Origin of the sequence: Rhizobium sp. 2MFCol3.1, assembly GCF_000377565.1 — a bacterium.
Lineage (GTDB): Bacteria > Pseudomonadota > Alphaproteobacteria > Rhizobiales > Rhizobiaceae > Rhizobium.
Window position 1 is genome coordinate 1 of sequence record NZ_KB898378.1, and the last position, 55,262, is coordinate 55,262.

Below are 55,262 nucleotides of genomic sequence, written 5' to 3' on the forward strand. Positions count from 1 at the left end.
GGCCACCCGCCCGGCAGAAACAACTATCTCATATTTTGATCATCCAAGAAGGTGCCGGCAGGCGGATGAGGGGGCTGCGGGCGCTGATCGTGCCGTTACGCCTATCATGCTCCAAACACCCCCATTTTTAAACCACCATTCCCGATTTCCCCCATCCCCGCACGCCAATCCCCTTGCCAGCGGCTTTGCAAACATGACAGTTTCCGCGAGCGCTATTTTGGGGAGATATTTCATGCTGTTTCGTCGCACCGTCCTTGCCGGACTGACCGCACTCGCTCTTTCGCCGCTTGCTGCCTCCGCCGCCGAGCTTCCCGATCTCAAGGGCAAGACGGTCGTGGTCGTCACCGAAAACGCCTATCCGCCGCTGCAGTTCGTCGATCCGAAGACGGGCAAGCAGATCGGTTGGGAATATGATGCGATGAACGAGATCGCCAAGCGGCTGAACTTCAAGGTCGAGTACCAGAACACCAGCTGGGACGCGATGATCCAGGCGGTGTCTGACAATCAGTACAATATCGGCATGACCGGGATCACCATCAAGGACGACCGCAAGGCCAAGGTCGACTTCTCCGACCCCTACATGCGCTCGCAGCAGTTCATGCTGGTGCGGGGCGACGAGACGCGCTTTACCGATGCCAAGACCTTCGGTGCCTTCAATGACGGCCTCGTCGGCGCGCAGCCGGGCACCTCGCCCTTCTATGCCGCCGTCTACGAGATCCTCGACGGCAACGAGCAGAACCCGCGAATCAAGCTGTTCGAGACCTTCGGCGCCACGGTGCAGGCGCTCAAGGCCGGCGATGTCGACGTGGTCCTGACCGACAGCGTCGCGGCGCAGGGTTATGTCGATGCGTCGAATGGCGGGCTGAAGGTGATCGGCGGGCCGCTCGGCACCGAGGATTTCGGCTTCATCTTCCCCAAGGGCTCCGATCTGGTGGGGCCGGTCAATGCCGCCATTGCGAGCCTCAAGGCCGACGGCACCTTCGACAAGCTCAACAAGACATGGTTCCTCGACTACAAGATGGGTCAATGATCCCGTCTTTCGTAACCGTCTACCGCGCCCGGACTGAAGCATGATGGCTCCGCAGCCAAACCCGCGGGGCCAGGAGAGGGGCGACTATCCCTGGTGGCTGGTCGCCCTCGTCGTGATCGGCCTTACGCTCGCCGCCGTCATCATCGCCAACGACGTCTATGCGCAGGTGTTCCGCACCGTGTTCAACGGCGTCGGCATCACCATTTTCGTGACGCTCGTCGGCTTTGCGCTGGCGACGCTGCTCGGGCTTGGCATAGCCTTGCTCGGGCTGTCGGACAGCGTCGCGCTGCGCCAGATCGCCCGCTTCTATGTCGAGGTTGTCAGAGGCATCCCGATGCTGGTGCTTCTGTTCTACGTCGCCTTCGTCGGCGCGCCGGCCTTCGTCGCCGCCTATAATTTCCTGACCGCGCCGCTGGTGAATGCCGGGCTGACCGAACCGGTGCTGGTGCGCGATTTCTCTTTGATGTGGCGGGCGATCATCGCGCTGATGATCGGCTATTCCTCCTTCATCGCCGAAGTCTTCCGGGCCGGCATCCAGTCGGTCGACCAGGGGCAGATCGAGGCCGCCAAGGCGCTTGGCCTGTCGCGCTATAATCGCTTTCGCCTGGTCGTCTTCCCGCAGGCGATCAAGGTGATCTTTCCGCCGCTGTCGAACGATTTCGTGGCGATGGTGAAGGATAGTTCGCTGGTCTCGGTGCTCGGGGTTTCCGACATCACGCAGATGGGCAAGATCTACGCCTCCGGCTCCTTCCGCTTCTTTGAAACCTATTCGATCGTCACCTATATTTACCTGATCCTGACGATCGGCCTGTCGCTTGGCCTCAGGCAGATCGAGAAACGGATGCGCGGCAGAGACGGACGGCGATAAAGCGCTAATGAATCGAATTGCCGAGCATCGGAAAAATTGGTAAGTGACTGCTCATGGAATCCAAGTTCAGTTGCATTGGGGCGCATATTTTCGTGCTGCAGGATCACTACCGCCTGCCGGCACGCTTCTTTGCGACCGTTTCCGGTGCGCTCAACAGCCGACTTCGTTGATCCCTTTCTGATCGACCGACGGCCGGTGGCCTATGCGCCACCAAGCTCCATACCCCCACTGCAAGCAAACGCCCTTTGCATAATAACGGATGTATCGCCATGAGCGCACCTCGTACCCTCTACGACAAGATCTGGGACGACCACCTGGTCGATCAACAGGACGACGGCACCTGTCTTCTCTACATCGACCGCCACCTGGTCCACGAAGTCACCTCGCCGCAGGCCTTCGAAGGGCTGCGCATGACGGGCCGCAAGGTTCGCGCGCCTGAAAAGACGCTCGCGGTCGTCGACCACAACGTGCCGACCTCGCCCGATCGCCATCTCGGCATCAAGAACGAGGAAAGCCGCATCCAGGTCGAGCAGCTGGCGATCAACGCGGCCGAGTTCGGCGTCGAATATTATTCGGCGAGCGACAAGCGCCAGGGCATCGTCCACATCATCGGACCGGAACAGGGCTTCACGCTGCCCGGCATGACGATCGTCTGCGGCGACAGCCACACCTCGACGCACGGCGCCTTCGGCTCGCTGGCGCATGGCATCGGCACGTCCGAAGTGGAACACGTTCTGGCCACCCAGACGCTGATCCAGAAGAAGGCGAAGAACATGCTGGTGCAGGTCGACGGCGTGCTGCCCGCTGGCGTCACCGCCAAGGACATCGTGCTCGCCATCATCGGCGAAATCGGCACCGCGGGCGGCACCGGCTACGTCATCGAATATGCCGGCGAAGCCATTCGCGCGCTGTCGATGGAAGGCCGCATGACGATCTGCAACATGTCGATCGAAGGCGGCGCCCGCGCCGGCCTGATCGCGCCGGATGACGTGACCTACGAGTACATCAAGGGCAAGCCGCGCGCGCCGAAGGGCGAAACGCTTGATCAGGCGATCGCCTACTGGAACACGCTGAAGTCGGACGAAGGCGCCCATTACGACCGCGTCGTCACGCTCAACGCCGCCGAGCTGCCGCCGATCGTCTCCTGGGGCTCCTCGCCCGAGGACGTCATCTCGGTGCAGGGCATCGTTCCGAACCCGGATGAAATCGCCGACGAAAACAAGCGTACGTCGAAGTGGCGCGCGCTTGATTACATGGGCCTGAAGCCGGGCACGAAGATCACCGACATCGCTGTCGACCGCGTCTTCATCGGCTCGTGCACCAACGGCCGCATCGAGGATCTGCGCGCCGCCGCCAAGGTCGTCGAAGGCAAGACCGTTGCCGGCACCGTCAGCGCCATGATCGTTCCGGGCTCCGGCCTCGTCAAGGAACAGGCGGAAGCCGAAGGCCTCGACAAGATCTTCAAGGCCGCGGGCTTCGACTGGCGCGAGCCTGGCTGTTCCATGTGTCTGGCCATGAACGACGATCGCCTGAAGCCGGGCGAGCGTTGCGCCTCGACCTCCAACCGCAACTTCGAAGGCCGCCAGGGCTTCAAGGGCCGCACCCACCTGGTGTCGCCCGCCATGGCAGCGGCCGCGGCCATCGCCGGCCACTTCGTCGATATCCGCGAGTGGAACTGAGAGCTTTCGGCCTCTCCCAGTGACGGGAGGGGTTGGATTGCATGAATTGCGAAAGGACAGGCTTGGCCTGTCCTTTTTCGTTCATGGGGTTACAATTTCCCATTCCTCATCCGGAGAGCATCATGACACCAGCCACCCCGCTCCCGCGATATCGTCTGCTTCTGCTGCGCCACGCCAAATCCGCCTGGCCCGCTGGCGTCGACGACCATGATCGTCCGCTCGGCGGTCGTGGTTTGAAGACTGCGCCGCTGATGGGGCGCTATATGGCCCGCGAGGGGTTGGTTCCCGATCTGGCGCTGGTGTCCACGGCGCGGCGCACGCAGGAGAGCTGGGTGCTGGTTGGTGCCGAACTGCGTGATGATGTCGAGCGGCGGGATGTGGGGGAGATTTACGAGGCGGCGGCGGAGCGGATCGCGGGGGTTATCCGCGGTGTCGATGCTGCTATTCGGACGCTGCTGGTGGTTGGGCATAATCCGGGGTTGCAGGAACTGGCGATCGATCTCGTTTCGGATGGGGAGAGGCTGGCCGGGGTCAGGGAGAAGTTTCCGACGGGGGCTTTGGCGGTGATTGATTTCGCTGTGGCCTGGGGGGATGTGGCCGCTGGGAGTGGGGTGTTGGAGAGGTTTGTGGTGCCGCGGTCTTTGGTGGGGTGATCGGGGGGTGGGGTGTGGTTGGCGTCGGCGCGTTTTGCCGTGGCTGGCGTTGGCGTCCGGAGCCCCCTCATCCGCCTGCCGGCACCTTCTCCCCGCTGGGGAGAAGAGACTTGGGAGCGGGCCGCTCGCTCAACCTCCCCTTCGCCCCATAGGGGAGAAGGTGGCCCGAAGGGTCGGATGAGGGGGCTCCGGGCGCAAAGCTCACCACCCGCAGGGCCGCATGGCAAAACCTACCGGCTAAAGCCGCTCCCCTACGACCCCGCCTTCCCCAAAGCCTTCTCCATCGCCGGGTAAAGCCCCTCTTTCAAACTGATATCGTCGAATGGTCCAACCCGCTTGTAGAGGATCGTCCCATCCGGGCCGACGAGGTAGCTTTCGGGGATGCCGTAGACGCCCCAGTCGATGGCGGCCTGGCCCTTGGGGTCGATGCCGATCGCCTTGTAGGGGTTGCCGAGTTCGCCGAGGAAGCCCAGCGCGTTGTCGTTCTTGTCCTTGTAGTTGATCGCGACAATATTAAGCCGGCTATCTTTCGCCAGTTCCTTCAAGATCGGATGCTCCTCGCGGCAGGGAATGCACCAGGAGGCGAAGACGTTGACCAGCGTCAGCTTGCCCTTGACGGCGGCATCGGTGAGCGCCGGCAGGTTGGCGCCCTCGAGCGGCGGCAGGTCGAGCGACGGGGCCTTGGTGCCAAGCAGCGCCGAGGGGATCTCGGAGATGTTCTTGCCGTGCACATCCTGGTCGTAGAGCATCTTGCCCGCCGTGCCGGCAATGCCGGCGAAGACGAGAAGCGGGATCAGCGCGAAAACGTAGCGGCCTATGCCGCGCTTTTGCTTCGGCGTGCCTGGCTGTGTCCCCTGGGGCGCGGCGGACTGCGTCGGCTCGGTGTTCGGCGCGTCGGTCATGCGTTGGCCTTCGCGTCGGGCGCATCCTTGGCGCGGGCGGAGCGGCGGCGGATGCCGGAGGCTTCGAGCGCTTTGAGTTCGCGGCGGCGGGCGCGGCCGTCGAGCCATGTCCAGAGCGTCACGGCGATCGTGATCAGACCGGCAAAAAGGTAGGAACCGTAGACGTAGAAGGCGTAGGACTGTGTCATCTCTTTAACCCTCGCGGCTTGCCAGGCGCGCGGCGAGGCGGCGCTGGGCGGCGATGCGGCGGCGCCAGATCTCGTTGCGGATCGCCATCACATGCAGCGTCAGGAAGAGCATGGTGAAGGCAATCGCCATGACCAGCAGCGGACGCAGGAATTCCGGGTCGATCGCCGGGCCGTCCAGGCGCAGCACACTCGCGGATTGATGCAGCGTGTTCCACCAGTCGACGGAGAATTTGATGATCGGGATGTTGACGAAGCCGACGAGGATCAGCACGGCCGAGAGGCGGGCGGCCTTGCTCGGGTCTTCCATGGCGCGGTTGAGCGCAATCAGCCCGAGATACATCAGGAAGAGAATGAAGACGGAGGTGAGCCGCGCATCCCAGACCCACCATGTGCCCCACATCGGCTTGCCCCAGAGCGAGCCGGTGACGAGCGCGATCAGCGTGAAGGCGGCGCCCAAGGGGGCTGCGGCCTTGGCCGAGACATCGGCCAGCGGGTGGCGCCAGACGAGGGTGCCGATCGCCGACAAGCTCATGATGGTGTAGCCCATCATCGACAGCCAGGCTGCCGGCACGTGGATATACATGATGCGGACGGTTTCGCCCTGCTGGTAATCGCCCTCGGTCGTGAAGCTGAGATACAGCCCCACGATGAAACAGAGCGCGGTGAACCCGGCCATCCACGGGATGAGGCGATTGGCGAGCGCCAGGAACCGCGTGGGGTTGGCGAGATCGCTGAATTTGGTGATGGCAAGGCTATTCTCGGTCATGCCGTCTCCTTAGCGCGATCCGCCGCCACGGGCAATCAAGCCGATGATCAATCCGATGTGTTGCGCAGCGCCAGCGCCGCCGCGGCCGGGCCGATGACGGCGAAGAAGAGGGTGAGCGCGATCAGGATCAGGAAAGGCGGCAGGAAGGGGGCGGGTCCCTCGACGGCCGCGTAAGTGGCGCTGACGCCGAAGATCAGCACCGGGATGGTGAGCGGAAGCACTAGGATCGACACCAGCAACCCGCCGCGCGGAAGGGCCACGGCGACGGCTGCGCCGACGGCGCCGATCAACGTGATGGCGGGCGTGCCGACCAGGAGCGTCAGCATGGTCGCGCCGATCGCTTTCTCGCTCATGTTCATGAAGAGCCCGAGCAGCGGCGAGGCGATCACCAGCGGCAGGCTGGTGGCGAGCCAGTGGGCGAGGCACTTGACGAGCACGGTCAAGACCAGCGGCGTTTCCTGCATCAGCATCAGATCGAGCGCGCCATCGTCACGCTCCGCCTGGAAGAGGCGGTCGAGGCCGAGAAGGGCAGCGAGGAGCGCGCCGATCCAGACGATGGCCGGGCCGATGCGGGCGAGCAGGGCAAGATCCGGGCCGACGCCGAAGGGGATGACGGCGACGACGGTGAGGAAGAACAGCACGCCGACAAGAGCGCCGCCGCCGGCGCGGATGGAGAGCTTGAGGTCGCGGAAGAGGAGGGCGGTCATGGGTGGGCCCTCGGTGGGGTGGGGTGGGGTATGGAGAGGTTGGTGGTTGGGGTACCCCCCTCTGCCCTGCCGGGCATCTCCCCCACAAGGGGGAAGATCGACTCGTGGCTTGCTCTCAGCCAACCAATAGAAGTGGAACGAGCGGTTGCGCCCAGCCAATCTCCCCCCTTGTGGGGGAGATGCCCGGCAGGGCAGAGGGGGGTAATCCTGGCGCCACCGTGGCGTGGAGCCTCTGCAGGGCGGCTATAGGTGACCTCAGCGCCCGCGGCCCCCTCATCCGACCCTTCGGGCCACCTTCTCCCCGTGGGGGAGAAGGGGAGGTCGGCGCGAGCGGCCAACCACGAGTCTCTTCTCCCCAACGGGGAGAAGGTGCCGGCAGGCGGATGAGGGGGCGACGCAAGCTCGGTGGGTGCGGCTGAAGTCCCCTCCCCAACCCCTCCCCACAAGGGGGAGGGGCTAAGCCGGGGCGCTGTAGAATTCCCGCATTTCATCTTCGTACTGGTTGATAGGTTGGTGTTCTGCCGGGCGGTTGCGGCAGGCAAGCCCCTCCCCCTTGTGGGGAGGGGTTGGGGAGGGGTTTTTGTTGCAAGCATCGCCATCACCCCCACACCCCCGCACTCACGCCTGCAAACCCCGCCATCCGCAGCTCCCTGGCATCGCTCAACCCCAGCGGCTGATGCGTCGCCGCAATCACGATGCCGCCAGCCCCACGGTGCGCCTCGATCAACCCGGCGAAAAGCTGATCAGCGCTGGCGTCGAGTGCTGCCGTCGGTTCGTCGAGGATCCAGACGGGGCGGTGGGAGACGAGCAGCTTGGCGAAGGCGAAGCGGCGTTGTTGGCCGGCGGAGAGGTAGTCGAAGGGGAGATGAGTGATGCCTGACAGCCCCACCGCGTCGGCGGCGTCTTCGATCGACATGCCGGTTCCGCCGCCCATGTCGCCCAGATAGCGGCGCCAGAAAGCGAGGTTCTCGTCCACCGTCAGCTCGCTCTTCATGGCGTTGCGGTGGCCGAGATAGTGGCTGATCTCGGGGAGCCGGATGTCGGTGTCGCCGTTCGCGTTCGTGACAGTGATCGTGCCCGTTTCCTGCCGCAGCAGGCCTGCCAGCACGCGCAGCAGGGTCGACTTACCGGAGCCGTTTTTGCCAGTCAAAACCAGGGCTTCGCCCGATGTCAGGCCAAAGGAGACGCCTTCAAAAATCAGCTCTTCGCCTCTCAAGGCAGCGAGATCGGAGGCTTGGAGATGCATGGGGGTTCCGGGGTTCACGTTTTCAGTCATGCGATGCAAAAAAATCAAAAATGGTGGGCGCCTCTCTGGCAGCTTTCGCCGAAACTATCTATATGTTGATCACCACGCCAGCGGTCGGCGTGAATTTCATCCTAGCGCCGAACATGAGGTCTGACTTCATGTGCGGACCGCGGAAATGGCCGTACCCGCATCCTGATGTGCCTTTAGTGCATAGGCGTCCGCACAATTGTGTTCGCGATCAGAAACGGGGTCTCTCGTGTCTAAATCACTTGATAGCTTTAACTGTCGTTCCGTCCTTACCGTCGATGGTAAGGACTATGTCTATTTCAGCCTGCCGAAGGCCGAAGCAAACGGCCTGCCCGGCGTTTCCAAGCTTCCCTATTCGATGAAGGTTCTGCTCGAGAACCTGTTGCGCTTCGAGGACGGCCAGTCCGTGACCAAGGAGCACATCCTTGGTGTTGCCGAATGGCTAAATAATAAGGGCACGGTCGAAAACGAAATCGCCTATCGCCCGGCGCGCGTTCTGATGCAGGACTTCACCGGCGTTCCCGCCGTGGTCGACCTTGCGGCGATGCGCGACGCGATGGTGTCTCTCGGCGGCGATCCGGAAAAGATCAACCCGCTGGTGCCCGTCGATCTCGTCATCGACCACTCCGTTATCGTCGACGAATTCGGCACGCCGCAGGCATTCTCCAGGAATGTCGAGCTCGAATATCAGCGTAACGGCGAGCGCTACCGCTTCCTGAAGTGGGGCCAGCAGGCCTTCCAGAATTTCCGCGTCGTGCCTCCGGGCACCGGCATCTGTCACCAGGTCAATCTCGAATATCTCGGCCAGACCGTCTGGACCAAGGAAGAGGACGGCGAGACGATCGCCTATCCCGACACTTGCGTCGGCACCGACAGCCACACGACGATGATCAACGGTCTCGGCGTTCTCGGCTGGGGCGTGGGCGGTATCGAGGCGGAAGCAGCCATGCTCGGCCAGCCGGTATCGATGCTGCTGCCTGAAGTCATCGGCTTCAAGCTGACGGGCAAGCTCAAGGAAGGCGTGACCGCGACTGACCTGGTGCTGATGGTCGTGCAGATGCTGCGCAAGAAGGGCGTGGTCTCGAAGTTCGTCGAATTCTTCGGCCCCGGTATGGACAACATGCCGCTCGCCGACCGCGCGACGATCGGCAACATGGGCCCGGAATACGGCGCCACCTGCGGCTTCTTCCCCGTCGATGGCGAGACCATCAACTACCTCACCATGTCCGGCCGCTCGCATGACCGCATCGCGCTGGTCGAAGCCTATTCGAAGGCGCAGGGCATGTGGCGCGAGGGCGATGGCTCCGATCTTGTCTTCACCGATACGCTGGAGCTCGATCTCGGCGACGTCGTGCCCGCCATGGCCGGCCCGAAGCGTCCGGAAGGCCGTATCCCACTGGAAAACATCGCTTCCGGCTTCGCCGGCTCGATGGATGCCGACTACAAGAAGCCCGGCCAGCTTTCCAACCGCTATGCGGTCGAAGGCACCGATTTCGATCTCGGCCATGGCGACGTGGCGATCGCCGCGATCACCTCCTGCACCAACACGTCAAACCCATCAGTCCTGATCGCTGCCGGCCTGCTTGCCCGCAATGCCGTTGCCAAGGGCCTGAAGACCAAGCCGTGGGTGAAGACCTCGCTGGCGCCGGGATCGCAGGTGGTCGGCGAGTATCTGGCGAAATCCGGCCTGCAGGCCGACCTCGACAAGCTCGGCTTCAACCTCGTCGGCTTCGGCTGCACGACCTGCATCGGCAATTCCGGCCCACTGCCGGCGCCGATCTCGAAGACGATCAACGACAAGGGCCTGATCGTGTCAGGCGTTCTGTCGGGCAACCGCAACTTCGAAGGCCGTATCTCGCCCGACGTGCAGGCGAATTATCTCGCCTCGCCGCCACTCGTCGTCGCCTATGCGCTGGCGGGTACTGTCCAGAAGGACCTGACCAAGGAGCCGATCGGCGAGGACCAGAGCGGCAACCCCGTCTATCTGAAGGATATCTGGCCGACCTCGCACGAAGTGCAGAGCTTCATCCAGAAATACGTCACCCGCGAACTCTACGAGACGAAGTATGCCGACGTTTTCAAGGGTGATGCCAACTGGCAGGCCGTGCAGGTGCCCCCGGGCCAGACCTATGCCTGGGACGACAACTCGACCTACGTTCAGAACCCGCCCTACTTCGTCGGCATGGGCAAGACCGGCTCCGGTGTCTCCGACATCAAGGGTGCGCGCGTCCTCGGCCTCTTCGGCGACAAGATCACCACCGACCACATTTCTCCGGCCGGTTCGATCAAGGCGGCCTCGCCGGCCGGCGCCTATCTGCTGGAGCACAATGTAGGCGTCGCCGATTTCAACCAGTACGGCACGCGTCGCGGCAATCATGAAGTGATGATGCGCGGTACCTTCGCCAACATCCGCATCCGCAACCACATGCTCGGCCCGAACGGCAAGGAAGGTGGCTACACCATCCACTATCCGTCGAAGGAAGAGGAATCGATCTACGACGCGGCCATGCAGTACAAGGCCGAGGGCGTTCCGCTCGTCATCTTCGCCGGTGTCGAATATGGCAACGGCTCGTCGCGCGACTGGGCGGCGAAGGGTACGAACCTGCTCGGCGTCAAGGCCGTGATCGCGCAGAGCTTCGAGCGCATCCACCGCTCGAACCTCGTCGGCATGGGCGTCATTCCCTTCGTCTTCGAGGAGGGCACGACCTGGGCGACGCTGGGGCTGAAGGGCGACGAGACCGTCACCATCGAGGGGCTTGAGAACATCAAGCCGCGCGAGAAGAAGATCGCGAAAATCACCTATGGCGACGGCACCGTGAAAGACGTTCCGCTGCTCTCGCGCGTCGATACGCTCGATGAGGTGATCTACCTCAACAATGGCGGCATCCTGCAGACGGTGTTGCGAGATCTCGCAGCCTGATCGGCCCTGATTTTTAAGACCTGCCTGATAATGGCCGCCGGAAAACGATTTCCGGCGGCTTTTTCGTGTTCGGGAGGGCTGCGAAGGGTCCGGCTCACGGCGAAGTGTTGCGGAGTTGTCCCACGCGGGCTCTGTCTCACCCGTTCGTGATTTTTCGTTTGGATCGGGAGCGATTATCTCTAGGTTGAAGAGACGGAGCCCTTGCGTGCGTGTCTGGCCAGCGAGTTGAGCCGGCGTTTCGGCAAGGTGGAGAGGAAAAGAGGTAGAGGTGCAATGTCGCCGCGGTTTTTGATTTCGCTGATTGCAGGTGTGGCTCTGGCGGGCCCTTTGCTCGCCGAGGAGGCGCCCAAAGGCGTTGTCGAACTGTTCACCTCCCAGGGTTGCGCCTCGTGCCCTCCCGCTGACGCGGCCTTTCGCAAGCTCGTTGAGCGCGGCGACGTCATCGCTCTCGCCTATCATGTCGATTACTGGAACTACATGGGCTGGGCCGATACGCTGAGCTCGAAGGAAAACACCGAGCGCCAGTACGGCTATGCGAAGACCATGGGTCGCGCCAATGTCTACACGCCGCAAGTGGTGGTGAACGGCCGCGATCATGTCATGGGCTCGGATATCGGCGGCATCGAGAAGAAGGTCGACGGCTTTCTGACCGGTGGCGAAGGGCTGACCGTTCCGATCAAGGCCGAGGTCAAGGGCGATCAGCTCGAGATCAACGTCGCGCCGGGCCAGGGCAAGGCCAGTGTCGTCATGGTCTATTTCGATCGCGAAAAGACGATCGAAGTGCAAAAGGGCGAAAACAGCGGCCAGAAGATCGCCTATACGCACAGCGTCTCGGATGTCGAAACGGTTGGCATGTGGGACGGCAAGGAAACAAAACTGACGCTCCCCGCCACCGTGCTGCATAAGCCCGATCTCGAGGGATGCGCGGTGCTGCTGCAGTCGTCGACGACCGACGGAACGCCATCGGCGATCCTTGGCGCCACCGTGGTCATGGCCGGCAAGAACATCTGAGCCGCCATAGTTCTCGGATTTCATCTGTCTTTTCAGGTGGAAGCGGGGCGGCCCGACTGATCGTATTCGGGGCTGGGGTTAAGGTCGATACGGTCAGCCGGGCCCTTTGGCGCGCTGGCGCCAAACAGTCACATCTCCTCCAAAGTGCCGAAAGACGATGCGCAGAATTCAGTGTCGGCGAATCCGCTGAGGATGCGCCGGTCAAGTGCGAGCGAATTTCACTTTTAATTGAGGCGCTGTTTTGACTGAAATGCGGCACGCGGCAGATTGCACAGACTATGCTTAATGCGCGCGAGGCCGCGCTTGCAATTTGTAAAGGCTAAGGCAAACTGTCACCCGCGTGTCACGAACGGAGGCATTCGAGACTGATGACAGATCAGCCGGATTTGCGGCGTGGGAATAATCGGGCCACCGACAGCGATTCCCCCGTCGTCGTGGATATCAGGGACTACAAGCAGAGCAAGGACCCGTTGCCGGTGACGTTTCACCGGCGAGAGCTGGATGCGATCCTTTGGATCTACGGGCGCATGGTCGGCGAAGGCGAGTGGCGGGACTACGCGATCGACCACCTGAAGGACCTTGCCGTCTTCTCCGTCTTCAAGCGCTCCGGCGAAATGCCGCTCTTCCGTATTGAAAAGAATCCCAAGCTCGCCGCCAAGCAGGGCGCCTATTCCGTCGTCAACACCCACGGCCAGATCCTGAAGCGCGGCCACGACCTGCAGCAGGTGCTGAAGGTGTTCAACAAGTCGCTTAAGCTCGTCGAGAAGTAGATCGCGTCAGCCTGCGAATAGCGTGGCCGGATGGGTGCTCGGATCAGGATCGGTCGAGGTGCCGTCGCCGAGCACCCGCTGCATCAGCATCGTGTCCAGCCAGCGCCCATGCTTGAAGCCGGAACCCTTGATGCGGCCGATTTCCTCGAAGCCATGGCTTGCATGCAGCGCGATCGAGGCCGGGTGCGCACCGCCGATCACGGCGATCACGGCGATCATCTGGCGGAAACCGAGCGCCGTCGAGCGCGCTATCAGCTCCTCCAGCAACCGCTTGCCGACACCCTTGCCGCGCGCCTCCGGCGCCAGATAGATCGAATCCTCGACCATGAAGCGAGAGGCCGGGCGCGTGCGGAAGGCCGACGCGTAGGCATAGCCGATGAGCGCGCCGGTCTCGTCCACGGCGGCGATATAGGGGTAGCCCTTGTCGACAATGACTTGGTATCGCGCCGCCATCTCGTCGCGATCCGGTGGGGCGATCTCGTAGCTGGCAACGCCTTTCAGTACGGAGTCACGGTAGATGGCGGTGATGGCGTCGATGTCGGAAAGAGAGGCGTCGCGGATGAGAACGGGCATGGGGCGGGCCGGTGTCTGGAGGGGTCGTGCTTGTCGGCTTCAAGAGCATTCGTGGCGGCAGTTGGCAAGGGGAAAGCGGACTAGCTGCGATGGTTGCGGGCGGGCCAGGTTGTCCATTGGCGTTGTATATGTGGAAGCGTGCTTAGATTCTCGGGACGAGCCCGAGAATGACGGCGGAGTGGGAGGATGCCGCCCGTAACCAGTTGCAACAACAGGAATAAGATCACCGACGTCGTCTGCAGCAGCCGTCGCTTCCTCCCTCCGCGACCCCGGATCACGCAAACAAAAAAAGGCGCCCCGAAGAGCGCCTTTTTCCGATTTCCGTTCCGTCTTACTTGCGGTTGCCCATGAACTGCAGCAGGAACATGAAGAGGTTGATGAAGTCGAGGTAGAGCGTCAGGGCGCCCATGATCGCCTTGCGGCCGGCCATGGTGGCGTCGTCGGCGGCGTAGTACATTTCCTTGATGCGCTGCGTGTCGTAGGCCGTCAGGCCCGCGAAGATCAGCACGCCGATCACCGAGATCGCGAACTGCATGGCCGAGGAGGCCAGGAAGATGTTGACGATCGAGGCGATGATCAGGCCGAACAGACCCATCATCAGGAACGAGCCCATGGCCGACAGGTCACGACGGGTCGTGTAGCCGTAGAGCGAGAGCGCGCCGAACGAGGCGGCCGTCACGAAGAAGGTCTGCACGACGCTCTGGCCGGTGTAGATCAGGAAGATCGACGACAGCGACAGGCCCACAAGCGCTGCATAGATCGCGAAGGTCGTCTGCGCGGCCGATACGCTCATCGAATTGATCCTGAAGCTCAGGAAGAAGACCAGCGCCAGCGGAGCGAAGATCACCACCCACTTGAGCGGGCTGGTGTAGATCGCGGCGCCGAATGCGGTCAGCTGGCCGTCGGAGACGGCGAATGTGAATGCGAAATAGGCGGCCAGGCCGGTGATCGCCAGGCCGATAGCCATCAGGTTGTAAACCTTCAGCATATAGCTGCGAAGGCCCTGATCGATCTCGCCGGTCTGGACACCGCTCTGAACGCGGCCCTGGTAATTTCTTAGGTCAGCCATGATTTCCTCTTGTCAGCTCCGAATGAACACGGTGTCGGGTTTTCTTGCCCGGGCGCCGCTGCGGAGCTTCAGCATGCCTGCGGATAATATGAGCCTTTCGCCCTTTGCAAACAAGAGCCTTGCAACCCGCGATCGGGTTAAATCGCCGTAAGGTGCCGGAATTATTTCAACCCGGCCACTCAGAGCTCGCGCAAAACGGGTGCCGCCTTCTGGCCTAGAATGCGCCAAGTGCCGATCAGGCCGATGCCGACGGTCAGCACCAAGGCCGTGACGATCGTCATGCCGGCGACGTCAGGCAGGAACTGCGAGGGGATTTTCATGATGCGGGCGACGATGAACCAGGCAGCGACGCCGCCCGAAAGCAGCGCGAAGACCGCGGTCGCGAGCCCGAGGATCAGATACTCGTAGCAGAAGGCCCGCATCAGCATGCGTCTTGTGGCGCCAAGCGTCTTCAGCACCACGGCATCATGCGTGCGGGCGCGGTTGCCGGCGGCGAGCGCGCCTGCGAGCACCAGCACCGAGGCGATGAGGGCGACGGAGGCTGCGGCGCGGATCGCGGTCGCCAGCTGCGCCACCAGCGAATTGACGATGTCGATCGCATCCTTGACGCGCACGCTCGTGATCGTCGGATAGGTGTTGGTCACTGATTTCAGGATCGCGGCTTCCTGCGAGGATGTCGCCTTGGGATCGGTGAGTGTCGCCAGCCAGGCATGCGGGGCGCCCTTGAAGGTGTTGGGCGAGAAGACCATGACGAAGTTGATCGACAGGCTCTCCCACTGCACCTTGCGCAGATTGGCGATCTTCGCCGTCATGTTGCGGCCGAGCACGTTGACGGTGACGGTATCGCCGACCTTGAGGCCGAGTTCGCCGGCCTCTTCCGCCGAAAACGAGACCAGCGGCTCGCCGCTGTAATCCTTGTCCCACCATGTGCCTTCGGTCAGAACAGCGTTTTCGGGAAGCGTTTCGGAGTAGGTGATGCCACGGTCGCCGCGCAGCACCCATTGGCCCGATGGCGGCACCTTGCGCTTGGTCACGTCCTCGCCGTTGAAGGCAAGGATGCGGCCGCGCAGCATCGGCACCTCGACGAGCTTGCCCTCGGGTGCGTCGGTCTTCACCAGATTGCGGAAGCCGTCGAGTTCGGCGCCCTGGATATCGACGAAGAAGAAGTTGGGCGCGCCATCGGCCATGCGGCCGGTGAGCTGCTGTCTGAGATTGCCGTCGATCAGCGTCAGCGTGACGAGCAGCGCCAGGCCGAGGCCAAGCGAGAGCACGACCGAGGGGGTGAGCGCCCCGGGGCGGTGAATATTGCCGATCGCCAGCCTCAGCGCCGGCGAATTGACGCGCGGGCTGCGGCGGGCCAGCCAGGCGATGCCGGCGGCGACAAGGCGCAGGACGACGAAGGCAAAGGCGATGGCGCCGATGAAGACCACGGCGATGAAACGATCATGGGCGGTCGCCACCGCAAGGGCGGCAAGTGCCGCAAGGAAGACGGCGGCCATCAGGATATAGGGCCAGGAAGGCAGGCGGCGGGCCTCGAAGCCCTGCTCGCGAAACAGCGCCGTCGGCGGCACTTCGCGGGCATGGCCGAGCGGCATGATGGCAAAGGCGAGCGTCGTCAGCACACCGAAGAGAACGGCGAGCGACAGCGCCACCGGATAGAGCGTCGGCGCGGTCGAGACCGGCAGGAACTGCGCCAGGAACTGGGCCGCCAGAATGGGCGCGGCCGCCCCGATGACGAGGCCGATGGCGATGCCGCCAAGCGCGATCAGGCCGATCTGGAAGAGGTAGATGAGGACAACCGTCGAGGCCGGCGCGCCAAGGCACTTGAAGGTGGCGATCGTCGTGCGCTTGGCGTCGAGGAAGGCGCGCACGGCATTGGCCACGCCGACGCCGCCGACGATCAGCGCGGTCAGGCCAACCAGTGTCAGGAACTGCGAGAAACGCTCGATGTTTTCGGTAAGCGAGGGCGCGGCGCGGTCGCTTGTGCGGATCGACCAGCCGGCCGAGGGGAAATCCTTGGTGGCGCGGTCGCGGATGCCCGCCATGTCCGATCGGTCGTTCAGCCTGACCTTGTAGCTGTGCTCGACGAGGCTGCCGGTCTGGATCAGGCCCGAGGCCTGCAGCGCCTGACGGCTCACCATCAGGCGCGGCGCGAAGCCGAAGCCTTCGGAGACCGCGTCCGGCTCGGTCTTCACCGTGCCGGTGATGTTGACGATGACGTTGCCGAGCAGCAGCTCGTCGCCGATCTTGAGGCCGAGACGTTCCAGAAGCAGCGGCGCGGCCAGCGCGCCATAGGTGCCATCCTGATCGGCAAGAAGCGTATGCAGGGGGTAGTTGGGCTCGGCCTCGAAGCTGCCGTAGAGCGGATAGGCATCATCGACGGCCTTGACCTCGACCAGTGCCTGGTCGGATCCATCCGGCTTGCGAGCCATGGAACGCAGGCCTGTCGAGACCGAGACCTTGCCGAGCGAGCGCAGGAAATCGAGTTCGTTGGCGGCCGCCTCGCGGTTGTTGAGCTCGAAGCGCACGTCGCCGGCCAGAATCTCCTGGCCGCGCGTGGCAATCGTGTCGGTGATCGACTGCGAGACCGAGTTGACGGCGGCGATCGCCCCGGTGCCGAGCGCGATGCAGGCGAGGAAGATGTAGAAGCCTCTGAGGCCGCCGCGCAGCTCACGAAGGGCAAGACGGAAGGCGAGCGCGATACGCGGGGTGATCAGCGTCATGCAATGGCCACTTCGGCTTCAATCGCGGCGCTGTCGCCTTCTATCTTGCCGGAGCGGACGCGGATCTGGCGCGAGCAGCGCTTGGCGAGCGCGTTGTCGTGGGTGACGAGCACCAGCGTCATGCCGCGCTCGGCCTGCTTGGAAAACAGAAGGTCGGCGATCTGGCGGCCGGTATCGGTGTCGAGATTGCCGGTCGGTTCATCCGCGATCAGAAGTGCCGGAGAGGGCGCAAGCGCGCGGGCGATCGCCACGCGCTGCTGCTCGCCGCCGGAAAGCTGGCCGGGATAGTGGTTCAGCCGGTCGCCGAGGCCAACGGATTTCAGCTCGCGACGGGCGATCTCGAAGGGATTGGCGACATTGGCGAGCTCGAGCGGCACGGCGACGTTTTCGAGCGCCGTCATGTTGGCGATCAGGTGGAAGGACTGGAAGACGATGCCGATGTTGCGGCCACGGAAATCGGCGACCTGATCCTCGCTCATCGTGTGCAGGGGGGCTTCGTTGATGTTGATCTCGCCGCTGTCGAGCCGCTCGAGCCCGGCCAGCACCATCAGCAACGTCGACTTGCCGGAACCGGAAGGGCCGACGATGCCGACCGATTCACCGGCGGTGATCTCAAGGTCTATGCCCTTCAGCACATGCACGGAGGCGGCGGCACTGCCGAGCGTCAGATCGGCCCGTTTCAGATCGATGATGGTTTTTGCCAACGGTAAATGCCCTACCTATATGAAAGCCCAGCTGCCGCCAATTTAGGGACAATGGAATGAGATTTAAAGTTGCGGGTCTTCACATCGCTGTCATCGTCTTTTCGATGATGCTTTCGGTTTCAGCGCAGGCGCGCACGATCAATCTCGTCGGCTTCGGCGACAGCCTGATGGCGGGATACCAGTTGCCGCCCGGCGACGGCTTTCCGGAGAAACTGCAGGCGGCGCTCAAGGCCAAGGGCCTCGATGTTACGGTGGCGAACGCAGGTGTCTCCGGCGACACCACGACCGGCGGGCTTTCGCGCATCGACTGGTCGGTGCCCGATGGCACCGATGGGGTCATTCTGGAGCTCGGCGCCAACGATGCGCTCCGGGGTATCGCGCCCGAACAAAGTCAGAAGAACCTCGACCAAATGATTACCCGGCTCAAGGAACGCGGGATCGCGGTCTTTCTCGCCGGCATGATGGCGCCGCCGAACATGGGCGGCGACTACGCGGCGCGGTTCAACCCGATCTACGAGAAACTCGCTAAAAAACATGGGCTTACGCTCTATCCGTTCTTCCTCGACGGCGTCGTTCTCGATGCGTCGCTGAAGCTGGAAGACGGCATGCACCCCAATTCCAAAGGCGTGGATACCATGGTTCAAAAGATGGAACCGGCAATCACACAATTCATTGGAACGTTGCCGACTGTGAAGAATTAGGGACTTGCGCACGTGATCAATGCGTGATTCCGTGTGAGCACCTGCAAAAGATTCGGGGAGTGCTCGTTATGCCGAGACTGTTTACCGCCCTCGAAATTCCGCGCAATGCGGCGATGAGCCTGTCATTGTTGCGCGGTGGTCTCCCTGGCGCCCGATGGATCGATGTGGAAAATTACCACATCACCCTGCGCTTCATCGGCGATGTCGATAATCGCACGGCAGACGAGATCGTCGACCGGCTCGACCGCATCGACAGGCCGGAGTTCCAGATCAAGCTCGACGGTATCGGCGCTTTCGGTTCCAAGAAGCCGCATTCGGTTTGGGCCGGCGTGACGCAAAATCCCGAAATGTATGCGCTGCAGGCCGAAATCGAGCGGATCTGCCAGCGGATCGGCCTTTCTCCTGATCCGCGCAAGTTCACCCCGCATGTAACGCTGGCGCGGCTGAAATCCTCGCGCGTCGACGATGTGGTGCACTATCTCGCCGGACGCGGCAATTTCCAGACCGCATCCTTCACCGTGCCGCGCTTCGTGCTTCTCTCGTCGCGCGATTCGGTGGGCGGCGGGCCCTATCTGACGGAAGAGGTGTTCCCGCTGCGCGAGGCGCTGTCGGCGCCGAGCGTCGACAACAGCTTCCTGCAGCCGGCCAAGAGCCTGGCATAAACGGCCTCGAAGCCGTCGCCGCCGCCATAATAGGGATCGGGGATATCCTCTCCGCTCCCGAGCGCTAGATCGCCGAACAGATGGATGTTCCCTGCCTCGGGATCGAGCGCCTTCAAGGCCGCGACGTTGTTTCGGTCCATGGCGATGATCAGGTCGAAATCGGCAAAATCATGCTCGCGGATGCGCCGCGCGCGCTGAGCTGATATGTCTATGTCGTGATGGCGGGCAGTCGCGATCGACCGTCTGTCGGGCTCATCGCCCTCATGCCAGCTGCCGGTACCGGCGGAATCGACGAGAAAGCGGTCGGAGAGGCCGGCTTCGGCGACGAGGTGGCTGAAGACGCCTTCGGCCAGCGGCGAACGGCAGATATTGCCCATGCAAACAAACAGGATACTGGTGCGTTTCATAAGAGACCCATGGTGAACGCAAAGGACAATCGCATGAAACGGGACAAACTGGAACGCCAGGCGATCAGCGATGAACTGGCGAAACTCGACGGCTGGTCGCTTGGCGACGGCGGCAAGTCGATCACCAAGAGCTACAAGTTCAAGAACTTCGTCGAGGCCTTCGGCTTCATGACGGAGGTAGCCCTTGCAGCCGAAAAGCTCGATCATCATCCGGAATGGTTCAACGTCTATTCCAAGGTCGATGTGACGCTGAGCACCCATTCGGCCGACGGGCTGACGGAGCTCGATTTCAAGCTGGCGGGCCTGATGGAGAAGGCGGCGGCGCGGCGGATCGATTGAATCGCAGCCGAAGACCCCCCATATTCGGGCTGACCTGAAAGGGGCCAACTGGAGCACAAAGGGCCAAGTGGACATGGACGACGTCAAATACGGTGAAATCCTGCTGCCGGGCGATGAAGAAACGCAGGAGCGGCGGGAGAAGAGCGTTCGGCAGAAATTCTGGCCGACCTTCCGCAAGGCGGCGCGCAAGATCCCGTTCTCGCGCGATGTCGTAGCCGCCTATTACTGCGCGCTCGACCGTGAGACGCCGCTCAAGGTGCGCGGCACGCTGCTCGCCGCACTCGCCTATTTCGTGCTCCCCGTCGACATGATCCCCGACGTGCTTGTCGGCATCGGCTTCACCGACGACATCGCCGTCCTCTCGGCCGCCTTCGCCATGGTCAACCGCCACATCCGCCCCAACCACTACGAAGCCGCCGACAAGGCGCTGCAAGACGCGCCCGATCGCGTGCGGCCCGAGGATATGAAGACGGTGTAGTAGGCCGGCTGTTTGGTCTGGGCGTGGCTTTGGACCGCACCTGTTTTACCTAAGAGAGATCGCGCTCACGCGTTTTCCGCTTCCAGCACCTTCTTCAGCTTGCCGAAGGCGAGCCGGATGCGGGATTTGACGGTGCCGAGCGGCAGGCCGGTCGATTCGGCGATTTCGGAGTGGGATTGGCCGAGGAAGAAGGCGGCGCGGAGCATTTCGCGTTGCTCTTCGGGCAGTTGGCTCACCGCTTCACGAACTTGTGCATCGCGATCGCCATTGGCGACTAGCTCGTCGGCGCCGATCTCGGCGGTCGGCTGCAGCGCCGGATCGTCCTCGTCGAGGATGCGGGCGCGGGCGCGGCGCTGCAGGTCGATGCGGCGATTGCGGGCAATGCGGAAGAGCCAGGTGGAGAGCGACGAGCGCGTGGCGTCATAGAGATCGGCCTTGTGCCAGAGCACGATCATGACCTCCTGTACGAGCTCTTCGGCCTCGCTTGCGGTCATTTTCTGCCTGAGAAGCCAGGATTTCAGGCGTGGGGCGAAATAGTCGAACAGGATGGCGAACGCCTGCTGGTCGCGGCGTTCCGCCACAGCCCCAGCTAGGGCAGCGAAGCGCTGTTTGTCCTCGGCGTCCATTCCGTTCGAAAGCCCCCTGGCTCGATGAAATCCTTGACGGATTTCCACTCCTTATTCACGTACATCGGTTTTTCGAAACGTCAAACTCTTGCCGTTATCTTTATGTCTTAAATTCCTTAAGAGCGATGGTTTCAGATCATTTCCGGACTACATCATCCCGAGCGTTAATCCGGCGCTCAACATTGACACCCGGGTGGAAATGGCACAGGCACGGACTTCTCGCGGCCTGCGTTGACGCTTTGGTAACCTGAATTAAGTCAAAATAAAGCAGATCGTGATTATGCGCCGCCCGCTCGCTCGGGCTCGAATCGCAAGAACCGGCAGGAATATCCATGTTTGTAAAAAGTACCGTACTCGCCCTTTCCCTCGTTCTCGCCGGCGCCGGCATCGCATCCGCACAGTCCAAGAAGCCCGCAGCCGCCGCGCAGCAGCCAGCCGCCGCCGCTTCCACCGCGCCGACCCGCATTCAGCAGTTCCAGGCATGGGGCGCCTATTCCTACAAGCAGGGCAACAGCACCGTCTGCTACGTCCTCTCGGTGCCGACCGAAAAGAAGCCCGCCGGCATCGACCATGGCGAGAACTTCTTCATCGTCTCGCAGCGCCCGGGCCAGAACATCTCCTACGAGCCGCAGGCGATGATGGGCTACACCGTCAAGGACGCCTCGAAGATCAACGTCGTCATCGACAACAAGACCTTCGTGATGTTCACCAAGGACAAGGCCGGCTGGGTCGAGAACGCCGCGCAGGAGCCGGCACTGGTCGCCGCCATGAAGGGCGGCCACTCGATGACCGTCAACGCCACCTCGCGCAAGGGCACGGCAACGTCCTACAGCTATTCGCTGGCCGGCATTTCCGCTTCGCTGAAGCAGATCGAAAGCTGCAAGTAAGGTCTGATTTTGGGTGGAGAGGTGGTGCTTTGCGATCGGTTAGGTCGCGCCCGGAGCCCCCTCATCCGACCCTTCGGGCCACCTTCTCCCCGCTGGGGCGAAGGGAAGATGGAGCGAGTGGCCGGCTCCCAAGTCTCTTCTCCCCAGCGGGGAGAAGGTGCCGGCAGGCGGATGAGGGGGCCACCCGGCATGCCGCTAAACATGTATTCCCCCACACCCCATCCCCTTGCGCCGGCCTTCGTCGTTTCCATCTATAGTGACGGATGGCAAAAATGATGCTAAAGGCGCGCACAACAGCGGATGGATCGCGGCTTGGCCGCCAAGTTCCGCATTCACTTTCTGCCTTCATGCCCGCTCCGCCCGCCAGTCATTCGGACTATCGGGAGGATCGCATGTTGAATTCGGGATTAGATTAAATGTCCGTCATGGATGCGATGACCGTTCTCAAGCCCGCAGGCAACCAGCCGGCGCGCGGCGAAGCATTGCCGAAGCCGTCGCTGATCGGCCTCACCCGCGAGGAGATGGGCGCCGCGCTGCGCGAAAAGGGCGTGCCGGAAAAGCAGATCAAGATGCGCGTGGCGCAGCTCTGGAACTGGATCTATGTGCGCGGGGTCTCCGACTTCGACCACATGGCCAATATCTCCAAGGACATGCGCGAGACGCTGAAGACGCATTTCACGATCGCTCGGCCCGAGATCGTCGAGGAGCAGGTCTCCAACGACGGTACCCGCAAGTGGCTGCTGCGCTTCCCGGCGCGCGGCGCTGGTCGTCCCGTCGAGATCGAGGCGGTCTATATTCCCGAAGAAGGCCGCGGCACGCTCTGCATTTCCAGCCAGGTCGGCTGCACGCTCACCTGTTCCTTCTGTCACACCGGCACGCAGCGCCTGGTGCGCAACCTGACGGCGGAAGAAATCCTGTCGCAGCTCTTGCTCGCCCGCGACCGGCTCGGCGACTTCCCCGATCGCGAAGCGCCGCAGGGCACGATCATGCCGGCCGAGGGCCGCAAGGTCAGTAACATCGTGATGATGGGCATGGGCGAGCCGCTCTACAATTTCGACAGCGTCAAGCAGGCACTCCTGATCGCCACCGACGGTGACGGATTGTCGCTCTCCAAGCGTCGCGTCACGCTCTCGACCTCGGGCGTCGTGCCGGAAATCTTCCGCACCGGCGACGAGATCGGCGTCATGCTGGCGATCTCGCTGCATGCGGTGCGCGACGACCTGCGCGACATCCTGGTGCCGATCAACAAGAAGTATCCGCTGAAGGAGCTGATCGACGCCTGCCGCAAGTATCCGGGGCTCTCCAACGCCCGCCGCATCACCTTCGAATATGTGATGCTGAAGGATGTCAACGACAGCCTGGAGGACGCCAAGGGGCTGATCCAGCTGCTCAAGGGCGTGCCGGCGAAGATCAACCTCATTCCGTTCAACCCCTGGCCGGGCACCAACTACCAGTGCTCCGACTGGGCGCAGATCGAGAAATTCGCCGATTTCATCAACTCGGCCGGCTATGCCTCGCCGATCCGCACGCCGCGCGGCCGCGACATTCTCGCCGCCTGCGGCCAGCTGAAGTCGGAATCGGAGCGCATGCGCAAGACCGAACGACTGGCCTTCGAAGCGATGATGATCGCCAACCACGGCTCGGATGACTGATGTTTGCGCGAGTGATCAGCAAGTTTGATCCTCTCAGCATCTTCTAATGATTGATTTTAAGGGCCGCTTTTTCTACAAGCGGCCCAAAATCATAATTGGAGGATACCCATGCGTTCTGTACTGCTCGCTGCCGTGGCTGCGACCCTTGCCCTTTCCCTTCCCGCAAAAGCCGAAGACGTGACCGTTGCGGTTACCGCGATCGTCGAACATCCGGCGCTCGACGCTGCCCGCAAGGGCGTTCTCGACATGCTGACGGCTGCCGGCTACAAGGAGGGCGAGAACCTGAAGTTCGTGTTCCAGTCGGCGCAGGGCAACCCCGCGACCGCAGCCCAGATCGCCCGCCAGTTCGCCGGTGACGGCCCCAACGTCATCGTTCCGATCTCGACCCCTTCGGCGCAGGCCGTGGTTTCCTCCACCCGCGACATCCCCGTCGTCTTCACCGCCGTGTCCGATCCGCTCGGCGCGCAGCTGGTCAAGAACATGGACAAGCCCGGCGGCAACGTCACCGGCCTTTCCGACATGTCGCCGGTTGCCGAGCATGTGGCGCTGATCAAGGAAATCCTGCCGAACGCCAAGACGATCGGCTACCTCTACAATTCCGGTGAAGCGAACTCCGTGTCGCTGCTCGCCGTGCTGAAGGTCGAGGCTGAAAAGGCCGGCCTCAAGGTCGTCGAATCCGCCGCCACCAAGTCCGCCGAAGTGCAGGGTGCGGCCCGCGCGCTCGTCGGCCGCGCCGATGCGATCTACGTGCCCACGGACAACACGATCATTTCTGCGCTCGAGGGTGCCGTGGCCGTTGCCGAAGAAGCCAAGCTGCCGCTCTTCACCGCTGATACGGATTCCGTCTCGCGCGGCTCGGTCGCCGCTCTCGGCTTCAACTACTACGACGTCGGCAAGCAGACCGGCGAAATCGTCGTTCGCATCCTGAAGGGCGAGAACCCCGGCGATATCCCGGTCAAGGTCGCCGCCGGCAGCGATCTCGTCATCAACAAGGGCGCGGCCGCCAAGATGGGCGTGACACTGCCTGAGAGCGTGCTGAAGCGCGCGACGAAGACGATCGACTGATACAGTCAACTATAGAGACCTGAATGATCAGCCGCTCCCGTTTGCACGGGGGCGGCTGATCGCATAGAGATGAAGACCCTCTCTGGCCTGCTGGCCATCTCCCCCACAAGGGGGGAGAAGACCCGTGGCACCCGCCTGCCCCAATCGTGGTAGAGCGGATCGGCTGGGTTAAGCCCTCCCCCTTGTGGGGAGGGTTGGGAGGGGTCTTTCGCCACGGAAACAGCACAAGAAAGGGCAAAAGCCTTGAGTCAGATCGCATTCTGGGGAGCCGTGGAGCTGGGGTTGGTCTATGCCTTCGTCGCGCTCGGCGTTTACCTCGCATTCCGTGTGCTCGATTTTCCGGATCTGACCGTCGACGGCTCGTTTCCGCTCGGCGCCGCCGTCACCGCGGTGCTGATCATTGCCGGCGTCAATGCCTGGCTGGCGGCGCTGATCGCCATGGCGGCGGGGGCTGCTGCCGGCATGGTCACCGCCATGCTCAACGTGCGCTTCAAGATCCTCAACCTTCTTGCATCCATCCTGACGATGATCGCGCTGTTTTCCGTGAACCTGCGCGTCATGGGCAAGCCGAACGTGGCGCTGATCAATGCCGATACGATGATCAGCCCGTTCTTCGGCCATGGCCTGCGTGATTTCTACGTGCGTCCGCTCTTCGTCGGCGTGCTTGTTGTCATCGCCGTCATCGTCGTCTGGCGCTATCTCGAAAGTGATTCCGGTCTGGCGATGCGCGCGACCGGCGCGAACGCCCGCATGGCCCGCGCCCAGGGCGTCGATACCAACCGCCAGATCTATCTCGGCATGGCGATCTCCAATGCGCTGGTGGCGCTCGGCGGCGCGCTGTTTGCGCAGACCAACGGCTTCGCCGACGTGACCTCGGGTGTCGGCACCATCGTCGTCGGTCTGGCCGCCGTCATCATCGGCGAGACGCTGCTTGGGAAGCGCGGCCTCTTGATCGCGCTGATCGGCTGCGTCATCGGCTCGATCCTCTACCGCATCGCCATCCAGCTGGCGCTTTCCAGCGACGTGATCGGCCTGCAGGCCTCCGACCTCAATTTCGTCACCGCCGTCCTGGTCACGGTGGCGCTCATCCTTCCCCGCCTGCGTCGCGGAGGTGCCTCGTCATGATCTCGCTCAAGGATATCAAGGTCGTCTTCGGCAAGGGAACGCCGCTGCAGAAGCAGGCGCTGAATGGCGTCAACCTGACGATCGAGGAAGGCTCGTTCGTCACCGTCATCGGCTCCAACGGCGCCGGCAAGTCGACGCTGCTTGGCGTGCTCGCCGGCGATGTGCTGGCGAGCGAAGGACAGGTGATGATCGGCCACACCGACGTGACCCGCAAGCCGACCGCGGCGCGCGCCGGCCTCGTCGCCCGCGTGTTCCAGGACCCGCTGACGGGAAGCTGCGGCGCCTTGTCGATCGAGGAGAACCTGGCGCTGGCGGCACGTCGCGGCGAGCGGCGCGGGCTGACCTCGGCGCTCGGGCCACGCCGGCGCGAGCATTTCCGCGAACGCATCGCCGAGCTTAATCTCGGGCTCGAAACGCGCATGAAGGACCGCATGGATCTTCTCTCCGGCGGTCAGCGCCAGGCGATCTCGCTTGTGATGGCGACGCTTGCCGGCTCCGAGGTGTTGTTGCTCGACGAGCATACGGCGGCCCTCGATCCCGGGATGGCCGAGTTCGTGATGGGCCTCACCGACCGCGTGGTCTCGGAGCGCAAGCTGACGACGCTGATGGTCACCCACTCCATGCGCCAGGCGCTGGACTATGGCCACCGCACCATCATGCTGCACGGCGGCGAGATAATGCTCGACGTCTCCGGCGACAACCGCAAGGACCTGCAGGTCGAGGACCTGATCGACATGTTCCGCAAGATGCGCGGCCAGACGCTCGACGACGACGCGCTGCTGATCGGCTGATATCAGGCATTACTTCGACCTCGGGACCGCCAAGCGCTCCCGGGGTTTTATTATTGATGTCAGCGTGCCTGGGTGAGCAGGATCTTCGCGGCGAAGACGGAGAAGACGCCGGCGAAGGTGTAGTCCATCCCGCGCAGCACCTTCCTGTTGTTCTGCAGCCAGCCGGCCAGCCAATCGGCGGCGAAGACGACGGCGGCGTTGACGGGCATGCCGATCAGGATGAAGCAGAATCCGAAGAAGATCAGCTTTTGCGTCACCGTGGGATCACCGGCGCTGACGAACTGCGGCAGGAAGGTCATGAAGAAGATGATGACCTTGGGGTTCAGAAGGTTGACCCAGAAGCCGGAGGAGATGTTGGCCAGCGGCGTAGCCTTGGCCTCGTCAACCTTCTTGATCGACAGCTTCGAGCCGTAGCGCACCGCCTGGATGGCAAGCCAGAGGAGATAACCGGCGCCGCCCGTCTTCAGGATCAGGAAGGCGGTGGGCGAGGCGGTGATCAGCGCCGAGATACCGAAAGCGACGAGCATGGTGTGGACGACGATGCCGAGGCTGGTGCCGAGCACCACGAAGAGCGCAGCCTTGGTTCCCTGTGCCAGCGATCGGCTGATCGACAGCGTCATGTCGGGGCCGGGCGTGGCGGCCAGCAAAAGCGTGGCGGCGGCGAAGGCGAGAAGCGTCGGCAGGCTCGGCAGAAAATCCATGGCACACTCGTAAAGCCGGATATGAAAGCAATGTCTCATATCCGGCTTTCCAGGAATGCACCAATCAAACCTTCTAATAGGCCCGATCGCTTCAGTTCTTACTTGGCTTCCAAAAACGCCTTGAAACGATCGGCATAATCGGGATGCCAGCGCGACAGCGGCGGGCGATTCTCGATGATGTCGCCGACGGCCCAGGCCATGCGGCGCTCGTCGACCGGGCGGGCGACGTCGTTATCGGGGCAGAGGATATAGAAATCACCCTTCTCGAGGCTCTCGATCATGAAGTCGACGGTCTGCTCGGCCGTCCAGGCAGCGGCCGGCTTCTCACCGCCAAAACCCTTGGAAAGGCCGGTGAAGACGAAGCCGGGGATCAGGAGGTGAGCGGAAAGCTTGCCGCCCTCGGTGTTGCGCAACTCGTGCTCCAGCGCCTCGGTGAAGACCTTCACGCCCGCTTTGGAGACATTGTAGGCCGGGTTGCCGGGAGGCGTGGTGATGCCCTGCTTGGAGCCGGTGTTGATGATCAGGCCCGGTTCGCCATGGGCGAGCATCTTGGGGCCGAAGGCGCGGGTACCGTTGACCACGCCCATGAGGTTGACGCCAAGGATCGCGTCCCAGCCGCTGTCGTCGCTGAAGATCGAGGTTTCCGGGCCGATGCCGGCATTGTTCATCAGCACATGCACCTTTCCGAAGCGTTTCGTGACCTGACGCTCGAGAGCCTGCAGCGCCGCCTTGTCGGAGACGTCGGTCTCGACGGCCAAGACATGGTCGTCGCTCGAAACGGCCGCGATCGCCTTTGCCGCTGTCGCCAGACGGTCGGTGCCGAGATCGGCGATGACGACGTTCATGCCCTTGCTTGCGAAGTGCTTGGCGGCCGCCAGGCCAATGCCCGAGGCGCCACCGGTGATGACGGCGACGTTGGAGGGCTTGATGATGTTGGTGAGATCGGTCACGGCTTGGCCTTTCGCCTGGGATTGTTCGCTCGCAGCCAGATATGGTAATCTCGAAGGGCAAGTCAAACCACGGGCAAAGCCGAACCGGCGGGAACTTCCGCGACGTCCTTGCCCTTGCGTCCGGCGTCAATCTCGCTAAAAGTGCCCGGCGATACCGGGTCTTGCGGCTGGCCGCGACCCTCCTGGCACAACGGATCTCATCATCATGGCATCGCACAAAGACGTAAAGAAAGTCGTCCTCGCCTATTCCGGCGGTCTCGACACCTCGATCATCCTGAAGTGGCTGCAGACCGAGCTTAACGCCGAAGTCGTCACCTTCACGGCCGACCTCGGACAGGGCGAAGAGCTCGAGCCGGCGCGCAAGAAGGCCGAGATGCTCGGCATCAAGGAGATCTACATCGAGGACGTGCGCGAGGAATTCGTGCGCGATTTCGTCTTCCCGATGTTCCGCGCCAATGCAGTCTATGAAGGCGTCTATCTGCTCGGCACCTCGATCGCCCGCCCGCTGATCTCCAAGCACCTGATCGACATCGCCAAGAAGACCGGCGCAGACGCGATTGCCCACGGCGCCACCGGCAAGGGCAACGACCAGGTTCGCTTCGAGCTTTCGGCCTACGCGCTGAACCCCGACATCAAGATCATCGCTCCCTGGCGCGACTGGTCGTTCAAGTCGCGTACCGACCTGCTCGCCTTCGCCGAAGCCCACCAGATCCCGGTTGCCAAGGACAAGAAGGGCGAAGCGCCGTTCTCCGTCGACGCCAACCTGCTGCACTCCTCTTCCGAGGGCAAGGTTCTGGAAGATCCTGCTGTCGAGGCTCCCGAATACGTGCACATGCGCACGATTTCGCCGGAAGCCGCACCCGACAAGGCCACCATTATCAAGGTCGGCTTCGAAAAGGGTGATGCCGTCTCGATCAACGGCGTGCGCATGAGCCCGGCGACGCTGCTCGCAGCGCTGAACACCTACGGCCGCGACAACGGCATCGGCCGTCTCGACCTCGTCGAGAACCGCTATGTCGGCATGAAGTCGCGCGGCGTCTACGAGACCCCCGGCGGCACGATCCTGCTGTCCGCTCACCGCGCGATCGAAAGCATCACGCTCGACCGTGGCGCGGCGCACCTCAAGGACGAGATCATGCCGCGCTACGCCGAGCTGATCTATTACGGCTTCTGGTTCTCGCCAGAACGCGAAATGCTGCAGGCGCTGATCGACAAGAGCCAGGAGCATGTCGAGGGCGAAGTGACGCTGAAGCTCTACAAGGGCAACGTCATGGTCATCGGCCGCGAAAGCGACAAGTCGCTCTACTCCGACACGCTCGTCACCTTCGAGGACGACCAGGGCGCCTACGACCAGAAGGACGCCGCCGGCTTCATCAAGCTCAACGCGCTGCGCCTGCGCACGCTCGGCAAGCGTAATCTGGGCAAGTAAGCGGCATCTGCCGGTTTGGTTTCGAAAGGCCCGCCTCGTGCGGGCCTTTTTGTATTTGGGGGCGGCGGGTATATTTTATCGCTTATTCAATAGGTTGCCGGTGATCGCCCCACCCTCCGCCGTCATCCTCGGGCTCGTCCCGAGGATCTAAGCACGTTGCCCGGAACGCGACGTCAATGGATGTTTGGCGACGAGGAGCGGCATTGTGGAGGGGAGTGCCAAGTGTCCACTCACCTTGAACTCGTGGAGGCGTGGTTAGATCCTCGGCACAAGGCCGAGGATGACGCCAGTGGAGGTGTTTGCGCTTTTACTTCAATGGTTTATCGGCGGCTAGCTCCTCGCCTTCACTCCCCCAGACTGGAATGCGACACCCTCGCTGCGCGGCGGGTGGCCTTCAGGAACCAGAGGTAGCTTGCAATCGCGATCAGAGCCATCACCGGGATGATGGTGCCGAAGGCCATCAGGGGCGCACCGATCAACGAGGCGATCAGGCCGCCGGTGAAGCCGCCGCCCATCTGGATGAAGCCCATCATCGCCGAGGCGGAGCCGGCGATGTGCGGGAAGGGGTAGAGGCCCGATGTCGTCATGTGCGGGGTGAGGAAGGCGAGGCCGAAGGCCAGAAAGGCGACCGGGCCCATGATCGAGAGGTAGCTCGGTGTCACCAGCGCTACCGAGAGCGCGATCATGATGCCGGAGAGGCCGAGCAGGGCAAGGCCAGCGCGGACGGAGCCGTCGCCGCCGAGCCTTGCCGAGGTCATCCTGAGGACGACGGAGCCCAGGAAATAGGATCCGGATTGCATCAGCATGCCGAGGCCGAAGGCGGTCGGCGAGAGGCCGACGACCTTGATCAGGATGAAGGGGAGCATCGTCGCCTGGGCGTAGAGCGCGCCGATCGAGCCGCCGAGCACCAGCGAGGCGGAGATGAAGCGCGGTTCGCGGGCGAGTTCGGCATAGGCCTGCAGCAACGGGCCGGGCAAAGCGCGGCGGCGGTCTGGCGTGCTGGTCTCGCGCATGAAGACGAGGACCGAGAGGCAGATCATCAGGCCGAAGCCGATGAGCAGGAAGAAGACCGATTGCCAGCCGAAGGCGGCGAGCGCGAGGCCCCCCACGGTCGGCGCAATGGCAGGGCCGATGGCGATCATGATGCCGATCAGGTTCATGATCCTGGAGGCGTCGGCGCCGGTGAACTGGTCGCGGACGATGGCGCGCGCCACGGTAATCCCGACCGAGGCGCCGATCCCCTGGATCAGGCGGCCGGCGAGCAGCCATTCGATGCCGGGCGCAAACGCCGAGAGAAGGCTTCCGACCATGTAGATGCCGACGAAGAGGAGCGTCGCGGCGCGGCGGCCGAAGGCATCCGACAGCGGGCCGGCGAGCAGTTGGGCGATCGAGAAGCCGGCGAAATAAAGCGACAGCGTCAGCTTGATCGCTGAATCCGTCGTGTGAAAGGCGCCCACCAGCTCCGGCATGGCCGGCGTGTAGATCGACATGGAGATCGGGCCGAGGGTGGCAAGCAGCGCGCCGAGCATGCTCGTTCGCCTTGCGCTCATCCGGAATGGGGGCATGCGGGTACTCGATTGGCTGGTGGCGGAAGGTGGCAGCTGCTGTTTTGGCGCAAGCGACGGGATGTCGCAATGCCGAAAATGCTGCCTGTCGTCTCGCCTGTTGTGTCGCGGAGGGGGCTCGGCCAGGTCTTCGATGCCGCCACCGTCAGCAAGGCCGAACTAGCGCCGCATCTCTTTGGCTGCGAGGATCTGGCGCAGGATATGTCCCATGCGCGCATGGCTGATGCCGTGATCCACCTTGGCCGATCTATGGACGACGACGAGATCGAGCGCGGGGAGAACAATGATATACTGTCCTCCTGCTCCGCTGGCATAGAAGATCGGCACATTCGTGCTGATGTCGTCGCTGGGAGCATTGGCCTCGGTCGTCCACCACAGATAGCCGTAGCCGCGTCCGCCGCCGATTTGCGAATGAGGACGCATACTGTCGCGGACCCAGTTTCGAGGCACGACTTGCGTCGAGCCCCATCGCCCTTCTCGAAGATAAAGCAGGCCGACCCGCGCAAGATCGCGGGCCGACAGACGCATCTTGTAGACCGGATGGCGGGACTCGGGACCCTCGTGAAAGCGGCAGTCTTCCTGCCTGTAGTCCTGCATGCGCAAAGGCCGGGCGACGCGCGATTCGAACGCCTCGAATACGGTTTGGCCGGTCTGCTGTTTCAGGATGGTTCCAAGGACATTGAAATCCCAGTTGTTATAGAACCAGTGGCTTCCCGGCCGGTAATGTCCGCGCGGCGGGCGGCCCTGTTCGGTGTCGTAGACCGAAGGCAGGTAAACCCCTGATTGGGCTTTCAGAAGGTCGAGCACCGTGGCTGTTTTCTCCGTGGCTGTCAGGCCCACCGTGTCGTCGATGTTCAGCTCACCCAAGGTTGCGCCCGGATCGATCTTGTTCTCCGCGATGAACATTCCGTACAGCATGCTGATCAGGCTCTTTCGAACGGATGCTATGCTGGATGTCTGCTCGACATCGCCCCACTGAAAGACGAGGTTGCCGGCTTCAACGACCATGAGCGCAGTCGTGCGCCCATCGGCGAGGTCTTCGGAAAGGCCGGCGAGATGCTCTTTCGACCAGCCCTCAGGATTGGGTGGCGCTTGCTCCCATTCGTCCCCTGGAATGGTGGCTTCTCCCTCAGGTGGCGACGGTGGCATTGCGGTCATGATATCCTCAATCGGCACGTGCTATAGGTCGAAGCATATCGTCGTCGGCGCTTCGCACAAATCGTTTCCGCGTGTCGCCTGCCGAAATTGTGCCGCTCCTATCGCGCCCGCTTGACGTCCCCGCCACACCGCATAATCTCGGTCTTTTCACGGGGGATTCTTCATGACGCAATCGCTGCTCGCGGGCGCCTTTCTGGCTGCACTTCTTTACGTGCTCATTCCCGGGCCGGCGTTTCTGGCGCTGCTCGGGATCGGGGCCGGGCAGGGGCGGAAGGCGGGGGCGCAGTTTGTCTGTGGGCATCTGGTCGGCGATACGCTGTGGGCGTCGCTGGCGTTGGTGGCGATCATCGGCGCCAAGACGATCGGGACCTTCGTGTTCGATGCGCTGGGGCTCGCCTGCGGCTTCTATCTCGCCTGGATCGGCTGGAACGCGTTTCGCGCCAAGCCGAAGGGCGAGGGGCAGGCGCTGATGGTTGTCGAGCGGCCGTTCCGGCGCGGGCTGATCTTCGGTGTTACCAATCCGAAGGGCTATCCGGTGGCGCTGGCGACATTCACGGCGCTGGTGGCGGGCTCGGCGAGCGCCCTGCAGTTTCAGACGCTGCCGGTACTGCTTGCCGTGTCGTTCCTCGGCTTCATCGTCGCCGACATGATCCTGATCGCGATTGTCGGCACGGGCGCGGTGCGACGGTTCTATCGCGCGCATGAGCGATTGATCGTGCGCTGCTCGGGCGTGCTATTCATGGGGTTTGCCGTGCAGGCTCTGCTGCATGCGACGCCGGGGCTGATGGGGTGGCGCAAGGCCTGATCGGCCTGCGCAGTGCGCAATCGCTATCGCGTCAGACGTCGAGGAAGCTGACGACCGATTTCAGGGTCTTCACCGTCTCGGGATCACCGATCGACATGGCGATCTGCAGCTGGTCCTTGTAATAGTCCCGGAAGTTGAAGCTGGTGCCGTCGGTGACGTCGGAGAGATCGAGAATGTTGCCTGACGGGTCGATGGTATGCATCGGCAGCGGTTCGGAGATCGCCGCATAGGTGTCCTGGTCGAGCGTGCCGTTGTCGAAATTCTGGCGCGCGTGGTTGCGCAGATCGGCGGCGGTAATAGACGAGAAATCGGGTTGCGCTGCTGTCGCCTCGTCGATCCTGAAGGTCGATGACGCATTCGAAGCCGAGCTGAAAGTTTCGGTCAAGCTGTTGTTAAATTGCGAATTATCGGAATATTTTCGGAACGATAAATTCGGCGAAAACCGCAGTGATGTGATTTCCATTGCCTGCATCCACGATTAAAAAAGATTAAGCGAAAATACCGTGTGCGCCGCACAATCGTCAATCGTTAACAAATAGTTAATTCTTATATAGCATTTTTAGGGATCAACTTCTCGTATAGGTGGCGCGGCCGCTCGCTCAAGGTGGCGATACCAATCGCCGTGCTGCCTTCCTATATTGGTCTCCGAGACAACACGCCCGCCAAACAAGCCCGCCAAACAAGGATGTCCGTATGCCCGCCACCAACCCCGCTCTCACCGACTGGAACGGCCTCAATGGTCTGCCGCGCTTCGAGGCGCTGAATGACGGCGATTTCGCGCCGGCTTTCGATGCGGCCCTTGCCCGGCACGAAGAGGAGATCGATGCGATCGCCGGCAATCCCGAAGCGCCCACCTTCGACAATACGATCGTGGCGCTGGAGCTTGCGGGTGACGATCTCTCGCGGGTGTCGGCCCTGTTCTGGAACCGCGCCGGCGCGCATACCAATGACACGATCCAGGCGCTGGAGCGGGATATCTCGCCGAAGATGTCGCGGCATTATTCGAAGATCGGCATGAATGCGGCGCTCTTTGCGCGCATCGACACGCTGTGGGAAGCGCGCGAAACGCTCGGGCTGACGCTGGAGCAGACGCGGGTGCTGGAGCGGCACTGGAAGGGCTTCGTCAAGTCGGGCGCCAAGCTTGAGAAGGCCGAGCAGGAAAAGCTCGCCGGCATCAACGAGAAGCTTGCTGGCCTCGGTACGCAGTTCGGCCAGAATGTGCTCGCCGACGAGAAGGGCTGGGCGCTGATCCTGGATGATGGCGACGATCTCGCAGGCATTCCCGAATTTCTCAAGGACGCGATGGCGGCGGCGGCGCGCGAGCGCGGCGAGGACGGCAAGTTCGCGGTGACGCTGTCGCGCTCGATCATCGAGCCGTTCCTGACCTTCTCCGAGCGCCGCGAGCTGCGCGAACAGGCGTTCAAGGCCTGGGTGGCGCGTGGCGAGAATGACGGCCCGTCGGACAATCGCGGCATCATCCGCGACACGCTTCAACTCCGCGGTGAGGTGGCGAAGCTGCTCGGCTACGGCAATTTCGCCGAGCTGAAGCTCGACAACACCATGGCGAAGACGCCGGATGCGGTGAACGATCTTCTGAAGAAGGTCTGGGTGAAGGCGGTGAAGCGGGCCGGCGAGGAAGAGGCGGATATCGCGAGGCTGATCGCCGACGAGGGCAAGAACCACGAGGTCATGCCCTGGGACTGGCGATTCTACGCCGAAAAGATCCGGGCCCAAAAGTTCAATTTCTCAGAGGCGGAGCTGAAGCCCTATCTGCAGTTGGAAAAGATCATCGACGCCTGCTTCGACGTGGCGGGGCGGCTGTTCGATATTCACGCGGTGGAGAAAAAGGGCGTTGCCGCCTATCACCCCGATGTCCGCGTCTTCGAGATCCGCGATCGCGACGAGAAGCTGGTGGCGATGTTCCTCGGCGATTATTTCGCCCGCTCGTCGAAGCGCTCGGGCGCCTGGATGAGCGCGTTCCAGTCGCAGCACAAGCTGCCGCTGAAGAATGGCGCCGAGGGCGAGCTGCCGATCATCTACAATGTCTGCAACTTCGCCAAGCCGGCCGAGGGCAAGCCGGCGCTGCTTTCGCTTGATGACGCCCGCACGCTGTTCCACGAGTTCGGCCATGCGCTGCATGGCATGCTCTCCAACGTGACGTATCCCTCGGTGTCTGGCACTGGCGTGTCGCGCGATTTTGTCGAGCTGCCGTCGCAGCTTTACGAGCACTGGCTGACGGTGCCTGAAATCCTCAAGCAGTACGCCGTGCATTTCGAGACCGGCAAGCCGATGCCGCAGGTCCTGCTCGACAAGGTGCTGGCGGCGCGCAGCTTCAATGCCGGGTTCAACACGGTGGAATTCACCTCGTCGGCGCTTGTCGACATGGCGTTCCATACGCGGGACGAGGTGGACGATCCGATGGCGGTGCAGGGTGCGGTGCTGAAGGAGCTCGGTATGCCGAAGTCGATGGTGATGCGCCATGCCTCACCGCACTTCCAGCACATCTTCGCCGGCGGTTATTCGGCCGGTTATTACTCCTACATGTGGTCGGAAGTGCTCGACGCCGATGCGTTTTCGGCCTTCGAGGAGACGGGTGATGCGTTCAATGGCGAAATAGCTAGGAAATTGCGCGATCACGTTTATTCGGTGGGCGGGTCGGTCGATCCGGAGGATACCTACCGGGCATTCCGTGGCAAGCTGCCGAGCCCGGATGCGATGCTGGTGAAGCGTGGGCTGGCGACGTTCGAGGAGTTGGCGGGGAGTGATGCCTGAGGGGGTGGGGGGCTCTTGCGGTTGAGTTGATAGCCGTTTGGCCTTTGTGGGTGGGATACCCCCCTCTGCCCTGCCGGGCATCTCCCCCACAGGTGGGGAGATCGGCTAGACGCAGCCGCTCGCTCCGACTTCAATTGTTTGGCGTAGAGCTTAACCACGAGTCGATCTCCCCCCTTGTGGGGGAGATGTCCGGCAGGACAGAGGGGGGTGATGCTTGCCGCAGCGTTAGCAAGCGACGGCTGCTCGGATAGCCAAGCGAGGCGCGAATCCCACCCATCCCAACACAAAACTGTCGCCAAACCTTCGGAAAACCGTCATGGCGGCGTCAAGTGGGTGACATGTGGGGTGGGCATAGGCGGGGTGCGGGAGATCGTCCCGATTGCCAAGCCGGATGCGCCACCTGATGACACTGACGGAACCGACCCGCCGCCGTTTTTTATCCTCGATGGGAGCGGTTGGCGGATTTGCCGTGGCGGGGCTGGCGATGCCCTATTATGCGCGCGGATCGTCCAGCCGGCCGGTGTTTACCTCGGGCGTGCAATCCGGCGATGTCGATCAGACCTCGGGGATGATCTGGACGCGGGTGGATCGGCCGTCGCGGCTCTTCGTGGAATATTCGACATCAGACAAATTCTCCAATGCCGTGAGGCTGCCGCCGATCGACGTCACGCCCGATAGCGATCTGACCGCGAAGCTGTTGCTTACCGATCTGCCTGCCGACCAGGAGGTGTTCTACCGCTTCCGCGCGGCGGATCTCCAGGACATCAACAGCCGGTCGGAGCCGATCCTCGGGCAGTTTCGCACGGCACCCGTTGCCCGCCGCGACATCCGTTTCGTCTGGTCGGGCGATACGGTGGGGCAGGGGTGGGGGATCGATGAGGAGGGGATGCGGACCTATTCGACGATCGCCTATCACCGGCCGGATTTCATGATCCATTCCGGCGACACGATCTATGCCGACAATCCCGTTCCAGACGAGATCTCGCTGCGCGGCGGCGGGGTCTGGAAAAACCGTGTTGTCACCGAGGCCAAGCGCGAGATCGCCCAGACGCTCGAGCAGTTTCGCGGGCAATGGACCTATAATCTGCTCGATGAGCACGTAAAGTCGCTCAACGCCGTCTGCCCGATCTTCTACCAGTGGGACGATCACGAGGTGCTGAACAACTGGTCGCCGTCGACCGATCTCAGCCATGACGACCGCTATAAGGAGAAGTCGGTCGCGGTGCTTTCGGCGCGGGCGGCACAAGCCTTTCACGAGATGACACCGACGCGCCATGTCGCGGCCGAGCCGGGGCGGATCTATCGCAAGGTTTCCTATGGGCCGCTGCTCGATGTGTTTTTCGTCGATCTGCGCTCCTATCGCGGGCCGAACAGCCATGGGCTGGACGAAAAGCTTTCGCCGCAGTCGCGGATATTCGGCGAGCGGCAGGTGGCGTGGCTGAAGCGTGAATTGGTGCGCTCGACGGCGACGTGGAAGGTGATCGCCTGCGATCTGCCGATCGGGCTCGTGATCTGGGACGATTACGGCAATCGGCGCGGATCGGAATCGATCTCCAATGGCGACAACGGCGCACCGCTTGGTCGCGAGCTCGAATTCGCCGACCTCCTGCGCTTCATCCGCGATGCCGGGATATCAAACATGATCTGGCTGACGGCCGACGTGCATTACGCGGCGGCGCATCACTACAGTCCCGAGCGGGCGAAATTCCGCGAGTTCCTGCCGTTCTGGGAGTTCGTGGCCGGGCCGCTGCATTCGGGCACCTACGGGCCGCAGGAGCTCGACATGACCTTCGGGCCTGAAGTGAAGTTCATGAAGGCTGCTCCCGGCGGTGCCGAGCAGAACCTGCCGCCATCAGCAGGGATGCAATTCTTCGGGCTTGTCGATATCGATGGCGCCAGCGAGCAGTTGACGGTGCGGCTGATGGATCGCAACGACCAGGAGCTCTGGCGGGTGGTGCTCGACCCCGAAAGGACGAGCTGATGCGATCCGTGCTATACGTGCATTCCTCTCATTCCAGGCTCCCCCCTTTCGCATTCGCGAAAAACACTGTAAGAGCCGCCCCAATGCAATTGGCGCCCTCCCAGCGTGGCGCCCCAGCCTCAGAGATATAGACATATGGCACTTCGCAACATCGCGATTATCGCGCACGTTGACCATGGCAAGACGACACTGGTCGACGAGCTCCTGAAACAGTCCGGCTCGTTCCGCGAAAACCAGCGCGTTGCGGAACGCGTGATGGACTCGAACGACCTGGAAAAGGAACGCGGTATCACGATCCTTGCCAAGGCGACCTCGGTCGAGTGGAAGGGTGTTCGCATTAACATCGTCGACACCCCCGGCCACGCCGACTTCGGCGGTGAAGTCGAGCGTATCCTGTCGATGGTGGATGGCGCGATCGTTCTCGTTGACTCCTCTGAAGGCCCGATGCCGCAGACGAAGTTCGTCGTCTCCAAGGCGCTGAAGGTCGGCCTCCGTCCGATCGTCGCGATCAACAAGATCGACCGTCCCGATGGCCGCCACGAGGAAGTCATCAACGAAGTGTTCGACCTCTTCGCCAGCCTCGACGCCACCGACGAACAGCTCGACTTCCCGATCCTCTACGGTTCCGGTCGCGATGGCTGGATGAACTTCAATCCTGAAGGTCCGAAGGATGAAGGCCTGGCGCCGCTGCTCGACCTCGTGCTCAAGCACGTTCCGGAGCCGAAGGTTGCCGAAGGCCCGTTCACGATGATCGGCACCATCCTGGAAGCCAACAACTTCCTCGGTCGCATCATCACCGGCCGCATCAATTCCGGTTCGATCAAGCCGAACCAGGCCGTCAAGGTTCTCAGCCAGGATGGCAAGACGATCGAAACCGGTCGTATCTCCAAGATCCTCGCATTCCGCGGCATCGAGCGCACCTCGATCGAAGAAGCACATGCAGGCGACATCGTCGCCATCGCCGGCCTCTCCAAGGGCACGGTTGCCGACACCTTCTGCGATCCGGCTGTCAACGAAGCGCTGACCGCGCAGCCGATCGACCCGCCGACCGTCACCATGTCCTTCATCGTCAACGACAGCCCGCTCGCCGGCACCGAAGGCGACAAGGTTACCTCGCGCGTCATCCGTGACCGCCTGTTCAAGGAAGCCGAAGGCAACGTCGCGCTGAAGATCGAAGAAGCCGAAGGCAAGGATTCGTTCTACGTTTCCGGCCGCGGCGAATTGCAGCTCGCCGTTCTGATCGAAACCATGCGCCGCGAAGGCTTCGAGCTTGCCGTGTCGCGTCCGCGCGTCGTCATGCACAAGGACGAGAGCGGCCAGACCATGGAGCCGATCGAAGAAGTCGTCATCGACGTCGATGAAGAACATTCCGGCGTCGTCGTTCAGAAGATGTCCGAGCGCAAGGCTGAAATGACCGAGCTGCGTCCTTCGGGCGGCAACCGCGTTCGCCTGGTGTTCCACGCTCCGACCCGCGGCCTGATCGGCTACCAGTCGGAACTCCTGACCGACACGCGCGGCACCGCCGTGATGAACCGTCTGTTCAAGGACTACCAGCCCTACAAGGGTGAAATCGGTGGCCGCACGAACGGCGTTCTCCTCGCGAACGCTGCCGGCGAAGCCGTGGCCTACGCCATGTTCAACCTGGAAGATCGCGGCCCGATGATGATCGAGCCCGGCGAAAAGGTCTACATGGGCATGATCATCGGCATTCACTCCCGTGACAACGACCTCGAAGTCAACGTCCTCAAGGGCAAGCAGCTGACCAACATCCGCGCCGCTGGCAAGGACGAAGCCGTCAAGCTGACGCCGCCGATCCGCATGACGCTCGACCGCGCTCTCTCCTGGATCCAGGACGACGAGCTGATGGAAGTGACGCCGAAGTCGATCCGTCTGCGCAAGATGTATCTCGATGCCAACGACCGCAAGCGCTTCGCCAAGGCGAAGACCGCCTAAGTCGAACAGGCTCACAAGAGACTTCGAAACCCCGGCCATCGCGCCGGGGTTTTTATTTTGTGCGGTTCGCCGAATCCTTCTTGTCGCAATAGTTAAAAAAGCGTTAAATTTCAGCCGTCGTCCACATGTTAACCCTGTGGGCAATCCGGCTGAATGCGTTAGCGCATATGGTTAATTGTCCGCGACCGGGCCAGAGTAAGCGTTATGAAGACGTTGTCGATCGATGTTCGGCGGGCCGAGCCGCATGATTCCCGAGCTATCTCGGAGGTGCACCGGCTTGCGTGGAAACATACCTATGCCGGCATCATTCCGCACAAGGCGCTGACGCAGATGGTGGAACGCCGCGGCGAGAGCTGGTGGCGCAAGGCGACACGCGGACCGGCGACGCTGCTCGTGCTCGATGTCGCCGGAACGGTTGCCGGCTATGCAACGCTCGGTCTCAACCGCGCCCGCGCGCTGCCGCAGGAAGGCGAGATCTACGAACTTTATCTCCGCCCCGAATATCAGGGCATCGGCCTCGGCCACATGCTGTTTTCCGAAGCGCGGCGGCTTTTGAAGTCGCTCGGCTGCAAGGGCATGGTGGTCTGGTGCCTCGAAGAGAACGAGGGCGGCGCGGAGTTCTATCGCGGCCATGGCGGCATCGATTATTGCGAGGGTACCGAAACCTTCGACGAGAAGCCCTTGAAGAAGATCGGCTTCATCTGGAACTGAGCGATCTGCTCAACGACAAGGTGCGGGGGAGCCAAGTTTTGGCCTCTGCCCAGTTTTCCGGCATTTTGAAGGCCAGATCATAAAACAATCATGTGCCTGCGCGGTCGTGCCATGTTGCTTCGCGGCATGAATCCGATTATCTGGCTGCGAAGATTTCACGTCGCGGGAGTAATCGCATGCGCATCGACGCCATTGCCATTGGCAAGAACCCACCTGAGGACGTCAACGTCATCGTTGAAGTTCCCGTCGGTGGCCACCCGATCAAGTACGAGATGGACAAGGACGCCGGCACGCTGGTTGTCGACCGTTTCCTCTACACGCCGATGACCTACCCGGGTAACTACGGCTTCGTACCGCACACGCTGTCGGAAGATGGCGACCCGATCGACGTCCTGATCGCCAGCACCCGCCCGCTGGTTCCGGGCTGCGTCATCAACGTGCGCCCGATCGGCGTTCTGAAGATGGAAGACAATTCCGGCAAGGACGAGAAGATCATCGCCGTTCCGTCGCCGAAGCTGACCATGCGCTACGACAAGGTCAAGGACTACACGGATATGCCCGAGATCACGCTCAAGCAGATCGAGCACTTCTTCGAGCACTACAAGGATCTGGAACCCGGCAAGTGGGTGAAGATCTACGGCTGGGGCGACGCCAAGGAAGCCGGCCAGCTGATCCTCGAGGCGATCGAACGCGCCAAGAAGGAAAAGGCCTGATTACAGGCCTAGTAAAGCTTCCAGCTTTTTGATCAGATCCTCCGGCTCGGCATCGATCCGGAGGATTTTTTTACGCGACGTGTCGCCTGAGACGAGATCGATGGCCGACTTGGGGGCGCCGAGCTGCTTCGCGACAAGCGCGATCAGCGCCTTGTTGGCCTTGCCCTTCTCGGGAACGACCGAGACGCGGGCCTTCAGATGGGCCCTGCCGTCGGCATCCAGCTCAATTCCATCGAGCTGATCCCGCCCGCCATTCGGCGTCAGCCTGATGGCGAGGACGAGATGATCGTCAAAGGCCTGCCAGGGCCTTATCGCAACACCATCGGCACGATGGTGTTCCACATGAACGAGCGGATGAAGAAGATGATGAGCAGCAGGATGATCGGCGAGATGTCGATACCGCCGAGGTTCGGCAGCACGCGACGGATCGGCCGCAGCACCGGTTCGGTGACGTTGTAGAGGAACATGCCGACCGAATTGACGAACTGATTGCTGGAATTGATCACGTTGAACGCGTAGAGCCAGGAGAAAATGGCGCTGGCGATCAAAATCCAGGTGTAAAGATTCAAAGCCAAATCAATGGTTTGAAAAAGCGCAAGCATCGCAATCTCCAGTTCGTTGTTGACAGACATGTAGACATTGGCGACTAAACCGGCAAGAGCCGTGTGCAATGCCGCGGCAATTCATGTTTAACGGGCGCGTCGGGGAACGATATTTCGTCCGTTTGTTGGAAAGACATCATGTCCATCTCGGCTCACGGCGACCGCTTCGCGGCCTTCCGGCACTCCTCCTACACCCGCTTCTTCTTCGCGCGCTTTCTCTTGTCGTTTTCGCAGCAGATCGTCAGCGTCGCGGTCGGTTGGCAGATGTACGACCAGACGGGCAGCGCCATCTATCTCGGCCTGATCGGGCTGGTGCAGTTCCTCCCTTCGCTGCTGCTCATCCTCGTTACCGGCTCGGTGGCCGACCGCTATAACAGACGCGCCATCGCCTCGCTGTGCTCGCTGGTGGCCGCCCTTTGCACGCTGACGCTGCTTGGCATGACCATGACCGGCACCTTCTCGCCCATCCCTGTTTTCGCGGTGCTTCTGGTCTTCGGCATCGAGCGCGCCTTCATGTCGCCGGCGGTGCAGTCCTTGGCGCCCAATCTGGTGCCCGCCGACGATCTCTCGAACGCGATCGCCTGGAACTCGTCTTCCTGGCAGCTCGCCTCGATCACCGGCCCCGTCATCGGCGGCCTGCTCTACGGCATCAATGCGCATACGGCCTACACGGTGGCCGTGGTGTTCGCGGGCCTTGGGGCGGGGCTGCTCTTCCTGATCCCGAAGCCGGCGCAGAAGACCACGGGCGAGGCGAAGAGCTGGGACATGATCCTCGGCGGCTTCAAGTTCATCCGCACCGAGAAGGTGGTGCTGGGCGCGATCTCGCTCGATCTCTTCGCGGTGCTCTTGGGTGGCGCCACGGCGCTGATGCCGATCTTTGCGCGCGATATCCTGACGCTCGGCCCCTGGGGTCTCGGCCTGCTGCGCTCGGCACCGGGTGTAGGTGCCATCATCATGGCTGTGCTGCTTGCGACCTATCCGCTGAAGCACCGCGCCGGGGTCTACATGTTCGTCGGCGTGGCGCTGTTCGGGCTGGGCACGATCGCTTTCGGCCTATCTGATAATGTCGAGCTGTCGATCGCGGCGCTGGCGCTGATGGGCGCGGCCGACATGGTGTCGGTCTATGTGCGCGAGAGCCTGATCGCGCTCTGGACGCCCGACCAACTGCGCGGCCGCGTCAACGCCGTCAACATGGTGTTTGTCGGGGCGTCGAACGAGCTCGGCGAGTTTCGTGCAGGCACGATGGCTTCGGTGTTTGGCGCGGTGCCGGCGGTGGTCATTGGCGGGATCGGGACGCTGGTTGTGGCGGCGTTGTGGGCTAGCGGGTTTCCGCAGTTGCGGAAGATCGATACGCTGGATGCGCCGGAGCATGTGACGCGGGGGTAGTTTTCGGGGGGTGGCTAGCGTCGCGTGCGCGGCCCCCTCATCCGACCCTTCGGGCCACCTTCTCCCCGTTGGGGCGAAGGGGAGGTTGGCGCGAGTGGCTCACCCCGAGTCTCTTCTCCCCATCGGGGAGAAGGTGCCGGCAGGCGGATGAGGGGGCCACGCCCGCCAACATTCACCCATAATCCCTCACCCAGAAATCATCACCTCCGCCTCGATCTCGACCGGAAAATTCAGCGGCAGGCCGGCGACGCCGATGGCGGAGCGGGCGTGGCGGCCGACGTCCTGGCCGAAGACGTCGTTGATCAGCTCGGTGAAGCCGTTGATGACGGCGGGCGGGTTGGAGAAGTGGGGGGCGCAGTTGACCATGCCGAGAACGCGGCACCAGCCGGTGATGCGGTCGAGGCTGCCGAGTTCGCGCTTCAGGCTTCCCAGCATGGCGAGCCCGACCTTGCGGGCCGAGGCGTGGGCCTCCTCGATCGTCACCGTGTCGCCGACGATGCCGAAGGGGCCTGATGGGGAGCCGTCGGGGTTCTGCGGGCCGTGGCCAGAGATGAAGGCCCTATTCCCTCGCACGTTGACCCAGGGAAAGGGCAGCGTCATGTGCGAGGGCAGTTTCAGCGGCTGGGGCAGGACGAGGCCCAGCGAGACAAGCTTCTGTTCGTAGTTCGACATGCTGTTCCCCTGACATGGCTGCGGTCATGGCGCGCCTGGCGCGACCAATCGGCCGGATCGTGGATCGGAACCTGTTTCTGCTACTAAAATGCCGTCGAAGTGACGTCGCACACCATAGCACGACGCGGGGTGCTCCGCATCAGGCCGTCAGCGTGGCCTTCGCCGAGGGGGCCGATCTCGGCTTCTTGCCCTCGAAGACGAGATCGAGGAATTCGTTGAGCCAGGCCTTGAGCGGCGCGTCGAACAGCATGCGGCCTTCGAGATGCTCGCGGCCCTGCTGGGCGTTGGGGAGGATGAAGCGATGGGCGCCGTGGACGACCCAGCGGTGCATCATCGCCCGGGTCAGTTCGGCGTGGAATTGCAGGGCCCAGGCGTGGCCGTTGTAGCGGAAGGCCTGGTTCGGGTAGACGTCACCTTCAGCAAGAAGATCGGCGCCGCGCGGCAGATCGAAACCTTCGCGGTGGAAGTGGTAGACCATGCGCGGCCAGTGCATTAGCTGCCGGCCCTTTTCGGTCGCGCGCAGCGGGTACCAGCCGATCTCGGTGGTCTCGTCGGCATTGGCCGCGACCTTGCCGCCGAGATGGCGCACCAGCATCTGCGCGCCGAGACAGATGCCAAGCAGCGGCCTCTTCTCCTTCAGCGGCACATCGAGCCAGCTGATCTCGGCCTTGACGAAGTCGTCGGGATCGTTGGCGCTCATCGGGCCGCCGAAGACGACGGCGCCGGCATGCTCGGCAAGCGTTATCGGCAGCTTCTGGCCTAGCACCGGGCGGCGGATGTCGAGCGGATAGCCCTTCTCGGCGAGCAGCTGGCCGACGCGGCCGGGGCTGGAGCTCTCCTGATGCAGCACGATCAGGACCGGGCGTTTGCCTTCGAGGCTTGAGCCCGGGTCGTTGGGGCCGGCAATGCCGGTGCCCGCCGCGCCTGTACTGTCAGTCGGCATCGTCTTGCACCACATCGATGCCGGTGACCCGTTTCGCTGCCTCCTGACGCTTCTGGATGCGCTCGCGGGCCGACACGCCGAGAAGCTCGGCGATGCGCCAGATGGCGTCGTCCTCCATCTCGCTGCGCTCGCCATCGGCATAGACGATGTCCCAGAGAATGCCGATCAGCTCCAGGCGCTGTTCGGTGTCCAGATGGCGCTTCAGGTCGGAGGTGAAGCGGTAATAGTCGACAGCGTCGCTTTCGGCTTCCCGGCCGGCGGCAATCAGCGCGTCGAGCTGCTTGCCGTCGAGACAGTACTGGTCCTTCAGGAGCGTGCGTAGACGCTTCTTCTCGCTGTCCTTGATCTGGCCGTCGGCCTCCATGACCTGCATGCAGAGTGCGGCCACCGCGATGCGGGGATCATCGGGCGCGAAGCTGCTCTTTTGGGTGTCTGCGGTCAGGTTCTGAAAAAATGCCTGGAAGCGTTCGAACATACGGGTCCTGTTTGGCTAGAAGAGGCGAAGCCGTGTCTTGGGTTCTGGCTCGGCCGATGGATTGCGCACACCCGGATCATCCGGCAGGCCGCCGAAGAAGGGGCGCGGTTCGGGAGTGTCGGCAGGTTTGCTCGCGGTTGCCGGCTCCTTCGGGGCCGGTTTCGGCTTGGCGGGCGCGGGTGCTGCGGGCGTCTCGGCCACCGGGCGGGCGGCCTTGGCGATGGTGGCGGCGCGTTCGAGCTCGATGATGCGGTGATCGCCGGCGGCACTTTCGGGCCTGACATCGCGCACCGGCGGCAGGCTCTTCAGCGCGCTGTCGATGGAGATGACGGAGCCTTCTTCGACCGGGCCTTCGACCTGGCCGAACGGTGCCTTCCAGACGAAGGCGTCGAGCTTGCCCGTGACCGGCGAGAGCGGCAGCCATTTGTCGGAGACGTAGCCGTCAGCCACCCATGCCGGATCGCGCGGCGCCTTCAGCGCCTGGGCGAGCCAGTGGCGGATGCGGCCTTGGTCGCCGGTCTCGGCTTCCTCGATATCGGCGAGCAGCAGGAAGGCTGCCTCGCGCGGCTCGATGCGGGCGGCTGCCTCGGCCTTGGCGCGGGCCTTGGCGAAATCCCTGATGTCGAGTGCTGCCTGGGCAACGATCAACAGCGATTCGATGTTGTTGGGGCGGAGCGCCTCCAGCTTTTCGGCGCGCTTCAGCCGGTCGGCGAGCGAATCGCCGCTGCGGGCGCGCACATAGGTGGCGCCGATCTCGGGATGCGGGTTGGTCTTCCAGGCCTGTTCGAGAATGGAGGCTGCCTTGCGCAGCTTGTCTTCGCGAAACAGCGCCTTGGCGGCGATGATCGCGGCCGGCTCGAAATCGGCCGAGAGTTTCAGCGCATGCGTGGCGTCGTCGCGGGCGCCTGAAGGATCGTTCTCCAGCTTCTCGTCGGCGCGCGCAGTCAGAAGCACGGCGCGCAGGCGGTCGGCCTCGGCCTTTTCGATGACGCGGGCGGCCTTCTGCTGCTCGAGCAGGCGGATCGCATCATCCCAGCGGCCGGACTGGCTGCGGTATTCAAGCGTCGCCTGGGCGGCCCAGGGAAGGTAGGGCGCGTTGTCGGCGGCCTTTTCGGCGTATTGCCGGGCGGCCTCGTTGGCGCCGAGGCGCTTGGCTTCGAGATAAAGGCCGCGCAGGCCGAGCTCGCGGGTTTCGGGATCCTCGACCATCGCCTCGAACTTGGCGCGGGCCTCGTCATGCCGGCCCTCGATCAGGGCTGCCTGGGCTTCGAGCAGCGCGATCAGCGGCTCCTGGTCGGCGCGGATAAGGCCGCGCGAACGGGCGGCCATCTTGCGAGCCATCAGCGCATTGCCGGCGCCGGCGGCGATCAGGCCGGTCGAGAGCGCCTGGTAGCCACGGTCGCGCTTGCGGGCGCGGAAATAGCGGGTCACGGAGTGCGGCGAGGTCCAGATGACGCGCACCAGCCACCAGGCGACCATGACGACCGCGATCAGCGCGATGATCGCGGTTGCGGCGACGATCAGCCGGGTCTGATAGAGCTGGCCTTCCCAGATGAGCGAAAGATCGCCGGGGCGATCGGCAAGCCAGGAGAAGCCGTAGCCGAGAACAAGCACGAGAAGCGCGAAGACGACGAGCCTGATCATATCCTCAGCCCTCCTTGCCGGTGCTTGGGCCAGTACCGGAGACAGCCTTCGACAGCGCGCTGCCGACAAGCTCCTCGACGCGGATGCGGGCGTCCAGCGATTGTTTGAAGGCGGCGGACGCCTGCTTGGCATCTGCCGGCAGCGTGGTCCACTCGTTGGCCGCACCCGGCAAGTCGCCGTTCTTCACCTTGTCTTCCATGCGCGCGGCAATCGCCTCGACGCTTTCGCCCTCAATATTGCCGACCGGGCGCACGCTGACCAGCGACTTGGCGCCAGCCATCAGCCGGTCGGACCAGCTCTCGTTCGGATCGGCCTTGTTGACGCTGCCGACAATCGCGGTCGCGACATCGGGCGCCTGGCGGATCAGCTCGGCGCGCGAGGGCACGCCTGTTTCGGCGAAACTCTTGAGGTCGGCGACGACGGGGTCATCGGGCGAAACGCCGGCATAGGTGTCGAGCTCGGCGACGAAAGGACCGCCACGATCGATCGCCGCCTTCAGGCCGGCTGCGGCGATCGCCTTGGCGACGGCGACGTCCTGGCGCGGCTCATTGAGCTTCTGTTCGGCGGCGGTGAGGCGCTGTTCGAGCTCGGCGCCGTTGTTGGCACGCTGCTCGGTCGCCTGGCTGACGGCGCCGCGTAGCTGGTCGAGCTCCGCGGTGAGATCCGATATCTTCTGGTTCAGCGCATCGACGGTGGCGCTGTCGGTACCAGAGCCGGCTGCCTGAGGCGCCTTGGCGGCGGTCTCAAGTGCTGCGATGCGGCTTTCGAGCGCATCATTGACCGGCGCTGCCTGCGGTGCGGCGGCGAGGTTGGCGACGGACTGCTTGAGGCCGTCGATTTCGCCGGAGAGGTTGGCGATTTCGGGCGAAGCCGTCTCAGGCGCCGAGGAGCCGGGCAGGAAGCCGGCATACTGGATGGCGCCGGCACCGATCAACGCGATCAGCCCGCCGACGATGCCGGCGGCGATCAGCCCGGACGTGCCGCCGGGTTGCCGCTGTGGCTCGCTCTTGGGGGGCTCCACGGGTTCGGGCGCATGGTTATAGGGCGGCAGTTCGGGATCGGGAGCCTTGTCATAGGCGAAGGGCTCCGCCGTCTCTTCAGCAGGAGTTTCCGCCTTGGCCCTCGAGGCGTCGCTCTCGTCGATACCTTCATCGGGAACGATCGATTCGCTGGTCTCCGACGGCGCTTCGGCTACCTCGTCGGCCGTCTTGCCGATATCGTGTTGCGCGTCCTTGCTGGCACTCTCCTCCGAGGCAATCTCCTGCGCATCCAAGTCGATCGTGACCGGCTCGTCGGTGCTCTTCGAATGGCGGGGCGGATTTCCTGGTGCCATGAGACCCTCATAATTCTTACAGTGGTTCGAAAGTAGTCAGTGAGGCCGGTGAAGGAAAGAGGCCAGATGAAATTTGCGAAATTAGGTCGCGACCTTGGCTGAAATTGGATTGGTTCGGGAGGCTGTCGGGGTGGCATTGCCCGGACAACGCAAAAGGTTTAATAATGAACCAATTGATTTAATATTAGACTGATTGGTTTGTTATTAGACCAATCAGTGAACCGCTGAGGATTGTGTGCGATGGCACGAACCATTTCGCAGAGTGCAATCAGGAACCCTGTCGACCTCATTTTCGGGGTGGATTCGAATGTGCGTGTCCTGCGGGTGTTGGCGCGCCATGGCGGGCTACTGTCCGCCGCCGATATCAGCCAGCGCGCGGCCTTGTCGAAGAGCAGTACGCGCCTTGGGCTGCTCTCGCTGGAGGAGATTGGCGTCATCTTCGCCGAAGGGACGGGATACAACCGGCTATACCGGCTGTATCCCGAGTATTGTCTTGCTGATCAGATACGAAGCCTTTTCGACGTCGAAGATCGGCGGTTTGCCGATATCGTCGAGGCCGTGAAGGATAGCGCCGGCAGCAAGGCGCCGCTGGTCAAAAGCCTATGGATCTACGGCAGTGTCGCGCGCGGCGAGGATCGGCTTCGCAGCGACCTGGATGTCGCTGTCGTGGCCGGCGCTGGAGACCTCGCGGCAGTGGTCGAGACGATCCGGGACAGCCTGGCCGCGCATGCCGAGCGGCTCGGTTTCACCGCAAGCGTCGTCGGTCTCGATATGTCCGATGTCGAGCGGCTCGCACGTGATCGTGACCCCTGGTGGGCCAATGCGGTTGCGGATGCGATCGTGCTGTCGGGCAGGCGGCCGGAGGAGCTTGCCGCCTCGGTTGGGGCCGATGCCGATGGTTAGGTCGAGGCCGGGCAAGAAGACGGATGTGGCTTATGTTTCGGCGCGGCTCGCTGTGGCGAGGGCCTATTTGAAGGACGCCCAGAACAGCAATGCGTGGGCGGACCCCGGCGATCTCGGAAACCCGTCCATTGCGACGTCAATCAATTGCGCCATTGCCTATGCCGATGCCATCACCGCCAGGTATCGCGGCGAGATCAATCAGGGGGATCATGGCGCGGTGATCAAGCTGCTTCGCGCGGCACTCGGCAATGCATTTCCGAAGCACCAGGAGACAAACCTTCGGGCGCTTCTGGAGCAGAAGGACGAGGTGCAATACGGGGGGCGCGCGAAGTCGCGGGACGATGCGGCGCGGGCGCTTGTTCGGCTTGAGGAGTTTGTTGCCTGGGCGGAAACCCAACTTATGAAATGACGGCTCCATCGCTCACAGAAGCGACAACAGGGCTGTCTCGTCGGGGCTATCGGGTGTGGCGGATTGGCCTTGCAGGGTCGGGGGAATCGCGTCGGCGATGGCCGGGCTGAGGCAGAGGAGGCGGACGCCGATGAGGGCGTCGAGGTTGGCGGAGATTTCCTTGAGGGCGAAGAAATCCTCGGCGGTGCGGCGGGAATAGAAGAGGATCGCGTCGGGTTCGTGGGCCGAGAAGAGTTCGCGGAGCAACTGGTCGGGAATGTCTAGGCGGCGCATGCGGTAGCATTCGACGGTGGTGACGGTCAGGCCAAGGTCTGCGGCGCGGGTCTCGAAAGTTTCGGCGCGGGGGAAGCCGGCGAGATAGAGGAGGTTGGTCTTGTCCGATCGCGCGGTGTCGCGTTGCGCGATGCGATCGGCGAGGTCGGCACCGTCGCCGGTGGAGGCGGTGACGTCTCGGAAGCCGGCTGCCCTTGCTTCGTCCGCGGTGGCGTCGCCGACGGCGAAGAGGGGGCGGGAGAGATATGGGGCGAGGTCATCGGGGCGTTCGGTGAGGACGCGGATCGCCTCGGCGCTGGTGACTGATATCGGGCCGCCGGAGTTGGCGAGCGCCGTGAAGGCGGCGTCCGGGTCGTGGGCGGGGGCCGATAGCGGCAGCATGATCGGCTCGTGTCCCATCTCCGCCAGCCGTTTTGCGGTGCGCTCGCCCGGATGCGGTGGACGGGTGACGAGCACGCGCATGCGCCGTCAGCTCCAGCTGTCGAAGAACGAGGTGCCGGCGCGGGCGCGGATATCCTGGCCGGCGCGGGTGCCGAGCGCTACCGCGTCGCGGCGGTGGCCGTCGATGGTGATCGCATGCTGGCTGCGGCCATCGGGGGTGATGATCAGTCCGTGCAGGCGGATCTGGTCGCCCTCGCAGACGGCATAGCCGCCGATCGGCGTGCGGCAGGAGCCGTCGAGTGCGCCCAAAAAGGCGCGCTCGCAGGAGACGGTGTCGTAGGTCCTGATGTCGTTGATAGGTGCCAGCAGCGCGTCCGTCACGGTGTCGCCGATGCGGCTTTCGATGCAGATCGCGCCCTGGGCAGGCGCCGGGGGGAAAGTGTCGGGGTCGAGGATGTCGGTGATGACCTCGACCTTGCCGAGCCGCTTCAAGCCGGCGAGCGCCAAGAGCGTCGCGTCGACCTGACCCTCGTTCAGCTTGCGCAAACGGGTGTCGACGAGGCCGCGGAAGGTGATGACTGATATATCGGGGCGCATGCGGCGGATCAGCGCCTGGCGGCGCAGCGACGAGGAACCGACGGTGGCGCCATGCGGCAGGTCGATCAGCTTCGGGGCGGTGCGGCCTACGACAGCATCGCGAATGTCTTCGCGCGGCAGGTAGGCGGAGAGACAGAGCCCTTCGGGCAGCGTCGTCGGCATGTCTTTCGAGGAGTGCACGGCGATGTCGAGGTCGCCGCTCGAGAGCTTCTCTTCCAGTTCCTCGGTGAACAGGCCCTTGCCGCCGATCTCGGAGAGCGAGCGATCGGTGATGCGGTCGCCCTTGGTCGAGAGCACGACGATCTCGAACATCTCCTCTGGAAGGCCGTGGGCGGCCATCAGCCTGTCGCGGGCTTCGTTTGCCTGGGCGAGCGCCAGCGGGCTGCCTCTGGTGCCGATCCGGAAAGGTTTTGTTTGCATCCGCATTGATCCGTTGTTACCGGAGTTTCTCGTAAACAGGTTTCAGACCCATCGCAATCAACGATCAGGCACCATGGCTCCCTTTCTGCGCATCCTCGGTATCGAAACAAGCTGCGACGAAACCGCCGCCGCCGTTGTCGAGCGGGATGCGAAGGGTGTGCCGACCGTGCGCTCCGACGTGGTGCTGAGCCAGCTCGAAGAGCATAGCGCCTATGGCGGCGTGGTGCCAGAAATCGCCGCGCGCGCCCATGTCGAGGCACTCGATACGCTGATCGACGAGGCTTTGAAACGCGCCAATGTGTCGCTGTCCGACATCGATGCGATTGCCGCGACCTCGGGTCCGGGGCTGATCGGCGGGCTGCTTGTCGGGCTGATGACCGGCAAGGCGATTGCAAAGGCATCCGGCAAGCCGCTCTATGCAGTCAACCATCTCGAGGGCCATGCGCTGACGGCGCGGCTGACGGACGGGCTTTCTTTTCCCTATCTGATGCTGCTGGTTTCCGGCGGGCATACGCAGCTGATCCTGGTGCGCGGGGTCGGCGAGTACGAGCGCTGGGGCACGACGATCGACGACGCGCTGGGCGAGGCCTTCGACAAGACGGCGAAGTTGCTCAGCCTGCCCTATCCGGGCGGGCCGGCCGTCGAGCGGGCGGCGAAGTCGGGCAATCCCCAACGTTTCAAGTTTCCACGGCCGCTGGTCGGCGAGGCGAAGCTGAATTTCTCCTTCTCCGGCTTGAAGACGGCCGTGCGGCAGGCGGCGACCGAGATCGCGCCGCTGACCGACCAGGACGTGGCCGATATCTGCGCCTCGTTCCAGGATGCCGTGTCGCGGACGCTGAAGGACCGGATCGGGCGCGGGCTCGAGCGGTTCAAGGCGCTCTATCCCGATGTCGAGCAGCCGGCGCTGGTGGTGGCGGGCGGCGTTGCCGCCAATCTCGTCGTGCGCGGCACGCTGCAGGCGCTGTGCGACAAGAACCGTTTTCGCTTCGTGGCGCCGCCGCTGCATCTGTGCACCGACAACGCCGTCATGATCGCCTGGGCCGGGCTGGAGCGGATGGCAACGGGCGTTGCGCCCGATGATCTCGACGTGCAGCCGCGCTCGCGCTGGCCGCTCGATTCGAGCGCCGAGACATTGCTGGGCTTCGGCAAGCGGGGAGCAAAGGCATGAGCGGAGAAAGCGAAACGATCGCCGTCATCGGCGCCGGCGCCTTTGGGACGGCACTGGCGGCCGTGATCGCGCTGACGGGGCGGCACAAGGTGACGCTGATTGGCCGCGATCCGCAGCTGATGGCCGATCTCGCGGCCGAGCATCTGCACGACGCGGCGCTTCCCGGCATTCCGTTGCCCGAGACGCTGCAATTTTCCGCCGAGCCGGATGCGATCGGCGATGCCGGCATCGTGCTCTTTGCCATGCCCTCGCAGGCGCAGGCCGATGCGGCGCGGCAATACGAACCTTACCTGGCTAATGATGCCGTCGTCGTCACCTGCGCCAAAGGCATCGAGAAGACCACGGGCAATCTGTTGACCGACATGCTGGCCAAGGCGTTGCCGGGGCATGCGATCGCGGTCCTGTCCGGGCCGGGCTTTGCGGCCGATATCGCCAAGGGGCTGCCGACCGCGATGGTGGTTGCCGCCGAAGATGGCGAGATCGCCGAGCGGCTGGCGCAGGCGATCTCCGGGCGCACCTTCCGGCTCTATCCGTCGTCCGACAGGATCGGCGTGCAGCTGGGCGGCGCCTTGAAGAACGTGCTGGCGATTGCCTGCGGTATCGTCGAGGGCGCCGGCATCGGCGATTCGGCGCGGGCGGCGCTGATTGCGCGCGGGCTGGCCGAGATGTCGCGCTTCGTCGTCGCCAAGGGCGGGCAGGCGGATACGGTGCCGGGTCTATCCGGTCTCGGCGACCTCGTCTTGACCGCCACCAGCCATCAATCGCGCAACCTGCGTTTCGGCATCGCGCTCGGGCGCGGCGAGACGCGCGACCCCGCGCATGGCGAACTCGTCGAGGGGGCGTTTGCCGCCGCCGTCGTGTCGCGGCTCGCCAAGTCGCTTGATATCGACATGCCTGTCACCGACGCGGTGTCCGCAATCATCGAGGGCAAGCTCGGCATTGCCTCCGCCATCGACCAGCTGATGACGCGTCCGATCACGACCGAATAGGAGAACCCACATGCTTTTCGCCTTTGTCTGCAAGGATAAGCCTGGCCACCTCAATGTCCGCATGGACACGCGCCCCTCGCATGTCGAGCATCTCAATGCGCTCAACGCTGCCGGCACGCTGAAGATGGCTGGTCCGTTTCTCGATGCCGAGGGCAAGCCTTGCGGCAGCCTCGTGATCGTCGAGGCCGAGACCATCGAGGCGGCTACGGAGATCGCCAATGCCGATCCCTATGCCAAGGCCGGCCTGTTCGAGAGCGTCGAGGTGAAGCCCTTCAACTGGGTCTTCAACAAGCCGGAGGCGTAAGCAAGTGGCGCACTGGCTTTACAAATCCGAACCGTCCGCATGGTCCTGGGAACAGCAGAAGGCTGCCGGCGAAAAGGGCACGGAGTGGACCGGCGTTCGCAACTATCTGGCGCGCAACAACATGCGGGCGATGCAGATCGGCGACAAGGGCTTCTTCTACCACTCCAATGACGGGCTGGAGATCGTCGGCATCGTCGAGGTCTGCGCGCTGTCGCATCCCGATTCGACCGCCAAAGGCGATCCCAAGTGGGACTGCGTCGATATCCGCGCCGTCCGTGACATGCCGAAGCCGGTGACGCTGAAGGATGTGAAGGCGAGCGAGGCGCTGTCGAAGATGTCGCTGGTGACGTCGATGCGGCTTTCCGTGCAGCCGGTGACCGACGAGGAATGGGCCGAGGTCTGCCGCATGGGCGGGCTCGACAACCCGCCGCGCTGATATCGTGAAGACCGACCCCGCGCTCTTCATCCGCGACAATACCAGCCCGATGACGCCGCCGCATGTGCCGGAGATCCGGCTCAACCTGGCGAGCGAAGCACATGAGCTGTGGCTGAAGACGGAAGAAGAGCTCGCCGAAATCGGTCTGCCGCCGCCGTTCTGGGCTTTCGCCTGGGCGGGCGGGCAGGGGCTGGCGCGCTATGTGCTCGATCATCCCGAAACGGTTGATGGCAAGCGCGTCGTCGATTTCGCCAGCGGCTCCGGGCTGGTGGCGATCGCGGCGAAGATGGCTGGCGCGGACAGCGTGCTCGCCGCCGATATCGATCCTTGGACGAAGACAGCGGTGGCGCTCAATGCCGAGCTGAACGGGGTCGAGATCGGCTTTACCGGCGAGAACCTGATCGGCTCGGAGGTCGATGCCGATGTGCTGCTTGCGGGCGACGTGTTCTATGATCGCGACTTTGCCATGGCGCTGGTGCCGTGGTTCGAGCGACTTGCGGCCGGCGGGGTGATCGTGCTCGTCGGCGATCCCGGGCGGGCCTATCTGCCGAAGGATCGGCTGTCGGCCTGCGCGGTTTATCAGGTGCCGGTGACGCGGGCGCTTGAGGACAGCGAGGTCAAGAAGACCACGGTCTGGCGCTTCAACGGCTGATGGGCTCTATCAGGGGCGGATGACGCAGACGCCCTGTTCGTAGGAGCAGGCATTGCGACGATTGTTGACGTGGATGACCTTCGCCATCGGCGCCAGACGGACCGTCGGCTGATATCCATAACCGGCATAGCCGTAACCGCCGACATAGGTGCCGCCATCCGTCTCATAGGCATAGGATGAGCCGGCATAGGTGCCTGACGGCGCGCGCGCTTCGCCGCGCCGGTCGATGATGACGATGTTGCTTCGGGCAAAATTGGACGAGGGTGAGGCGAAGCGCTGGATGAAGCGGCCTCGGCCCGGATGCGGGCGATAGCCGTCGTAGCCGCCGGCGATCTGCCGCGGGCCGTTGTTCCAGCCGCCATAATTGC

At 63.2% G+C, this 55,262-nt stretch carries 57 protein-coding genes (1 of these 57 running past the window's edge); 31 read left to right on the forward strand and 26 right to left on the reverse strand.

What is annotated here, in order from left to right; genetic code table 11:
- The first annotated feature begins 232 nt into the window (after positions 1-232).
- From D460_RS0129675 to D460_RS0129695, 4 genes are all read left to right on the forward strand, one after another.
- Positions 233-1,030, forward strand: a complete 798-nt coding sequence (locus D460_RS0129675) for a transporter substrate-binding domain-containing protein (RefSeq protein ID WP_018902251.1) — start codon at positions 233-235, stop codon at positions 1,028-1,030.
- A 43-nt stretch (positions 1,031-1,073) separates the two neighbouring features.
- Positions 1,074-1,898 carry an amino acid ABC transporter permease gene (locus D460_RS0129680; protein WP_018902252.1) on the forward strand — a complete coding sequence of 275 codons (825 nt, stop codon included), beginning with the start codon at positions 1,074-1,076 and terminating at the stop codon, positions 1,896-1,898.
- A 269-nt stretch (positions 1,899-2,167) separates the two neighbouring features.
- Positions 2,168-3,577: a 3-isopropylmalate dehydratase large subunit gene (leuC, locus tag D460_RS0129690; protein ID WP_018902254.1), complete on the forward strand. Its 1,410-nt coding sequence runs from the start codon at positions 2,168-2,170 to the stop codon at positions 3,575-3,577.
- Positions 3,578-3,699: 122 nt separating this feature from the next.
- Positions 3,700-4,230, forward strand: a complete 531-nt coding sequence (locus D460_RS0129695) for a histidine phosphatase family protein (protein WP_018902255.1) — start codon at positions 3,700-3,702, stop codon at positions 4,228-4,230.
- A gap of 251 nt (positions 4,231-4,481) precedes the next feature.
- Here the strand turns inward: D460_RS0129695 and D460_RS0129700 are convergent, their stop codons facing one another.
- From D460_RS0129700 to ccmA, 5 genes are all read right to left on the reverse strand, one after another.
- Positions 4,482-5,132: a DsbE family thiol:disulfide interchange protein gene (locus D460_RS0129700; RefSeq protein WP_018902256.1), complete on the reverse strand. Its 651-nt coding sequence runs from the start codon at positions 5,130-5,132 to the stop codon at positions 4,482-4,484.
- Positions 5,129-5,320 (reverse strand): heme exporter protein CcmD, encoded by a 192-nt coding sequence (ccmD, locus tag D460_RS0129705; protein ID WP_018902257.1) that lies wholly within the window; start codon positions 5,318-5,320, stop codon positions 5,129-5,131. The genes D460_RS0129700 and ccmD overlap by 4 nt, the downstream gene beginning before the upstream one ends.
- 4 nt (positions 5,321-5,324) lie before the next feature.
- On the reverse strand, positions 5,325-6,086 hold the full coding sequence (locus tag D460_RS0129710) for a heme ABC transporter permease (protein WP_018902258.1): 762 nt from the start codon (positions 6,084-6,086) through the stop codon (positions 5,325-5,327).
- A gap of 47 nt (positions 6,087-6,133) precedes the next feature.
- A complete protein-coding gene (gene ccmB / locus D460_RS0129715) occupies positions 6,134-6,793 on the reverse strand; it encodes a heme exporter protein CcmB (protein WP_018902259.1) in 660 nt (219 codons plus the stop codon).
- A gap of 598 nt (positions 6,794-7,391) precedes the next feature.
- A complete protein-coding gene (gene ccmA, locus D460_RS0129720; RefSeq protein ID WP_018902260.1) occupies positions 7,392-8,039 on the reverse strand; it encodes a heme ABC exporter ATP-binding protein CcmA in 648 nt (215 codons plus the stop codon).
- 256 nt (positions 8,040-8,295) lie between these two features.
- Here ccmA and acnA point away from each other — a divergent pair, with 256 nt between their 5' ends.
- The 3 genes from acnA (at position 8,296) to D460_RS0129735 (ending at position 12,767) form a co-directional block, all read left to right on the forward strand.
- The gene (gene acnA, locus D460_RS0129725; RefSeq protein ID WP_018902261.1) at positions 8,296-10,986 is read left to right on the forward strand and encodes an aconitate hydratase AcnA; all 2,691 of its coding nucleotides are present in this window, start codon (positions 8,296-8,298) and stop codon (positions 10,984-10,986) included.
- A 273-nt stretch (positions 10,987-11,259) separates the two neighbouring features.
- The gene (locus D460_RS0129730; protein WP_018902262.1) at positions 11,260-11,997 is read left to right on the forward strand and encodes a thioredoxin family protein; all 738 of its coding nucleotides are present in this window, start codon (positions 11,260-11,262) and stop codon (positions 11,995-11,997) included.
- A 368-nt stretch (positions 11,998-12,365) separates the two neighbouring features.
- Positions 12,366-12,767, forward strand: coding sequence for a DUF2794 domain-containing protein (locus D460_RS0129735; protein ID WP_018902263.1), 402 nt, complete (start codon positions 12,366-12,368; stop codon positions 12,765-12,767).
- A 6-nt stretch (positions 12,768-12,773) separates the two neighbouring features.
- On the opposite strand, the gene D460_RS0129740 is transcribed toward D460_RS0129735, so the two are convergent.
- From D460_RS0129740 to D460_RS0129755, 4 genes are all read right to left on the reverse strand, one after another.
- A complete protein-coding gene (locus D460_RS0129740; RefSeq protein ID WP_018902264.1) occupies positions 12,774-13,340 on the reverse strand; it encodes a GNAT family N-acetyltransferase in 567 nt (188 codons plus the stop codon).
- 331 nt (positions 13,341-13,671) lie between these two features.
- A complete protein-coding gene (locus D460_RS0129745; protein ID WP_018902265.1) occupies positions 13,672-14,409 on the reverse strand; it encodes a Bax inhibitor-1/YccA family protein in 738 nt (245 codons plus the stop codon).
- A gap of 179 nt (positions 14,410-14,588) precedes the next feature.
- A complete protein-coding gene (locus tag D460_RS0129750) occupies positions 14,589-17,132 on the reverse strand; it encodes an ABC transporter permease (protein ID WP_018902266.1) in 2,544 nt (847 codons plus the stop codon).
- A complete protein-coding gene (locus tag D460_RS0129755) occupies positions 17,129-17,836 on the reverse strand; it encodes an ABC transporter ATP-binding protein (RefSeq protein ID WP_018902267.1) in 708 nt (235 codons plus the stop codon). The genes D460_RS0129750 and D460_RS0129755 overlap by 4 nt, the downstream gene beginning before the upstream one ends.
- 56 nt (positions 17,837-17,892) lie before the next feature.
- Between D460_RS0129755 and D460_RS0129760 the strand changes: the two genes are divergently transcribed.
- Together D460_RS0129760 and thpR are read left to right on the forward strand one after the other, a co-directional pair.
- Complete coding sequence (locus D460_RS0129760; RefSeq protein WP_018902268.1) at positions 17,893-18,537, forward strand: arylesterase; 645 nt, start codon at positions 17,893-17,895, stop codon at positions 18,535-18,537.
- Between the two features lie 68 nt (positions 18,538-18,605).
- Positions 18,606-19,199 (forward strand): RNA 2',3'-cyclic phosphodiesterase, encoded by a 594-nt coding sequence (thpR, locus tag D460_RS0129765; RefSeq protein ID WP_018902269.1) that lies wholly within the window; start codon positions 18,606-18,608, stop codon positions 19,197-19,199.
- Here the strand turns inward: thpR and D460_RS35620 are convergent.
- Entirely contained in the window at positions 19,106-19,606 is a 501-nt protein-coding gene (locus tag D460_RS35620) for a low molecular weight protein-tyrosine-phosphatase (RefSeq protein ID WP_081620009.1), read from the reverse strand. The genes thpR and D460_RS35620 overlap by 94 nt on opposite strands.
- A 33-nt stretch (positions 19,607-19,639) precedes the next feature.
- On the opposite strand from D460_RS35620, the gene D460_RS0129775 reads away from it, so the two are divergent.
- Positions 19,640-19,945 carry a 4a-hydroxytetrahydrobiopterin dehydratase gene (locus tag D460_RS0129775; RefSeq protein ID WP_026283697.1) on the forward strand — a complete coding sequence of 102 codons (306 nt, stop codon included), beginning with the start codon at positions 19,640-19,642 and terminating at the stop codon, positions 19,943-19,945.
- A gap of 73 nt (positions 19,946-20,018) precedes the next feature.
- The gene (locus D460_RS0129780; protein ID WP_018902272.1) at positions 20,019-20,423 is read left to right on the forward strand and encodes a YkvA family protein; all 405 of its coding nucleotides are present in this window, start codon (positions 20,019-20,021) and stop codon (positions 20,421-20,423) included.
- Positions 20,424-20,488: 65 nt separating this feature from the next.
- On the opposite strand, the gene D460_RS0129785 is transcribed toward D460_RS0129780, so the two are convergent.
- Positions 20,489-21,049 (reverse strand): sigma-70 family RNA polymerase sigma factor, encoded by a 561-nt coding sequence (locus tag D460_RS0129785; RefSeq protein ID WP_018902273.1) that lies wholly within the window; start codon positions 21,047-21,049, stop codon positions 20,489-20,491.
- Between the two features lie 332 nt (positions 21,050-21,381).
- On the opposite strand from D460_RS0129785, the gene D460_RS0129790 reads away from it, so the two are divergent.
- From D460_RS0129790 to D460_RS0129810, 5 genes are all read left to right on the forward strand, one after another.
- Positions 21,382-21,936: an invasion associated locus B family protein gene (locus tag D460_RS0129790; RefSeq protein WP_018902274.1), complete on the forward strand. Its 555-nt coding sequence runs from the start codon at positions 21,382-21,384 to the stop codon at positions 21,934-21,936.
- 416 nt (positions 21,937-22,352) lie between these two features.
- Positions 22,353-23,588 (forward strand): 23S rRNA (adenine(2503)-C(2))-methyltransferase RlmN, encoded by a 1,236-nt coding sequence (gene rlmN, locus D460_RS0129795; RefSeq protein ID WP_018902275.1) that lies wholly within the window; start codon positions 22,353-22,355, stop codon positions 23,586-23,588.
- A 108-nt stretch (positions 23,589-23,696) separates the two neighbouring features.
- Positions 23,697-24,653: an ABC transporter substrate-binding protein gene (locus tag D460_RS0129800; protein WP_018902276.1), complete on the forward strand. Its 957-nt coding sequence runs from the start codon at positions 23,697-23,699 to the stop codon at positions 24,651-24,653.
- 243 nt (positions 24,654-24,896) lie between these two features.
- Positions 24,897-25,778, forward strand: coding sequence for an ABC transporter permease (locus D460_RS0129805; protein WP_026283698.1), 882 nt, complete (start codon positions 24,897-24,899; stop codon positions 25,776-25,778).
- Entirely contained in the window at positions 25,775-26,569 is a 795-nt protein-coding gene (locus tag D460_RS0129810; protein WP_018902278.1) for an ABC transporter ATP-binding protein, read from the forward strand. The genes D460_RS0129805 and D460_RS0129810 overlap by 4 nt, the downstream gene beginning before the upstream one ends.
- Positions 26,570-26,628: 59 nt before the next feature.
- Here D460_RS0129810 and D460_RS0129815 read toward each other — a convergent pair whose 3' ends face one another.
- Together D460_RS0129815 and D460_RS0129820 are read right to left on the reverse strand one after the other, a co-directional pair.
- Positions 26,629-27,270: a LysE family translocator gene (locus D460_RS0129815; RefSeq protein ID WP_018902279.1), complete on the reverse strand. Its 642-nt coding sequence runs from the start codon at positions 27,268-27,270 to the stop codon at positions 26,629-26,631.
- A 98-nt stretch (positions 27,271-27,368) separates the two neighbouring features.
- Positions 27,369-28,220 carry an SDR family NAD(P)-dependent oxidoreductase gene (locus D460_RS0129820; RefSeq protein WP_018902280.1) on the reverse strand — a complete coding sequence of 284 codons (852 nt, stop codon included), beginning with the start codon at positions 28,218-28,220 and terminating at the stop codon, positions 27,369-27,371.
- 205 nt (positions 28,221-28,425) lie between these two features.
- Here D460_RS0129820 and D460_RS0129825 point away from each other — a divergent pair, with 205 nt between their 5' ends.
- On the forward strand, positions 28,426-29,649 hold the full coding sequence (locus tag D460_RS0129825) for an argininosuccinate synthase (protein ID WP_018902281.1): 1,224 nt from the start codon (positions 28,426-28,428) through the stop codon (positions 29,647-29,649).
- A 344-nt stretch (positions 29,650-29,993) separates the two neighbouring features.
- Here the strand turns inward: D460_RS0129825 and D460_RS0129830 are convergent, their stop codons facing one another.
- A complete protein-coding gene (locus D460_RS0129830) occupies positions 29,994-31,178 on the reverse strand; it encodes a multidrug effflux MFS transporter (RefSeq protein WP_018902282.1) in 1,185 nt (394 codons plus the stop codon).
- Between the two features lie 195 nt (positions 31,179-31,373).
- Positions 31,374-32,372, reverse strand: coding sequence for a serine hydrolase (locus D460_RS0129835; RefSeq protein WP_018902283.1), 999 nt, complete (start codon positions 32,370-32,372; stop codon positions 31,374-31,376).
- Positions 32,373-32,535: 163 nt separating this feature from the next.
- Between D460_RS0129835 and D460_RS0129840 the strand changes: the two genes are divergently transcribed.
- The gene (locus tag D460_RS0129840; protein WP_018902284.1) at positions 32,536-33,177 is read left to right on the forward strand and encodes a LysE family translocator; all 642 of its coding nucleotides are present in this window, start codon (positions 32,536-32,538) and stop codon (positions 33,175-33,177) included.
- A 31-nt stretch (positions 33,178-33,208) separates the two neighbouring features.
- Here the strand turns inward: D460_RS0129840 and D460_RS0129845 are convergent, their stop codons facing one another.
- On the reverse strand, positions 33,209-33,640 hold the full coding sequence (locus tag D460_RS0129845) for a hypothetical protein (RefSeq protein WP_018902285.1): 432 nt from the start codon (positions 33,638-33,640) through the stop codon (positions 33,209-33,211).
- Positions 33,641-33,870: 230 nt separating this feature from the next.
- Between D460_RS0129845 and D460_RS0129850 the strand changes: the two genes are divergently transcribed.
- The 5 genes from D460_RS0129850 to ppa all read left to right on the forward strand — a co-directional run bounded on the left by D460_RS0129850 (position 33,871) and on the right by ppa (position 41,307).
- A complete protein-coding gene (locus D460_RS0129850; protein ID WP_018902286.1) occupies positions 33,871-35,949 on the forward strand; it encodes a M3 family metallopeptidase in 2,079 nt (692 codons plus the stop codon).
- A 403-nt stretch (positions 35,950-36,352) separates the two neighbouring features.
- Positions 36,353-37,930 (forward strand): alkaline phosphatase D family protein, encoded by a 1,578-nt coding sequence (locus D460_RS0129855; protein WP_155947888.1) that lies wholly within the window; start codon positions 36,353-36,355, stop codon positions 37,928-37,930.
- A 135-nt stretch (positions 37,931-38,065) separates the two neighbouring features.
- Positions 38,066-39,883, forward strand: coding sequence for a translational GTPase TypA (gene typA, locus D460_RS0129860; RefSeq protein ID WP_018902288.1), 1,818 nt, complete (start codon positions 38,066-38,068; stop codon positions 39,881-39,883).
- Positions 39,884-40,087: 204 nt separating this feature from the next.
- Positions 40,088-40,594: a GNAT family N-acetyltransferase gene (locus tag D460_RS0129865; RefSeq protein WP_018902289.1), complete on the forward strand. Its 507-nt coding sequence runs from the start codon at positions 40,088-40,090 to the stop codon at positions 40,592-40,594.
- A gap of 176 nt (positions 40,595-40,770) precedes the next feature.
- On the forward strand, positions 40,771-41,307 hold the full coding sequence (ppa, locus tag D460_RS0129870) for an inorganic diphosphatase (RefSeq protein ID WP_018902290.1): 537 nt from the start codon (positions 40,771-40,773) through the stop codon (positions 41,305-41,307).
- Here ppa and D460_RS36600 read toward each other — a convergent pair whose 3' ends face one another.
- Both D460_RS36600 and D460_RS36605 read right to left on the reverse strand, forming a co-directional pair.
- Positions 41,308-41,649, reverse strand: a complete 342-nt coding sequence (locus D460_RS36600; RefSeq protein ID WP_018902291.1) for a DUF167 domain-containing protein — start codon at positions 41,647-41,649, stop codon at positions 41,308-41,310.
- Positions 41,616-41,939, reverse strand: a complete 324-nt coding sequence (locus D460_RS36605) for a YggT family protein (protein ID WP_026283700.1) — start codon at positions 41,937-41,939, stop codon at positions 41,616-41,618. Before D460_RS36605 ends, D460_RS36600 begins: the two co-directional genes overlap by 34 nt.
- 108 nt (positions 41,940-42,047) lie before the next feature.
- Between D460_RS36605 and D460_RS0129885 the strand changes: the two genes are divergently transcribed.
- The gene (locus D460_RS0129885) at positions 42,048-43,295 is read left to right on the forward strand and encodes an MFS transporter (protein WP_018902293.1); all 1,248 of its coding nucleotides are present in this window, start codon (positions 42,048-42,050) and stop codon (positions 43,293-43,295) included.
- 186 nt (positions 43,296-43,481) lie between these two features.
- Here the strand turns inward: D460_RS0129885 and D460_RS0129890 are convergent, their stop codons facing one another.
- The 5 genes from D460_RS0129890 to D460_RS0129910 all read right to left on the reverse strand — a co-directional run bounded on the left by D460_RS0129890 (position 43,482) and on the right by D460_RS0129910 (position 48,362).
- The gene (locus D460_RS0129890) at positions 43,482-43,967 is read right to left on the reverse strand and encodes a RidA family protein (RefSeq protein ID WP_018902294.1); all 486 of its coding nucleotides are present in this window, start codon (positions 43,965-43,967) and stop codon (positions 43,482-43,484) included.
- Positions 43,968-44,106: 139 nt separating this feature from the next.
- The gene (locus tag D460_RS0129895) at positions 44,107-44,910 is read right to left on the reverse strand and encodes a glutamine amidotransferase (RefSeq protein ID WP_155947890.1); all 804 of its coding nucleotides are present in this window, start codon (positions 44,908-44,910) and stop codon (positions 44,107-44,109) included.
- Positions 44,900-45,385 (reverse strand): TerB family tellurite resistance protein, encoded by a 486-nt coding sequence (locus tag D460_RS0129900; RefSeq protein WP_018902296.1) that lies wholly within the window; start codon positions 45,383-45,385, stop codon positions 44,900-44,902. Before D460_RS0129900 ends, D460_RS0129895 begins: the two co-directional genes overlap by 11 nt.
- Positions 45,386-45,400: 15 nt before the next feature.
- Positions 45,401-47,029, reverse strand: coding sequence for a heme biosynthesis protein HemY (locus tag D460_RS0129905; RefSeq protein WP_018902297.1), 1,629 nt, complete (start codon positions 47,027-47,029; stop codon positions 45,401-45,403).
- Positions 47,030-47,033: 4 nt separating this feature from the next.
- On the reverse strand, positions 47,034-48,362 hold the full coding sequence (locus D460_RS0129910) for a COG4223 family protein (protein WP_018902298.1): 1,329 nt from the start codon (positions 48,360-48,362) through the stop codon (positions 47,034-47,036).
- 240 nt (positions 48,363-48,602) lie between these two features.
- On the opposite strand from D460_RS0129910, the gene D460_RS0129915 reads away from it, so the two are divergent.
- A complete protein-coding gene (locus D460_RS0129915) occupies positions 48,603-49,265 on the forward strand; it encodes a helix-turn-helix domain-containing protein (RefSeq protein WP_018902299.1) in 663 nt (220 codons plus the stop codon).
- Positions 49,266-49,290: 25 nt separating this feature from the next.
- On the forward strand, positions 49,291-49,674 hold the full coding sequence (locus D460_RS0129920; RefSeq protein ID WP_245267842.1) for a hypothetical protein: 384 nt from the start codon (positions 49,291-49,293) through the stop codon (positions 49,672-49,674).
- Between the two features lie 12 nt (positions 49,675-49,686).
- Here the strand turns inward: D460_RS0129920 and D460_RS0129925 are convergent, their stop codons facing one another.
- Positions 49,687-50,409 carry a uroporphyrinogen-III synthase gene (locus D460_RS0129925; protein WP_018902301.1) on the reverse strand — a complete coding sequence of 241 codons (723 nt, stop codon included), beginning with the start codon at positions 50,407-50,409 and terminating at the stop codon, positions 49,687-49,689.
- Positions 50,410-50,415: 6 nt separating this feature from the next.
- Positions 50,416-51,345 carry a hydroxymethylbilane synthase gene (gene hemC, locus D460_RS0129930; RefSeq protein ID WP_026283702.1) on the reverse strand — a complete coding sequence of 310 codons (930 nt, stop codon included), beginning with the start codon at positions 51,343-51,345 and terminating at the stop codon, positions 50,416-50,418.
- 73 nt (positions 51,346-51,418) lie between these two features.
- Here hemC and tsaD point away from each other — a divergent pair, with 73 nt between their 5' ends.
- From tsaD to D460_RS0129955, 5 genes are read left to right on the forward strand one after another with little or no spacing between them, the layout of a single operon-like run.
- On the forward strand, positions 51,419-52,513 hold the full coding sequence (gene tsaD, locus D460_RS0129935) for a tRNA (adenosine(37)-N6)-threonylcarbamoyltransferase complex transferase subunit TsaD (protein WP_018902303.1): 1,095 nt from the start codon (positions 51,419-51,421) through the stop codon (positions 52,511-52,513).
- Positions 52,510-53,502, forward strand: coding sequence for an NAD(P)H-dependent glycerol-3-phosphate dehydrogenase (locus tag D460_RS0129940; protein WP_018902304.1), 993 nt, complete (start codon positions 52,510-52,512; stop codon positions 53,500-53,502). Before tsaD ends, D460_RS0129940 begins: the two co-directional genes overlap by 4 nt.
- Positions 53,503-53,512: 10 nt before the next feature.
- Positions 53,513-53,806, forward strand: a complete 294-nt coding sequence (locus tag D460_RS0129945) for a YciI-like protein (protein ID WP_018902305.1) — start codon at positions 53,513-53,515, stop codon at positions 53,804-53,806.
- Between the two features lie 4 nt (positions 53,807-53,810).
- Positions 53,811-54,242 carry an EVE domain-containing protein gene (locus tag D460_RS0129950; protein ID WP_018902306.1) on the forward strand — a complete coding sequence of 144 codons (432 nt, stop codon included), beginning with the start codon at positions 53,811-53,813 and terminating at the stop codon, positions 54,240-54,242.
- A 4-nt stretch (positions 54,243-54,246) separates the two neighbouring features.
- Positions 54,247-54,894, forward strand: coding sequence for a methyltransferase (locus D460_RS0129955; protein WP_018902307.1), 648 nt, complete (start codon positions 54,247-54,249; stop codon positions 54,892-54,894).
- Between the two features lie 9 nt (positions 54,895-54,903).
- On the opposite strand, the gene D460_RS0129960 is transcribed toward D460_RS0129955, so the two are convergent.
- Positions 54,904-55,262: the 3' portion of a hypothetical protein gene (locus D460_RS0129960; RefSeq protein ID WP_018902308.1), read on the reverse strand. It continues 226 nt past the right edge of the window; 359 of the gene's 585 nt are visible here — the last part of the coding sequence; its start codon lies off the right edge, out of view; the stop codon is at positions 54,904-54,906.

Excerpts from the sequence above, each read along its gene's own strand:
- D460_RS0129680 (WP_018902252.1), top strand. The coding sequence starts at position 1,074 with ATGGCTCCGCAGCCAAACCCGCGGGGCCAGGAGAGGGGCGACTATCCC.
- D460_RS0129800 (WP_018902276.1), top strand. The coding sequence starts at position 23,697 with ATGCGTTCTGTACTGCTCGCTGCCGTGGCTGCGACCCTTGCCCTTTCC.
- D460_RS0129810 (WP_018902278.1), top strand. The coding sequence starts at position 25,775 with ATGATCTCGCTCAAGGATATCAAGGTCGTCTTCGGCAAGGGAACGCCG.
- D460_RS0129840 (WP_018902284.1), top strand. The coding sequence starts at position 32,536 with ATGACGCAATCGCTGCTCGCGGGCGCCTTTCTGGCTGCACTTCTTTAC.
- D460_RS0129735 (WP_018902263.1), top strand. The coding sequence starts at position 12,366 with ATGACAGATCAGCCGGATTTGCGGCGTGGGAATAATCGGGCCACCGAC.
- D460_RS0129790 (WP_018902274.1), top strand. The coding sequence starts at position 21,382 with ATGTTTGTAAAAAGTACCGTACTCGCCCTTTCCCTCGTTCTCGCCGGC.
- ppa (WP_018902290.1), top strand. The coding sequence starts at position 40,771 with ATGCGCATCGACGCCATTGCCATTGGCAAGAACCCACCTGAGGACGTC.
- D460_RS0129940 (WP_018902304.1), top strand. The coding sequence starts at position 52,510 with ATGAGCGGAGAAAGCGAAACGATCGCCGTCATCGGCGCCGGCGCCTTT.
- D460_RS0129830 (WP_018902282.1), bottom strand. The coding sequence starts at position 31,178 with ATGCTCGGCGCGCTGCTTGCCACCCTCGGCCCGATCTCCATGTCGATC.
- tsaD (WP_018902303.1), top strand. The coding sequence starts at position 51,419 with ATGGCTCCCTTTCTGCGCATCCTCGGTATCGAAACAAGCTGCGACGAA.
- D460_RS0129910 (WP_018902298.1), bottom strand. The coding sequence starts at position 48,362 with ATGGCACCAGGAAATCCGCCCCGCCATTCGAAGAGCACCGACGAGCCG.
- D460_RS0129675 (WP_018902251.1), top strand. The coding sequence starts at position 233 with ATGCTGTTTCGTCGCACCGTCCTTGCCGGACTGACCGCACTCGCTCTT.
- D460_RS0129700 (WP_018902256.1), bottom strand. The coding sequence starts at position 5,132 with ATGACCGACGCGCCGAACACCGAGCCGACGCAGTCCGCCGCGCCCCAG.
- D460_RS0129895 (WP_155947890.1), bottom strand. The coding sequence starts at position 44,910 with ATGCCGACTGACAGTACAGGCGCGGCGGGCACCGGCATTGCCGGCCCC.
- D460_RS0129825 (WP_018902281.1), top strand. The coding sequence starts at position 28,426 with ATGGCATCGCACAAAGACGTAAAGAAAGTCGTCCTCGCCTATTCCGGC.
- D460_RS0129915 (WP_018902299.1), top strand. The coding sequence starts at position 48,603 with ATGGCACGAACCATTTCGCAGAGTGCAATCAGGAACCCTGTCGACCTC.
- D460_RS0129760 (WP_018902268.1), top strand. The coding sequence starts at position 17,893 with ATGAGATTTAAAGTTGCGGGTCTTCACATCGCTGTCATCGTCTTTTCG.
- D460_RS0129925 (WP_018902301.1), bottom strand. The coding sequence starts at position 50,409 with ATGCGCGTGCTCGTCACCCGTCCACCGCATCCGGGCGAGCGCACCGCA.
- D460_RS0129780 (WP_018902272.1), top strand. The coding sequence starts at position 20,019 with ATGGACGACGTCAAATACGGTGAAATCCTGCTGCCGGGCGATGAAGAA.
- hemC (WP_026283702.1), bottom strand. The coding sequence starts at position 51,345 with ATGCAAACAAAACCTTTCCGGATCGGCACCAGAGGCAGCCCGCTGGCG.
- rlmN (WP_018902275.1), top strand. The coding sequence starts at position 22,353 with ATGTCCGTCATGGATGCGATGACCGTTCTCAAGCCCGCAGGCAACCAG.
- D460_RS0129745 (WP_018902265.1), bottom strand. The coding sequence starts at position 14,409 with ATGGCTGACCTAAGAAATTACCAGGGCCGCGTTCAGAGCGGTGTCCAG.
- D460_RS0129900 (WP_018902296.1), bottom strand. The coding sequence starts at position 45,385 with ATGTTCGAACGCTTCCAGGCATTTTTTCAGAACCTGACCGCAGACACC.
- ccmD (WP_018902257.1), bottom strand. The coding sequence starts at position 5,320 with ATGACACAGTCCTACGCCTTCTACGTCTACGGTTCCTACCTTTTTGCC.
- D460_RS0129850 (WP_018902286.1), top strand. The coding sequence starts at position 33,871 with ATGCCCGCCACCAACCCCGCTCTCACCGACTGGAACGGCCTCAATGGT.
- D460_RS0129865 (WP_018902289.1), top strand. The coding sequence starts at position 40,088 with ATGAAGACGTTGTCGATCGATGTTCGGCGGGCCGAGCCGCATGATTCC.
- D460_RS0129740 (WP_018902264.1), bottom strand. The coding sequence starts at position 13,340 with ATGCCCGTTCTCATCCGCGACGCCTCTCTTTCCGACATCGACGCCATC.
- D460_RS0129775 (WP_026283697.1), top strand. The coding sequence starts at position 19,640 with ATGAAACGGGACAAACTGGAACGCCAGGCGATCAGCGATGAACTGGCG.
- D460_RS0129845 (WP_018902285.1), bottom strand. The coding sequence starts at position 33,640 with ATGGAAATCACATCACTGCGGTTTTCGCCGAATTTATCGTTCCGAAAA.
- ccmA (WP_018902260.1), bottom strand. The coding sequence starts at position 8,039 with ATGCATCTCCAAGCCTCCGATCTCGCTGCCTTGAGAGGCGAAGAGCTG.
- D460_RS0129815 (WP_018902279.1), bottom strand. The coding sequence starts at position 27,270 with ATGGATTTTCTGCCGAGCCTGCCGACGCTTCTCGCCTTCGCCGCCGCC.
- D460_RS0129855 (WP_155947888.1), top strand. The coding sequence starts at position 36,353 with ATGACACTGACGGAACCGACCCGCCGCCGTTTTTTATCCTCGATGGGA.
- D460_RS0129945 (WP_018902305.1), top strand. The coding sequence starts at position 53,513 with ATGCTTTTCGCCTTTGTCTGCAAGGATAAGCCTGGCCACCTCAATGTC.
- leuC (WP_018902254.1), top strand. The coding sequence starts at position 2,168 with ATGAGCGCACCTCGTACCCTCTACGACAAGATCTGGGACGACCACCTG.
- ccmB (WP_018902259.1), bottom strand. The coding sequence starts at position 6,793 with ATGACCGCCCTCCTCTTCCGCGACCTCAAGCTCTCCATCCGCGCCGGC.
- D460_RS0129835 (WP_018902283.1), bottom strand. The coding sequence starts at position 32,372 with ATGACCGCAATGCCACCGTCGCCACCTGAGGGAGAAGCCACCATTCCA.
- D460_RS0129885 (WP_018902293.1), top strand. The coding sequence starts at position 42,048 with ATGTCCATCTCGGCTCACGGCGACCGCTTCGCGGCCTTCCGGCACTCC.
- D460_RS0129890 (WP_018902294.1), bottom strand. The coding sequence starts at position 43,967 with ATGTCGAACTACGAACAGAAGCTTGTCTCGCTGGGCCTCGTCCTGCCC.
- D460_RS0129905 (WP_018902297.1), bottom strand. The coding sequence starts at position 47,029 with ATGATCAGGCTCGTCGTCTTCGCGCTTCTCGTGCTTGTTCTCGGCTAC.
- D460_RS0129785 (WP_018902273.1), bottom strand. The coding sequence starts at position 21,049 with ATGGACGCCGAGGACAAACAGCGCTTCGCTGCCCTAGCTGGGGCTGTG.
- typA (WP_018902288.1), top strand. The coding sequence starts at position 38,066 with ATGGCACTTCGCAACATCGCGATTATCGCGCACGTTGACCATGGCAAG.
- D460_RS0129730 (WP_018902262.1), top strand. The coding sequence starts at position 11,260 with ATGTCGCCGCGGTTTTTGATTTCGCTGATTGCAGGTGTGGCTCTGGCG.
- thpR (WP_018902269.1), top strand. The coding sequence starts at position 18,606 with ATGCCGAGACTGTTTACCGCCCTCGAAATTCCGCGCAATGCGGCGATG.
- D460_RS0129710 (WP_018902258.1), bottom strand. The coding sequence starts at position 6,086 with ATGACCGAGAATAGCCTTGCCATCACCAAATTCAGCGATCTCGCCAAC.
- D460_RS0129695 (WP_018902255.1), top strand. The coding sequence starts at position 3,700 with ATGACACCAGCCACCCCGCTCCCGCGATATCGTCTGCTTCTGCTGCGC.
- D460_RS0129750 (WP_018902266.1), bottom strand. The coding sequence starts at position 17,132 with ATGACGCTGATCACCCCGCGTATCGCGCTCGCCTTCCGTCTTGCCCTT.
- D460_RS36605 (WP_026283700.1), bottom strand. The coding sequence starts at position 41,939 with ATGTCTGTCAACAACGAACTGGAGATTGCGATGCTTGCGCTTTTTCAA.
- D460_RS35620 (WP_081620009.1), bottom strand. The coding sequence starts at position 19,606 with ATGAAACGCACCAGTATCCTGTTTGTTTGCATGGGCAATATCTGCCGT.